At 69.5% G+C, this 54,280-nt stretch carries 57 protein-coding genes, 4 tRNA genes and 1 pseudogene (2 of these 62 running past the window's edge); 32 read left to right on the top strand and 30 right to left on the bottom strand.

From position 1 onward, the window contains the following. Both E1B00_RS09585 and E1B00_RS09580 read left to right on the top strand, forming a co-directional pair. Positions 1-510: the end of a pilus assembly protein gene (locus E1B00_RS09585; protein WP_139448150.1), read on the top strand. The gene continues 3,333 nt to the left of window position 1, outside the view; only the last 510 of its 3,843 coding nucleotides appear in the window; its start codon lies beyond the left edge, outside the window; it ends in the stop codon at positions 508-510. A 3-nt stretch (positions 511-513) separates the two neighbouring features. Continuing rightward, a complete protein-coding gene (locus tag E1B00_RS09580; RefSeq protein WP_139448148.1) occupies positions 514-936 on the top strand; it encodes a type IV pilin protein in 423 nt (140 codons plus the stop codon). A 135-nt stretch (positions 937-1,071) separates the two neighbouring features. On the opposite strand, the gene E1B00_RS09575 is transcribed toward E1B00_RS09580, so the two are convergent. Together E1B00_RS09575 and E1B00_RS15700 are read right to left on the bottom strand one after the other, a co-directional pair. Beyond that, positions 1,072-1,148: transfer RNA gene (locus E1B00_RS09575), tRNA-Asn, on the bottom strand. Positions 1,149-1,198: 50 nt separating this feature from the next. After that, positions 1,199-1,738 (bottom strand): GspH/FimT family pseudopilin, encoded by a 540-nt coding sequence (locus E1B00_RS15700; protein WP_181953160.1) that lies wholly within the window; start codon positions 1,736-1,738, stop codon positions 1,199-1,201. Positions 1,739-1,886: 148 nt separating this feature from the next. On the opposite strand from E1B00_RS15700, the gene uvrB reads away from it, so the two are divergent. Both uvrB and E1B00_RS09560 read left to right on the top strand, forming a co-directional pair. Then, positions 1,887-3,902: an excinuclease ABC subunit UvrB gene (uvrB, locus tag E1B00_RS09565; protein WP_139448144.1), complete on the top strand. Its 2,016-nt coding sequence runs from the start codon at positions 1,887-1,889 to the stop codon at positions 3,900-3,902. Between the two features lie 87 nt (positions 3,903-3,989). After that, a tRNA-Val gene (locus E1B00_RS09560) sits at positions 3,990-4,064 on the top strand. A gap of 61 nt (positions 4,065-4,125) precedes the next feature. On the opposite strand, the gene E1B00_RS09555 is transcribed toward E1B00_RS09560, so the two are convergent. Further along, on the bottom strand, positions 4,126-4,860 hold the full coding sequence (locus E1B00_RS09555; protein WP_139448142.1) for a sulfotransferase-like domain-containing protein: 735 nt from the start codon (positions 4,858-4,860) through the stop codon (positions 4,126-4,128). Further along, positions 4,857-5,792 (bottom strand): aminotransferase class IV, encoded by a 936-nt coding sequence (locus E1B00_RS09550; RefSeq protein ID WP_139448139.1) that lies wholly within the window; start codon positions 5,790-5,792, stop codon positions 4,857-4,859. Before E1B00_RS09550 ends, E1B00_RS09555 begins: the two co-directional genes overlap by 4 nt. A 274-nt stretch (positions 5,793-6,066) precedes the next feature. On the opposite strand from E1B00_RS09550, the gene thrS reads away from it, so the two are divergent. The 9 genes from thrS (at position 6,067) to E1B00_RS09505 (ending at position 13,635) form a co-directional block, all read left to right on the top strand. Beyond that, the gene (thrS, locus tag E1B00_RS09545; RefSeq protein WP_139448137.1) at positions 6,067-7,974 is read left to right on the top strand and encodes a threonine--tRNA ligase; all 1,908 of its coding nucleotides are present in this window, start codon (positions 6,067-6,069) and stop codon (positions 7,972-7,974) included. Positions 7,975-8,016: 42 nt separating this feature from the next. Further along, a complete protein-coding gene (gene infC / locus E1B00_RS09540) occupies positions 8,017-8,544 on the top strand; it encodes a translation initiation factor IF-3 (protein WP_139448135.1) in 528 nt (175 codons plus the stop codon). A 244-nt stretch (positions 8,545-8,788) separates the two neighbouring features. Beyond that, the gene (gene rpmI / locus E1B00_RS09535; protein ID WP_026816738.1) at positions 8,789-8,992 is read left to right on the top strand and encodes a 50S ribosomal protein L35; all 204 of its coding nucleotides are present in this window, start codon (positions 8,789-8,791) and stop codon (positions 8,990-8,992) included. A 12-nt stretch (positions 8,993-9,004) separates the two neighbouring features. Then, positions 9,005-9,364, top strand: a complete 360-nt coding sequence (gene rplT / locus E1B00_RS09530; RefSeq protein WP_139448133.1) for a 50S ribosomal protein L20 — start codon at positions 9,005-9,007, stop codon at positions 9,362-9,364. A 104-nt stretch (positions 9,365-9,468) separates the two neighbouring features. Beyond that, positions 9,469-10,464, top strand: coding sequence for a phenylalanine--tRNA ligase subunit alpha (gene pheS / locus E1B00_RS09525; RefSeq protein WP_139448131.1), 996 nt, complete (start codon positions 9,469-9,471; stop codon positions 10,462-10,464). Then, on the top strand, positions 10,461-12,833 hold the full coding sequence (pheT, locus tag E1B00_RS09520; RefSeq protein ID WP_139448128.1) for a phenylalanine--tRNA ligase subunit beta: 2,373 nt from the start codon (positions 10,461-10,463) through the stop codon (positions 12,831-12,833). The genes pheS and pheT overlap by 4 nt, the downstream gene beginning before the upstream one ends. 35 nt (positions 12,834-12,868) lie before the next feature. Further along, positions 12,869-13,168 carry an integration host factor subunit alpha gene (locus tag E1B00_RS09515; RefSeq protein ID WP_139448126.1) on the top strand — a complete coding sequence of 100 codons (300 nt, stop codon included), beginning with the start codon at positions 12,869-12,871 and terminating at the stop codon, positions 13,166-13,168. Then, positions 13,149-13,505, top strand: coding sequence for a MerR family transcriptional regulator (locus E1B00_RS09510; protein WP_139448124.1), 357 nt, complete (start codon positions 13,149-13,151; stop codon positions 13,503-13,505). The genes E1B00_RS09515 and E1B00_RS09510 overlap by 20 nt, the downstream gene beginning before the upstream one ends. Before the next feature lie 53 nt (positions 13,506-13,558). After that, a tRNA-Pro gene (locus E1B00_RS09505) sits at positions 13,559-13,635 on the top strand. A gap of 72 nt (positions 13,636-13,707) precedes the next feature. Here the strand turns inward: E1B00_RS09505 and E1B00_RS09500 are convergent. From E1B00_RS09500 to E1B00_RS09475, 6 genes are all read right to left on the bottom strand, one after another. After that, a complete protein-coding gene (locus E1B00_RS09500) occupies positions 13,708-15,660 on the bottom strand; it encodes an AsmA family protein (protein ID WP_139448122.1) in 1,953 nt (650 codons plus the stop codon). 137 nt (positions 15,661-15,797) lie between these two features. Beyond that, complete coding sequence (locus E1B00_RS09495) at positions 15,798-17,588, bottom strand: acyl-CoA dehydrogenase C-terminal domain-containing protein (protein ID WP_139448120.1); 1,791 nt, start codon at positions 17,586-17,588, stop codon at positions 15,798-15,800. Positions 17,589-17,607: 19 nt separating this feature from the next. Continuing rightward, positions 17,608-18,072, bottom strand: coding sequence for an LEA/WHy family protein (locus E1B00_RS09490; protein ID WP_139448118.1), 465 nt, complete (start codon positions 18,070-18,072; stop codon positions 17,608-17,610). Between the two features lie 98 nt (positions 18,073-18,170). Continuing rightward, positions 18,171-18,557, bottom strand: a complete 387-nt coding sequence (locus E1B00_RS09485; RefSeq protein WP_139448116.1) for a hypothetical protein — start codon at positions 18,555-18,557, stop codon at positions 18,171-18,173. 16 nt (positions 18,558-18,573) lie between these two features. After that, the gene (locus E1B00_RS09480) at positions 18,574-19,083 is read right to left on the bottom strand and encodes a DUF1993 domain-containing protein (RefSeq protein WP_139448114.1); all 510 of its coding nucleotides are present in this window, start codon (positions 19,081-19,083) and stop codon (positions 18,574-18,576) included. 123 nt (positions 19,084-19,206) lie between these two features. Continuing rightward, a complete protein-coding gene (locus E1B00_RS09475; RefSeq protein ID WP_139448112.1) occupies positions 19,207-19,761 on the bottom strand; it encodes a DUF2058 domain-containing protein in 555 nt (184 codons plus the stop codon). 70 nt (positions 19,762-19,831) lie between these two features. Between E1B00_RS09475 and E1B00_RS09470 the strand changes: the two genes are divergently transcribed. Next, on the top strand, positions 19,832-20,329 hold the full coding sequence (locus E1B00_RS09470) for a M48 family metallopeptidase (RefSeq protein WP_139448110.1): 498 nt from the start codon (positions 19,832-19,834) through the stop codon (positions 20,327-20,329). 53 nt (positions 20,330-20,382) lie between these two features. Here E1B00_RS09470 and E1B00_RS09465 read toward each other — a convergent pair. Further along, positions 20,383-20,458, bottom strand: a tRNA-Phe gene (locus E1B00_RS09465). Between the two features lie 217 nt (positions 20,459-20,675). On the opposite strand from E1B00_RS09465, the gene E1B00_RS09460 reads away from it, so the two are divergent. Next, positions 20,676-21,128, top strand: a complete 453-nt coding sequence (locus E1B00_RS09460; protein ID WP_139448108.1) for a DUF6491 family protein — start codon at positions 20,676-20,678, stop codon at positions 21,126-21,128. Between the two features lie 54 nt (positions 21,129-21,182). Here E1B00_RS09460 and E1B00_RS09455 read toward each other — a convergent pair whose 3' ends face one another. From E1B00_RS09455 to ftsY, 4 genes are read right to left on the bottom strand one after another with little or no spacing between them, the layout of a single operon-like run. Then, positions 21,183-21,455 (bottom strand): oxidative damage protection protein, encoded by a 273-nt coding sequence (locus E1B00_RS09455; protein WP_139448106.1) that lies wholly within the window; start codon positions 21,453-21,455, stop codon positions 21,183-21,185. Next, complete coding sequence (gene mutY / locus E1B00_RS09450) at positions 21,452-22,495, bottom strand: A/G-specific adenine glycosylase (RefSeq protein ID WP_139448104.1); 1,044 nt, start codon at positions 22,493-22,495, stop codon at positions 21,452-21,454. Before mutY ends, E1B00_RS09455 begins: the two co-directional genes overlap by 4 nt. Continuing rightward, positions 22,492-23,670 (bottom strand): AsmA family protein, encoded by a 1,179-nt coding sequence (locus tag E1B00_RS09445; protein WP_139448102.1) that lies wholly within the window; start codon positions 23,668-23,670, stop codon positions 22,492-22,494. Before E1B00_RS09445 ends, mutY begins: the two co-directional genes overlap by 4 nt. After that, entirely contained in the window at positions 23,667-24,743 is a 1,077-nt protein-coding gene (gene ftsY, locus E1B00_RS09440; RefSeq protein ID WP_176693192.1) for a signal recognition particle-docking protein FtsY, read from the bottom strand. Before ftsY ends, E1B00_RS09445 begins: the two co-directional genes overlap by 4 nt. Positions 24,744-24,799: 56 nt before the next feature. Between ftsY and rsmD the strand changes: the two genes are divergently transcribed. The 9 genes from rsmD (at position 24,800) to E1B00_RS09395 (ending at position 31,756) form a co-directional block, all read left to right on the top strand. Then, positions 24,800-25,426, top strand: coding sequence for a 16S rRNA (guanine(966)-N(2))-methyltransferase RsmD (gene rsmD / locus E1B00_RS09435; RefSeq protein WP_139448100.1), 627 nt, complete (start codon positions 24,800-24,802; stop codon positions 25,424-25,426). Then, positions 25,423-25,920 (top strand): pantetheine-phosphate adenylyltransferase, encoded by a 498-nt coding sequence (gene coaD / locus E1B00_RS09430; protein ID WP_139448098.1) that lies wholly within the window; start codon positions 25,423-25,425, stop codon positions 25,918-25,920. Before rsmD ends, coaD begins: the two co-directional genes overlap by 4 nt. Positions 25,921-25,944: 24 nt before the next feature. Then, positions 25,945-26,448 (top strand): hypothetical protein, encoded by a 504-nt coding sequence (locus E1B00_RS09425; protein ID WP_139448096.1) that lies wholly within the window; start codon positions 25,945-25,947, stop codon positions 26,446-26,448. Positions 26,449-26,494: 46 nt separating this feature from the next. Further along, positions 26,495-26,755, top strand: a complete 261-nt coding sequence (locus E1B00_RS09420) for a YfhL family 4Fe-4S dicluster ferredoxin (protein ID WP_139448094.1) — start codon at positions 26,495-26,497, stop codon at positions 26,753-26,755. Next, a complete protein-coding gene (ggt, locus tag E1B00_RS09415; protein ID WP_220396266.1) occupies positions 26,752-28,455 on the top strand; it encodes a gamma-glutamyltransferase in 1,704 nt (567 codons plus the stop codon). Before E1B00_RS09420 ends, ggt begins: the two co-directional genes overlap by 4 nt. Before the next feature lie 25 nt (positions 28,456-28,480). Next, positions 28,481-29,371 carry an MBL fold metallo-hydrolase gene (locus E1B00_RS09410; RefSeq protein ID WP_139448092.1) on the top strand — a complete coding sequence of 297 codons (891 nt, stop codon included), beginning with the start codon at positions 28,481-28,483 and terminating at the stop codon, positions 29,369-29,371. A 10-nt stretch (positions 29,372-29,381) separates the two neighbouring features. After that, positions 29,382-29,813 (top strand): DUF4920 domain-containing protein, encoded by a 432-nt coding sequence (locus E1B00_RS09405; RefSeq protein ID WP_176693191.1) that lies wholly within the window; start codon positions 29,382-29,384, stop codon positions 29,811-29,813. Between the two features lie 56 nt (positions 29,814-29,869). Next, the gene (locus E1B00_RS09400; protein WP_139448088.1) at positions 29,870-31,267 is read left to right on the top strand and encodes an alkaline phosphatase PhoX; all 1,398 of its coding nucleotides are present in this window, start codon (positions 29,870-29,872) and stop codon (positions 31,265-31,267) included. 66 nt (positions 31,268-31,333) lie between these two features. Then, positions 31,334-31,756 (top strand): MAPEG family protein, encoded by a 423-nt coding sequence (locus E1B00_RS09395; protein ID WP_139448086.1) that lies wholly within the window; start codon positions 31,334-31,336, stop codon positions 31,754-31,756. 111 nt (positions 31,757-31,867) lie between these two features. Here the strand turns inward: E1B00_RS09395 and E1B00_RS09390 are convergent, their stop codons facing one another. The 4 genes from E1B00_RS09390 to E1B00_RS09375 all read right to left on the bottom strand — a co-directional run bounded on the left by E1B00_RS09390 (position 31,868) and on the right by E1B00_RS09375 (position 35,609). Beyond that, positions 31,868-32,164 carry an EF-hand domain-containing protein gene (locus E1B00_RS09390; protein ID WP_246048643.1) on the bottom strand — a complete coding sequence of 99 codons (297 nt, stop codon included), beginning with the start codon at positions 32,162-32,164 and terminating at the stop codon, positions 31,868-31,870. Positions 32,165-32,279: 115 nt separating this feature from the next. Further along, entirely contained in the window at positions 32,280-33,326 is a 1,047-nt protein-coding gene (gene rlmM / locus E1B00_RS09385; RefSeq protein WP_139448082.1) for a 23S rRNA (cytidine(2498)-2'-O)-methyltransferase RlmM, read from the bottom strand. Then, complete coding sequence (locus E1B00_RS09380) at positions 33,316-33,873, bottom strand: nucleoside deaminase (RefSeq protein ID WP_139448080.1); 558 nt, start codon at positions 33,871-33,873, stop codon at positions 33,316-33,318. Before E1B00_RS09380 ends, rlmM begins: the two co-directional genes overlap by 11 nt. Continuing rightward, on the bottom strand, positions 33,870-35,609 hold the full coding sequence (locus tag E1B00_RS09375) for a glutamine--tRNA ligase/YqeY domain fusion protein (RefSeq protein WP_139448078.1): 1,740 nt from the start codon (positions 35,607-35,609) through the stop codon (positions 33,870-33,872). Before E1B00_RS09375 ends, E1B00_RS09380 begins: the two co-directional genes overlap by 4 nt. Positions 35,610-35,738: 129 nt before the next feature. Between E1B00_RS09375 and E1B00_RS09370 the strand changes: the two genes are divergently transcribed. Genes E1B00_RS09370 through E1B00_RS09360 form a run of 3 tightly spaced genes read left to right on the top strand, consistent with a single transcriptional unit; the run spans position 35,739 to position 39,154 of the window. After that, positions 35,739-37,925: a diguanylate cyclase domain-containing protein gene (locus E1B00_RS09370; protein ID WP_139448076.1), complete on the top strand. Its 2,187-nt coding sequence runs from the start codon at positions 35,739-35,741 to the stop codon at positions 37,923-37,925. Positions 37,926-37,982: 57 nt separating this feature from the next. Next, positions 37,983-38,633, top strand: a complete 651-nt coding sequence (locus tag E1B00_RS09365; RefSeq protein ID WP_139448074.1) for a glutathione S-transferase family protein — start codon at positions 37,983-37,985, stop codon at positions 38,631-38,633. 2 nt (positions 38,634-38,635) lie between these two features. Then, positions 38,636-39,154: an adenine phosphoribosyltransferase gene (locus E1B00_RS09360; RefSeq protein WP_246048640.1), complete on the top strand. Its 519-nt coding sequence runs from the start codon at positions 38,636-38,638 to the stop codon at positions 39,152-39,154. 1 nt (position 39,155) lies between these two features. On the opposite strand, the gene E1B00_RS09355 is transcribed toward E1B00_RS09360, so the two are convergent. The 4 genes from E1B00_RS09355 to oxyR form a co-directional block, all read right to left on the bottom strand. Next, positions 39,156-39,800, bottom strand: coding sequence for a hypothetical protein (locus E1B00_RS09355; protein WP_139448070.1), 645 nt, complete (start codon positions 39,798-39,800; stop codon positions 39,156-39,158). Between the two features lie 50 nt (positions 39,801-39,850). After that, the gene (locus E1B00_RS09350; RefSeq protein WP_139448068.1) at positions 39,851-40,270 is read right to left on the bottom strand and encodes a rubrerythrin family protein; all 420 of its coding nucleotides are present in this window, start codon (positions 40,268-40,270) and stop codon (positions 39,851-39,853) included. Between the two features lie 102 nt (positions 40,271-40,372). Next, a complete protein-coding gene (gene rnk, locus E1B00_RS09345) occupies positions 40,373-40,789 on the bottom strand; it encodes a nucleoside diphosphate kinase regulator (protein WP_139448066.1) in 417 nt (138 codons plus the stop codon). A 97-nt stretch (positions 40,790-40,886) separates the two neighbouring features. Then, positions 40,887-41,834 (bottom strand): DNA-binding transcriptional regulator OxyR, encoded by a 948-nt coding sequence (gene oxyR, locus E1B00_RS09340; protein WP_139448064.1) that lies wholly within the window; start codon positions 41,832-41,834, stop codon positions 40,887-40,889. 181 nt (positions 41,835-42,015) lie between these two features. Here oxyR and ahpC point away from each other — a divergent pair, with 181 nt between their 5' ends. The 4 genes from ahpC to prmC all read left to right on the top strand — a co-directional run bounded on the left by ahpC (position 42,016) and on the right by prmC (position 45,764). Beyond that, a complete protein-coding gene (gene ahpC, locus E1B00_RS09335; protein ID WP_139448062.1) occupies positions 42,016-42,579 on the top strand; it encodes an alkyl hydroperoxide reductase subunit C in 564 nt (187 codons plus the stop codon). 123 nt (positions 42,580-42,702) lie between these two features. Next, positions 42,703-44,292: an alkyl hydroperoxide reductase subunit F gene (ahpF, locus tag E1B00_RS09330; RefSeq protein WP_139448060.1), complete on the top strand. Its 1,590-nt coding sequence runs from the start codon at positions 42,703-42,705 to the stop codon at positions 44,290-44,292. A gap of 73 nt (positions 44,293-44,365) precedes the next feature. Continuing rightward, positions 44,366-44,929: a Pycsar system effector family protein gene (locus tag E1B00_RS15815; RefSeq protein ID WP_246048638.1), complete on the top strand. Its 564-nt coding sequence runs from the start codon at positions 44,366-44,368 to the stop codon at positions 44,927-44,929. 1 nt (position 44,930) lies between these two features. Beyond that, positions 44,931-45,764, top strand: a complete 834-nt coding sequence (gene prmC / locus E1B00_RS09325; RefSeq protein WP_246048637.1) for a peptide chain release factor N(5)-glutamine methyltransferase — start codon at positions 44,931-44,933, stop codon at positions 45,762-45,764. Between the two features lie 12 nt (positions 45,765-45,776). Here prmC and E1B00_RS09320 read toward each other — a convergent pair whose 3' ends face one another. The 4 genes and pseudogenes from E1B00_RS09320 to E1B00_RS09305 form a co-directional block, all read right to left on the bottom strand. Further along, a complete protein-coding gene (locus tag E1B00_RS09320; RefSeq protein ID WP_139448056.1) occupies positions 45,777-47,609 on the bottom strand; it encodes an OmpA family protein in 1,833 nt (610 codons plus the stop codon). Between the two features lie 137 nt (positions 47,610-47,746). Further along, positions 47,747-49,651: a 1-deoxy-D-xylulose-5-phosphate synthase gene (dxs, locus tag E1B00_RS09315; protein WP_139448938.1), complete on the bottom strand. Its 1,905-nt coding sequence runs from the start codon at positions 49,649-49,651 to the stop codon at positions 47,747-47,749. Between the two features lie 114 nt (positions 49,652-49,765). After that, positions 49,766-50,815, bottom strand: coding sequence for a hypothetical protein (locus E1B00_RS15630; protein WP_176693190.1), 1,050 nt, complete (start codon positions 50,813-50,815; stop codon positions 49,766-49,768). A gap of 85 nt (positions 50,816-50,900) precedes the next feature. Beyond that, positions 50,901-51,455: pseudogene (locus tag E1B00_RS09305) on the bottom strand (HNH endonuclease); the annotation flags it as partial. Positions 51,456-51,631: 176 nt separating this feature from the next. On the opposite strand from E1B00_RS09305, the gene pip reads away from it, so the two are divergent. Then, on the top strand, positions 51,632-52,573 hold the full coding sequence (gene pip, locus E1B00_RS09300) for a prolyl aminopeptidase (RefSeq protein ID WP_139448051.1): 942 nt from the start codon (positions 51,632-51,634) through the stop codon (positions 52,571-52,573). Positions 52,574-52,768: 195 nt separating this feature from the next. On the opposite strand, the gene E1B00_RS09295 is transcribed toward pip, so the two are convergent. The 3 genes in view from E1B00_RS09295 to E1B00_RS09285 are tightly spaced (at most 25 nt apart) and all read right to left on the bottom strand, a layout consistent with a single transcriptional unit that may run on beyond the window. Further along, positions 52,769-53,305 carry an NUDIX hydrolase gene (locus E1B00_RS09295; RefSeq protein WP_139448049.1) on the bottom strand — a complete coding sequence of 179 codons (537 nt, stop codon included), beginning with the start codon at positions 53,303-53,305 and terminating at the stop codon, positions 52,769-52,771. 25 nt (positions 53,306-53,330) lie between these two features. Next, complete coding sequence (locus E1B00_RS09290; RefSeq protein WP_139448936.1) at positions 53,331-54,221, bottom strand: 5'-3' exonuclease; 891 nt, start codon at positions 54,219-54,221, stop codon at positions 53,331-53,333. Continuing rightward, on the bottom strand, positions 54,209-54,280 hold the 3' end of the coding sequence (locus E1B00_RS09285) for a nitroreductase family protein (protein ID WP_139448047.1). The gene runs 495 nt beyond the window's last position; 72 of the gene's 567 nt are visible here — the last part of the coding sequence; its start codon lies off the right edge, out of view — the gene reads right to left on this strand; it ends in the stop codon at positions 54,209-54,211. The genes E1B00_RS09290 and E1B00_RS09285 overlap by 13 nt, the downstream gene beginning before the upstream one ends.

Here is a 54,280-nt window from a genome sequence, read left to right as displayed (position 1 = left end):
CAGGGTCGTCCGGCGAAGGCCTACGAGAACTTCTCGGAGCTCGCCGACGACTCCAAGGGCTGGTTCATCGACATGGATGAGCCGACCCCCGGCGAGCGGATCATTGGCGGTGCCCAGATCACGCGGCGGGCGGTGCTGTTCTCCAGCGCGATCCCGCTGGCGGGTGAGGGCTGCGATTCCGACGGCTCGGGCTATCTGACGATCCTGGACGTGTTCACCGGTACGAGCTTCGAGAACCTCGGCGGCACCGGTTCGCAGTCGGGCATCGACGTCGATGGCGATGGCCAGTCGAATGATGAAACGATCACCGGCGAGGATGGCGAAAGCTACTACATCGGCTCCGTGGACCTCGGTATCGGCCTGCACGGTGTCGGCGGTCTGGTGAACAATGGTTCCGACATCGTGGTGTGCGGTTCCAACGCACAGTGCGATGACGAAAACCTCAATCCTGGCGGCGGATCGGGCAGCGACCCGAAGCGCACGTCTTGGCGTGAACTTGTCGAGGACTGATCAATGACGATTTCCCTGCCGAGGCAGCGCGGCTTTACGCTGATCGAACTCATGATCGTCGTCGTGATCATCGCCGTGCTGGCTGCGATCGCGCTGCCCGCGTACCAGCAGCATGTCATCACGACGCGCCGGGCCACCGCGGCGGCCTGCCTGACCGAAATGGCGCAGTTCATGGAGCGGCATTACACCGACAACCTGACCTATGTGGGCGGCAACCCGGCTACGGCGACGTTCCAGTGCCGGGACGACCTGGTGGGGCAGTACACGTTCGCCTTCGTCGGCGCAGTGACGGCGACGGGCTTTACCCTCGGAGCCACTCCGCAAGGCAGGCAGGCAACGCGCGACACCGCGTGCGGCTCGCTGCGCATGAACCAGGCAGGCACCAAGACCGTGACGGGTTCGGCCGGCGTTTCCACCTGCTGGTGAATCCAGACGACCGGATGTGAAAAGGCCCGCAGCGATGCGGGCCTTTTCATTTGTGCGGGTTGAAGCTCAGCTCCGTGGGCTTTGCGGCCCGGAAACAAAAAGGGCCTGCGATTCCTCGCAAGCCCTTGATAAAACTGGCGCCCGAAGTTGGACTCGAACCAACGACCCCCTGATTAACAGTCAAGTGCTCTAACCGGCTGAGCTATTCGGGCGAGGCTGGGCATTTTAAGCTTCTGGGCCCTTGGGTCAAGCCCTTGCGCGCTCAGGGCGCGATGGGGCAGGGCGTATCCGGGGCCTTGATGTGCCGGCTCCGGGGCCTTCCGGCCAGGTTCACGATCACGTCGCCGGCATGTCTCGGCAGCGGACCGGCGCAGACGCGCAGGGTCAGGTTGTTGCCCCCGGACCATCCGCTGGGCTGGTACCGAACCCGGTGCCGGCCCTGGGTGCTGCGGATCACGATGCCCCGGCCCGGTCCCGATTCATGCCGCAGGATGGCATCGGCATGGCCTGGCTGCCCTTCGCGTCCGGGGTCGAGATAGACCAGCCAGCCTTCGTCCCAGACCAGATCGGTCCGGCAATGCCGGCCATCGGCGCTGGGGCAGACCGTGACCGGCGCGCCGCGGGCGATGGCTGCCATGCGTGCGCTCATCAGCGAGGCCGTCAGGGCATGGAAGCTGTTGATGATCCTGACACGCTCGACGATGGAGGCGAACCCCGGCAGGGCGAGCCCGAGCAGGATGGCCAGCAGCGCCAGGCAGATCATCAGTTCCGTGATGGTGAAGCCGCGCAGTCGCTGGCGCATCGTCGATCCCGGGAAGTGGCACCCGCACAGGGTCCATGCAGTCGGGCTCTCCGGGCATCGGCGTAGTCCTGCCCTGCCGTAGGAACGCGCCGTGACCGGAGTCAGGCTCTGGCTATACTTGTCAGTCCCCTGTCGCGAGGTCGTTGCCATGTCCGACCGATTCGAGCTGATCGCCCCCTACCAGCCCGCCGGCGACCAGCCGCAGGCGATCCGACGCCTGGTGGACGGATTCGAGGCGGGCCTGGCCCAGCAGACCCTGCTCGGCGTCACCGGCTCGGGCAAGACCTACACCATCGCCAACGTCATCGAGGCGGTGCAGAAACCGACCCTGGTGCTGGCCCCGAACAAGACCCTGGCGGCCCAGCTCTACGGCGAGTTCAAGTCCTTCTTCCCGCACAACGCGGTCGAATATTTCGTCAGCTACTACGACTACTACCAGCCCGAGGCCTACATCCCGAGCACCGACACCTTCATCGAGAAGGACAGCAACATCAACGAGCACATCGAGCAGATGCGCCTGTCGGCGACCAAGGCCCTGCTCGAGCGCCGCGATGCGGTGGTGGTGGCCAGCGTCTCGGCCATCTATGGCCTGGGCGACCCGAACGAGTATTTCCGGATGGTCCTGCACCTGGTCAAGGGCGACCGCATCGACCAGCGCGAGCTGATTCGCCGCCTCACCGAGATGCAGTACAGCCGAAACGAAACCGAGCTGGTGCGCGGCGCCTTCCGGGTGCGCGGCGAGACGGTGGACGTGCATCCGGCCGAGTCCGAGATCGAGGCCCTGCGCATCCAGCTGTTCGACGGCGAGATCGAGGGCGTGTCGCTGTTCGACCCGCTCACCGGACACGTGACCCGCAAGCTGCAGCGCTACACCCTGTATCCGAAGTCGCATTACGTGACGACCCGGCGCACGGTGCTCGACGCCATCGAGACCATCAAGGTCGAGTTCAGCGCCCGCATGGAGGAGCTGTACAAAGCCAACAAGCTGGTCGAGGCGCAGCGCCTGCAGCAGCGCACCATGTACGACCTCGAGATGATGGCCGAGGTCGGCTTCTGCTCGGGCATCGAGAACTACAGCCGGCACCTCACCGGCCAGATGCCCGGCGAGCCGCCGCCCTGCCTGTTCGATTACCTGCCGCCGGATGCGCTGCTGGTGGTGGACGAGTCGCACGTCACCGTCCCGCAGCTGGGCGCCATGTACAAGGGCGACCGTTCGCGCAAGGAAACTCTGGTGGAATTCGGATTCCGGCTGCCGTCGGCCCTGGACAACCGGCCGCTGAAGTTCGAGGAGTGGGAGCGCCGCGCGCCGCGCAGCATCTTCGTCTCGGCCACGCCGGGCAAGTACGAGCTGGAGAAGTCCGGCGACCAGGTGGTCGAACTGCTGGTTCGCCCGACGGGCCTGATCGACCCGGAGGTCGAGATCCGCCCGGTCGCCACACAGGTCGACGACGTGCTGTCGGAGATCAACGCCCGCGTGAAGATCGGTGACCGCGTGCTGATCACCACGCTCACCAAGAAGATGGCCGAGAACCTCACCGACTACCTGTCCGAGCACGACGTCAAGGTCCGCTACCTGCACAGCGACGTGGACACGGTGGAGCGCGTCGAGATCATCCGCGACCTGCGCCTGGGCGTGTTCGACGTGCTGGTCGGCATCAACCTGCTGCGCGAGGGCCTGGACATGCCCGAGGTTTCGCTGGTGGCGATCCTGGACGCCGACAAGGAAGGCTTCCTGCGCTCCACCGGTTCGCTGATCCAGACCATCGGCCGCGCCGCCCGCAACGTCCGCGGCAAGGCCATCCTCTACGCCGACCGCATCACCAATTCGATGAAGGCCGCGATCGACGAAACCGACCGCCGTCGCCAGCGCCAGGTGGACTACAACGCCGAACACGGCATCACCCCGACCTCGATCGTGCGTGCGGTCATGGACGTCATGGAGGGGGCCCGCAGCGAGCCCGAGGACGTGCGCGGCCGCGGCAAGGGCCGCCGGGTGGCGGAGGAGGGCACCGACTACGCGACGATGGACCCGGGCCAGCTCGCGGCACGCCTGAAACAGCTGGAGGCCCGCATGCACAAACACGCCCAGGACCTGGAGTTCGAGGAGGCGGCCAAGGTCCGCGACGAGATCCACCGGCTCCGGACCCAGGGCCTGATGGCCTGAAACCCGCGCCCCGCGGGCCTCTGCGGCCCGGGGCCGCGCCGCCGTTGCCGCGGCTCGGGGTCCGTTGCTATACTTCGCGCCCCTTATGGGCGGTTAGCTCAGCGGTAGAGCACTACCTTGACATGGTAGGGGTCACAGGTTCGAAACCTGTACCGCCCACCACCTTCCCCGCGAAGGTGACAGAAGGACGCAACGGCCAGGCACTTGCCTGGCCGTTCTGCTTTCAGGCGACCGGCATCCGGTGCGCGCGCAGCCGCTCGTAAACCGGACGGCAGGCGTCCGCGACCGCCAGGGCCGCGCCCGTCAGGCCGGTTTCCCGCGCGCGCCACGGCTCGAAGCCCGTGGACTTCCAGACGGCGTCGTACCAGTACGGTGCCCAGATGCCGTCGCTGTCGCGGGGCCCCGGGGGCCAGGACAACATACGGTCCGAATAGGGAATGCCCAGCCGTGCGCAGAGCGCGCGCAGGTGTGGCCCGGGCGCCTGCAGGAAATCACCGGCGTCGATCACCGGTGGCGCTTCGCCCAGGCGGTCGCAGAGCCGGTCGAACAGGCGGCCCTGCTGGGGCAGGCCGATGTCGTCCGGCGTCACGGTGGCGCGGGACTTGAGATAAGAGGACACGACCTCGGATGGATCGCGGACCAGGAAGACGTTCGTGAGACCGAACACCCAGTCCACCGGCATGTCCGGCAGCAGGTGGTGGCTCATGTGCTTCTGGTACCAGAGGGGCCGGCCGCCGGGGATGGGGCCGGTCATCGCCGCCACGACCTTGCGCCAGTCGGTCTCGCCGTCCGCGATCACCTCGTCGCGGCCCGGATGGTCCAGGCCGGTTTCCGCGAGGTAGGCGGCGTACAGCGGTTCGTCGCTGACCACGCAGTCCTCGCGGTTCTCCCAGGCCCGCATCATCGCCGTCGAGATGTTGCGCGGGCCGCTCCACATCGCGATCCGCAGGCCGCTCATGCCAGGCGCTCCGCCGCGCGAAGCAGCACGTCGCGCTGCACCAGTTCGCGATACAGGCCCTGCAGCCGCGCGACCATCGGCCCCGGCCTGCCGTCTCCGATCTCCCGGCCGTCGATCGAACGCACCGGCACCACGCCGGCGAAGGTGCCCGTGGTGAAGGCCTCTTCGGCCGAATAAGCCTGGGCCAGGGTGAAGTTCTTCTCGAAGCAGGGGATGCCGGCCTCGCGGCAGACCCGCAGCACGTTGGCGCGGGTGATGCCGGCCAGGCAGTAGTCGCCGGTCGAGGTCCACACCTCGCCCTTGCGGACGATGAAGAAGTGGGTCGAGTTGCAGGTGGCGACGAAGCCGTGCGGGTCCAGCATCAGCGCCTCGTCGGCGCCGGCGGTATAGGCCTGGATGCAGGCGGTGATGCAGTTGAGCTTGCTGTGGCTGTTGAGTTTTGGGTCCTGCACGTCCGGGTAGCCTCGGCGCACGTGCGCTGTGAACAGGGTCAGGCCGGTGGCCACGGTTTCGGGCTTGGCGGTCTTGAACTCCGGGATGATCACGATGGTGCCGGGGCCGACGGTCACGCGCGGGTCCTGGTAGGGCGTGCGCTTCACGCCCCGGGTGACCATCAGGCGCAGGTGCACGCCGTCGTGCATGCCGTTGGCGGCCAGGGTTTCGCGGATGGCGCGGGTGAGCCCGGCGCGGTCCAGGCCGATGTCCATGGCGATCGCCTTGGCGCCCTCGAACAGCCGGTCCAGGTGCTCGTCCAGGAACACCGGCTGCCCCGAGACCACCCGCAGCCCCTCCCAGACCCCGTCGCCCAGCACGAAGCCGCTGTCGAACACCGACACCGTGGCCTCGGCCCGGGGCTTGAGCTGGCCGTTGATCCAGATGCGGATGTCGGCGTTTCGGGGGTCGTCGTGGAAATCGTGGATGCTCTGCGCCATGTGCGAAATCCCGGTGGGCCTGGGTCCGAGTCTAGCCGGAAACGCCTGAATTCATTGACTTTCAGCGGCCCCGGCCCTACCTTTGCACCGTCACGGCAAAAACAAGGTGGCCCCGGGAAACCGGCGCCGAGCGTGCGACATGAGCACTACCGCCCTTCACTGATCGCGCCGACCAGGTCCCGCATCCGCGAAGGGCGCCTGGCGCCCTTTTTTCTTGCCCGCCGCCATCCAGCCAGACCCGCCGCCCTTCCGGCGCGGGAGCAACGAGAGCCCCATGATCAACATCACGCTTCCCGACGGCAGCCGCCGCCCGTTCGAACATCCCGTCAGCGTCGCTGAGGTCGCGCTGTCCATCGGCCCAGGCCTGGCCAAGGCCGCGCTGGGCGGCAAGGTCGACGGCAAGCTGGTGGACGCCAGCTTCCGCATCGACCACGACGCCGCACTCGAGATCGTCACCGACAAACATCCCGACGCCCTGGACGTGCTGCGCCACTCCACCGCGCACCTGCTGGCCCAGGCCGTGCAGCGCCTGTTCCCCGGCACCCAGGTCACCATCGGCCCGGTCATCGACAACGGCTTCTACTACGACTTCGCCTACGAGCGCCCGTTCACGCCCGAGGACCTGCCGGCCATCGAGGCCGAGATGCTCAAGATCGTGAAGGAAGCGCTGCCGGTCACCCGCAGCGTGAAGTCGCGCGACGAGGCCGTGGCCTTCTTCAAGGGCATCGGCGAGCACTACAAGGCCGAGATCATTCAATCGATCCCGGCCAGCGAAGACCTGTCGCTGTACACGCAGGGCGAGTTCACCGACCTGTGTCGCGGCCCGCACGTGCCGGGCACCGACAAGCTGCGCGCGTTCAAGCTGATGAAGGTCGCCGGCGCCTACTGGCGCGGCGACAGCAACAACCAGATGCTCAGCCGCATCTACGGCACCGCGTGGCTCAACGACAAGGACCTCAAGGCTTACCTCACCCAGCTCGAGGAAGCCGAGAAGCGCGACCACCGCAAGATCGGCAAGCAGCTCGACCTGTTCCACATCCAGGAAGAGGCCCCGGGCCTGGTGTTCTGGCACCCCAAGGGCTGGCAGCTCTGGCAGGTGGTCGAGCAGTACATGCGCAAGGTCTACCGCGCTTCCGGCTACCAGGAAGTGCGCTGCCCGCAGATCCTCGACGTGTCCCTGTGGAAGAAGTCCGGCCACTGGGACAACTACAAGGAAAACATGTTCTTCACCGAGTCGGAGAAGCGCACCTATGCGCTCAAGCCGATGAACTGCCCGGGCCACGTGCAGGTGTTCAACCAGGGCCTGCACAGCTACCGCGACCTGCCGATCCGCTACGGCGAGTTCGGCGCCTGCCATCGCAACGAGCCCTCGGGCGCGCTGCACGGCATCCTGCGCGTGCGCGGCTTCACCCAGGACGACGGCCACATCTTCTGCACCGAGGACCAGATCGAGTCCGAGGTCACCGCCTTCCACCAGCAGGCGCTGAAGGTGTACGAGCACTTCGGTTTCCAGGACGTGCAGATCAAGATCGCCCTGCGCCCGGAAAACCGGCTGGGCGACGACGCCACCTGGGACAAGGCCGAGGCCGCCCTGCGCGCCGCCCTGTCGGCCTGCGGCGTGGCCTGGGAGGAGCTGCCGGGCGAGGGCGCCTTCTACGGCCCGAAGATCGAGTACCACCTCAAGGACGCCATCGGCCGCACCTGGCAGCTGGGCACCATGCAGGTCGACTTCATGATGCCGGGCCGCCTGGGTGCCGAATACGTGGACGACACCTCGGCCAAGCGGCACCCGGTGATGCTGCATCGCGCCATCGTCGGTTCGATGGAGCGGTTCATCGGCATCCTGGTCGAGAACCACGCCGGCGCCTTCCCGGCCTGGCTGTCCCCGGTCCAGGCCGTGGTCATGAACATCACCGACGCCCAGTCCGACTGGGTCGAGACCGTCCGGAAAACCCTTGAGAATCAAGGCTTCCGGGTCAAGGCCGATTTGCGGAACGAGAAGATCGGCTATAAGATCCGCGAGCACACGATGCAGAAAGTCCCGTACCTGCTGGTGGTTGGCGACCGCGAGAAGGAAAATGGGATGATTGCGGTGCGCACGCGGTCCGGGGAGGACCTGGGGTCGATGGCTCTGGAAGACTTCATCGCCCGGCTGCATGCGGAGAATGGCCCGGTTGCCTGATGCAGGCGGCCGGATCGGATCGGACAACATAGGAACAAGCGAATCAATACTTCATCTTCTGACAAGGGCAACCGTAAGAACCTCGAGATCCGGGTCCCGCGCGTACGCGTGATCGGCCTGGATGGCGAGATGGTCGGTGTGCTGACGCGCGACGAAGCGCTCGCGCTGGCCGAGGAATCCGGCGTCGACCTGGTGGAAATCCAGCCGACCGCGGATCCGCCGGTCTGCCGCATCATGGATTACGGCAAGTACAAGTTCGACCTGCAGAAGAAGGCGAACGCCGCCAAGAAGAAGCAGAAGATCGTCGAGATCAAGGAACTCAAGTTCCGCCCGACCACCGACGATGGCGACTACAACATCAAGCTCCGCAACCTGCGCCGCTTCCTGGAAGAGGGCGACAAGGTCAAGGTCAACATCCGCTTCAAGGGCCGCGAGATGGCCCACCAGGAGCTGGGTCTGGAAATGGCCAAGCGCATCGAGCTCGACCTGGGCGACGAAGTGATCATCGAGCAGCGCCCGCGCCTGGAAGGCCGCCAGATGATCATGATGGTCGCGCCCAAGAAGAAGTGACCCCGGCCGGGCGGCTCGCCCGGCTTGCCCAAGTCACTGCTTTTCCTGCATAATTCGCGGCCCACCGGGATTCCGGTGGGTCCCCGGTGCGGTTCCCGGGCCCAGTCCATCGGGCAGAACCGTCATGGACCTGTCATAGATTCTTCGCGGAATCAAAGACTTACAAGCCGGCACGGGCAGGACGGAAAGTGTGGCGCGAGCCACCGCCCAGGCCAGTAATCAAGAAAACCCCAAAGGGACGACCATGGCCAAGATCAAGATCAAGACCAATCGGGCGGCCGCCAAGCGCTTCCGGAAGACCGCTTCCGGCAAGTACAAGGCTGGCCACGCCAACCGTAGCCACATCCTCACCAAGAAGGCGACCAAGCGGAAGCGCAATCTCCGGCAGACGAACCACGTTCGTGCCGAAGACGCGGGCCGTCTGGACCGCATGCTGCCGTACCTCTGAGGAGAATAGAAAATGGCACGAGTCAAGCGTGGTGTAACGGCGCGCCGCCGTCACAAGAAAATCATCAAGCTCGCGAAGGGCTACTACAACGCCCGCCGCAAGGTGTTCCGCGTCGCCAAGCAGGCCGTCACCAAGGCCCAGCAGTACGCGTACATCGGCCGCAAGCAGAAGAAGCGCCAGTTCCGCAGCCTGTGGATCGTCCGCATCAATGCGGCCGCCCGTCTGCACGGCCTGAGCTACAGCCGCTTCATGAACGGACTGCTGAAGGCGAACGTCACCCTGGACCGCAAGGCCCTGGCCGACATCGCCATCCACGACCCGGCCGCGTTTAGCGCGATCGCCGAGCAGGCCAAGCGCGCTCTCGCCGCGTAAGGCCACCGTCCGGAGCGAGCGATCGCCTTCGGACAGAATGGAGAGGGGAAGGGCGAGAGTCCTTCCCCTTTCTGCTTTCCGGGACCCGAACTTCTGAGTCGAGCATGTCCGACATCGAATCCCTGACCCGATCGGCCCTGGCCGACATCCAATCCGCCGCCAGCCTCGACGCGCTCGACGCCCTGCGCGTCTCGCTGCTCGGCAAGTCCGGCAGCATCACCGGCCAGCTCAAGCAGCTCGGCGCCCTGGCCCCGGAGCAGCGCAAGCTCGCCGGCGAAGCGGTGAACCGCGCCAAGGACACGCTGGCCGAGGCCCTGTCGGCGCGCAAGGCCGATCTGGAGTCCGCCGCGCTGGCGCAGCGCCTGGCTTCCGAGACCATCGACGTCACGCTGCCGGGCCGCGGTTTCGCGCCGGGCAACCTGCATCCGGTCTCGCGCACGCTCGAGCGCATCACCGACATCTTCGCGCGTCTGGGCTACCAGCTGGCCGACGGTCCGGAGATCGAGGACGACCACCACAACTTCGAGGCGCTGAACTTCCCGCCGCACCACCCGGCGCGCGCCATGCACGACACCTTCTATTTCCCGGACGGCCGCCTGCTGCGCACGCACACCAGCGGCGTGCAGGTGCGCTTCATGGGGGCGAACAAGCCGCCGCTGCGCATGATCGCCGCCGGCAAGGTCTACCGCAGCGACAGCGACCAGACCCACACGCCGATGTTCCACCAGGTCGAAGGCCTGCTGGTGGACGAGACCTCGAGCTTCGCCGACCTCAAGGGCACGCTGGCCGAATTCGTGCGCGCCTTCTTCGAGCGCGATTTCGAGATGCGCTTCCGCCCGAGCTATTTCCCCTTCACCGAACCTTCGGCGGAAGTGGACATAGCCTGGCAGCAGCCCGACGGCAGCACGCGCTGGCTCGAGGTGCTGGGCTGCGGCATGGTGCATCCGAACGTGCTGCGCGCCTGCGGCATCGACCCGGAGAAGTACACCGGCTTCGCCTTCGGCCTGGGCGTGGAGCGTTTCGCCATGCTGCGCTACGGCGTCAACGACCTGCGCAGCTTCTTCGAGAATGACGCACGCTTCCTGAGGCAATTCGCATGAAGTTCCCCGAAAGCTGGCTGCGCGAGCACGTCACCGTCGCCGCCTCGCGCGATGAACTTTCCGCGCGCCTGACCGCCATCGGCCTGGAGGTCGAGGACGCGCAGGTGATCGGCGAGGGCCTCGACGGCGTGGTCGTCGCGGAAATCCTGAGCTGCGAGAAACATCCCGAAGCCGACCGCCTGCAGGTCTGCCAGGTCGCCACCGGCGCCGGCACGGTGCAGATCGTCTGCGGCGCGCCGAATGCGCGCCCGGGCCTGAAGGCGCCGCTGGCCCAGGTTGGCGCCAACCTGCCGGGCGGCATCGCGATCAAGGCGGCGAAACTGCGCGGCGTGGATTCGCAGGGCATGTTGTGTTCGGCCAAGGAGCTGGGCGTGGATCCGGATGCCTCCGGCCTGCTCGAGCTGCCGGCCGACGCGCCGGTCGGCACGAAACTGGCGGATTTCCTGGGCCTGCCCGACGCCGCGTTTGAACTCAAGCTCACGCCCAACCGCGCCGACTGCTTCAGCGTGCGTGGCGTCGCCTTCGACGTCGCCGCCGCGCTCGGTGCCCAGGTCAACGCGCTGCAGATCCCGGAAGCCGCCGTCGCCACGCCGGCCGCGTTCGCGGTCGAACTGGCGGCCGGCGCCGATACCCCGCGTTTCTGCGGTCGCGTGATCGAAGGGCTGGACCCGTCGGCGAAATCGCCGCTGTGGATGACCGAGCGGCTCAAGCGCGCCGGCCTGCGCCCGATCAGCCCGCTGGTGGACATCACCAACTACGTGATGCTCGAACTCGGCCAGCCGCTGCACGCCTTCGATGCCGACAAGCTGACCGGCCCGATCGTCGTGCGCCACGCGCGCCAGGGCGAAACCCTGAAACTGCTGGACGAGCGCGAGGTCGCGCTCGATCCCGGCTTCCTGGTCGTCACCGACGCCGGCCGCGCGGTCGCGCTGGGCGGCATCATGGGCGGCTGGGACACCCGCGTCACCGAAACCACCACGCGCGTGTTCTTCGAGGCCGCGCACTGGCGCCCGAGCGCCATCATCGGCCGCGCCCGCAAGCTGGGCATGCACACCGATGCCGGCCACCGTTTCGAGCGCGGCGTCGATCCCGAGCTGCCGCGTTACGCGGTGGAGCGGGCAACCGCGCTGGCCCTGCAGATCATGGGCGGCCGGGCCGGGCCGATGACCGAAACCACGCTGCCGCAGCACCTCGCGGCGCCCGTCGCCGTGACGCTGCGCCGCCAGCGCCTGGCGCGCGTGCTCGGTCTGGCCGTGGCCGATGCCGAAGTCGAGCGCATCCTGCGCGCGCTCGGTATGCAGGTCACCGCCACGGCGGAGGGCTGGTCGGTGGTTCCGCCGACGCGCCGGTTCGACATCGCGATCGAGGAAGACCTGATCGAGGAAGTCGCCCGCATCCACGGCTACGACCGCATCCCGACCACCACGCCGACCGGCCAGGTCAGCCTGGTGGCGCCCAGCGAAACCCGGGTCGAGGAGTGCGTGCTGCGCCGCCAGCTGACCGGCCGCGATTTCCTCGAGGCGATCAACTACGCCTTCGTCGATGCCCGCACGCTGGCGACCTGGCAGCTCGAGGCCGGCGCCGTGGCGCTCGCCAATCCGCTCAGCGCCGACCTCGGCGTGATGCGCACGGCCCTGCTGCCCGGCCTGGTCGACGCCCTGGCGCGCAACCGCGCCCGCCAGCAGAACCGCGTGCGCCTGTTCGAGCTGGGCAAGGTATTCCACCTTGCCGACGGCGCCGCGCCGCGCGAGACCCGGCGCATCGCCGCCGTGGCCTGCGGCCCGCAGGCCGCCGAACAGTGGGCCGGCGACAGCCGCGAGGTCGACTTCTTCGACCTCAAGGCCGAGGTCGAGGCCCTGCTGGCCCTGGCTGGCGCCCGTGCCGAGTTCCGGGCCGACGCCCGGCCGTTCGGCCATCCGGGCCGCAGCGCCTCGGTCTGGCGCGACGGCCGCGAGATCGGCTGGGTCGGCCACCTGCATCCGGGCCTGGTCCGGGCCCTGGACCTGGAGGGGGAAGTGGTCGGCTTCGAGCTCGACCTCGAGCCCCTGGCTGAACGGTCCGTGCCCCGCGCCGGCGAGCTTTCTCGCTATCCGTCTGTCCGCCGGGACATCGCGCTCGTCGTGCCGGAAACGACCCCCTGGGCGGCCCTGGAGGCCAGCCTGCAGGCGGCCCTGGGCCCGCTGCTGCGCGAGGTCCGGCTGTTCGACCGCTACGTCGGGCCGGGCCTAGACAGCGGGTCAAAGAGTCTGGCTATGGGCTTGATTCTTCAGGACGTTTCACGCACCCTGACTGACCGCGACGCCGACCAGGCCGTCGCCACGGCCCTCGAGGCCCTGGCCAGGGACTGCGGTGCGCGATTGAGGTCGTAACAAACGCCGGCGACGGCGTGAAACAGGGGTGGTAAATGGCATTGACCAAGGCCGAAATGGCCGAGCGCTTGTTCGAAGAAGTCGGTCTGAACAAGCGCGAGGCCAAAGAATTCGTGGACTCCTTCTTCGACGTGTTGAGGGAAGCGCTGGAGCGTGGGCAGCAGGTCAAGCTGTCGGGCTTCGGCAACTTCGACCTGCGCCAGAAGAACCAGCGTCCCGGCCGCAATCCCAAGACCGGTGAGGAGATCCCGATCTCCGCTCGCACCGTGGTCACCTTCCGCCCTGGCCAAAAGCTGAAGGAGCGCGTGGAGGCTTATGCTGGATCCGGGCAGTAACCGAGAACTTCCGCCGATCCCGGCGAAGCGCTACTTCACCATCGGTGAGGTCAGCGAGCTGTGCGACGTCAAGCCGCACGTGCTGCGCTACTGGGAAACCGAGTTCACCAGCCTCAAGCCGGTGAAGCGGCGCGGCAACCGCCGCTATTACCAGCGCCACGACGTGCTGATGATCCGGCAGATCCGCGGTCTGCTGTACGAACAGGGCTATACGATCTCCGGCGCCCGCCAGCGCCTGGAAGGCGAGGCCGGCCGGTCCGAGACCAGCATGTCGGCCCAGATCGTCAAGCAGGTGCGCATGGAGCTGGAAGAAGTCCTGCAGCTGCTGCGCCGCTGAGGCGAAGTTTTCCGTATAATCGCCAGCCCGGCCCCGGCCGGGAAAACACGAATCGGGGCGTAGCGCAGCCTGGTAGCGCACTAGCATGGGGTGCTAGGGGTCGTGAGTTCGAATCTCACCGTCCCGACCAATTCGTGAAGCCTTCCCGAAACCCCACGGGAATGCGAAAGAGGAAACCCGCCCACCGGCGGGTTTCGTCGTTTCAGGGCGCCGGTTTCTCCGCCGGGGCGTCGGCCCCGCGCCCGCAGTCGGCATTTTCGCCCGGGCCGGTCTCGATCAGGGCCAGCAGGGCCGCCGGCGGGGCGACCGCATACAGCGCCGCCGCGGCCGCGCCGCGCAGGAACAGCGGACCGCCCTGCGGTCGGATGCTCGGGTCGAGCAGGGTGCCGCGCACGCGCAGCGGCGAGCGCAGGCTGAAGGGACTCGCGTCCTTTGGGCGCGGCTTGAGCAGCAGGTCCAGGCGCTCGGTGCCCAGGTGGATCTCGCCCTCCGCCAGCAGCAGGGTGTCGGTGGTATCGAAGGCGAAGGCGCGGGTCTGCATCACGCCGTCCTTGACCTTGAAGTCGGCGAAGCCGCAGCGCACCGGCACCACCTTGTCCTTGCCGATCAGGAATTTCAGCGCCTCGGCGATGTCCAGGCCGGCCAGCTCCAGGGTCAGGTTGCTGATGCGGCCCGGGCCCATGGCCACACCGATGTCGCCGTCGGCCGTGGCCATCAGCGCCGCGATCGAATTGCCGTGCCCACCGATGCGGACGCGCCCGCCGACGCGTCCGGTGCTTTCCGGCGCCGCCTTCGGGAAAAGTTTGGGAAGCTCAAGGCGTCTTCCGCGCAGGTCGATGTCGGCGGCGATCGGATCCGACCGCGCATCCAGGTGCACGCGCGCGGCGATGTCGCCGCCGGCGGCGGCGAAGTCGAGCGGATCCAGGCGCAGGTCGCCGCCCACCAGCACCAGGTGCGCGTCCATCGCCTCGAGCGGCAGGCCCGGGGCATTGAGGCGGTTGGCGCGCAGGCGCACGTCGGCGTCCATCGAGCGCAGCTTGGACAGGTCGTAGGTCTTGGCCGGGAACAGGCGGCCGGTGGTGGTCGGCGGGGTCGGGCGGTTGCCTTCGCCCTGGCGCGGCGTACCGCCGATGAAGCCGGCGAGGTCGTCGAAGTCCAGATTTTTCGATACGAGGTCGGCGGTGAGCAGGGTGCGCTCGCGGCCGGTGTCCACGCTGATCTGGCCGGCAAGGTCGGAATCTCCGACCACGCCGCTGACGTCGCGATAGCCCCACACGGCGCCGGTTCGGGTCAGCTTGCCCTCGAGCGAATAGGCCGAAGTGCGCGGGATCGCCAGGCCCAGCAGCGGGTAAAGCTGGGCCATGTCGGCGCCGGCGATCTCGAAGCCCAGGTCGAAATCCTGCAGCTGCAGCGGCCGGTCGAGGCCACCGAAGGCGCGGGCCCGCGTCTTGCCGGCGCGCGCCTCCAGGTCGACGCGGAATCGTTTGCCGTCTTCGGCCAGGGCCAGCGGCGAATCAATGCGGCCCTGAAGCGTGAAGGCATTGCCGCGGTAGCGGCCGTCGCCGGACAGCACCAGCGGCGCCGCGGCGCCCTGCGCGTCGGGCTCGTCCACGCTGCGCACGGCGACGGCCAGGTCGGTGCGCAGTTCCGCCTCGCGCAAGGTGAAGCGTCCGTCCTCGACGTGCAGCTGGTCGATGCGCGGCAGGTCCGCGGGCGTATCGTCGGCTGGCGTTGGGTCGTCGAAATCCCAGTTCGCGCGGCCCTCGGCGTCGCGCTGCAGGTTCAGCACCGGAGACTCCAGCCGTACCGCGGTCAGGTGCCAGTCGCCGCGCAGCATCGGCCACAGCGACCATTCGATCGCCGCGTGGCCGGCGCGGAACATCTCCGGTGTGTCGGCCCAGTCGGCGTTGCCCAGGACCACGCCGTCGGCGATGACGGTCGGACGCATCCAGGCCCAGTCCACGTCGAGGTCGCCCTCGATGCGGAACTCGCGGCCGGTCGCCGCTTCAACGCGGCGTTCGATAGGGCCCTTGAACCAGTTCCAGTCGAACAGCAGCCACAGCAGCAGGAGCAGCAGCGCAAGCAGCGCCAGCGCCTGGTGGCGGCGTCGCGGCGCAGTGCCGTGCTCCTGCGGTGGGGCGGTGCGCGGTTCCATGCCCGGAGTGTAGGCCCGCGCGAACGGAGCCCGGCGAAACCCGATTCCTCGCGTTCATATTTGTCGACGGGACGCGAACGACGCCAAAAAGAAGGGCCTGCCAGGCGGCGGGCCCCCGATGTCGCGCCGCGTCCGGATCAGCTGTCGAACAGCGCCGCGTCCAGCGCGAGCAGGTTGGCGCTGCCGCTGCGCATCGCGGCCGCGTGGGTCTGCGTGCGCGGCAGGATGCGCGCGAAGTAGAAACGCGCGGTCTCGCGCTTGGCGGTCTTGAAGCCCGCGGGGTGGTCGCCGGCCTCGGCCGCCGCCACCGCTTTCGCCCACCAGAACGCCAGCGCGACGTAGCCCGAGTAGAACAGGTAATCCACCGAGGCCGCGCCCACTTCGTCGGCATTGGCCATCGACTTCTTGCCCACTTCCATCGTCAGCTCGCCCCATTGCTTGGCGATCTCGGCCAGCGGCAGCACAAACTCGGTCATCGAGGCGTCGGTGGCGTGCCGGGTGCAGAACTCCTGGATCATCTTCAGGAACATCTGCAGGCCCGCGCCCTGCAGCTGCATGGTCTTGCGGCCCAGCAGGTCCAGGGCCTGGATGCCGGTCGTGCCTTCGTAGATGGTGGTGATGCGGGCATCGCGCGCCAGCTGCTCCATGCCCCATTCGCGCACGTAGCCGTGGCCGCCGAAACACTGCAGCGCGTGGTAGGTGCACTCGTTGCCCCATTCGGTCAGCAGGCCCTTGACAATGGGCGTCAGGAAACCGAGCAGCGTGTCGGCCTGCTTGCGCTCCTCGGCGTCGGTCGAACGCTCGAGCACGTCCACCAGGGTGGCGGCGTGCAGGGCCAGCATGCGGCCGCCTTCGGCGAGGGCCTTGCAGGTGAGCAGCATGCGGCGGATGTCGGGATGCACGATCAGCGGGTCGGCCGGCTTGTCGGGATTCTTGGCGCCCGACAGCGCGCGGCCCTGCAGCCGGTCGCGCGAGTAGGCCAGGGCGTTCTGGTAGGCGCGGTCGATCAGGGCCAGGCCCTGCAGGCCAACGGCGAGACGCGCGGTGTTCATCATGGTGAACATCGCATTGAGGCCCTTGTTCGGCTGGCCGATCAGGTAACCCTGGGCGCCGTCGAAGTTCATCACGCAGGTGACCGAGCCGTGGATGCCCATCTTGTGTTCGATCGAGCCGCAGCGCACCGCGTTGCGCGCGCCGACCGTGCCGTCGCGCGCCACCTGGAACTTGGGCACGATGAACAGCGAGATGCCCTTCACGCCCGCCGGCGCGTCCGGCAGGCGCGCCAGCACCAGGTGCACGATGTTGTCGGTGAAGTCGTGCTCGCCGCCGGTGATGAAGATCTTGGTGCCGGATACCTTGTACGAGCCGTCGGCCTGCGGTTCGGCCTTGGTCTTGAGCAGGCCCAGGTCGGAGCCGCAGTGCGGCTCGGTCAGGCACATCGTGCCGGTCCACTGGCCGGCGATGATGGGCTTGAGGAAGACCTCCTGCTGCCAGGGCTCGCCGTGGTGCTTGAGCGCCTCGGTGGCGCCGTGCGAGAGCAGGGGATAGTTGCCCCAGGCCAGGCAGGCCGCGTCGATCATTTCCTTGAGCGCGGCACCGAAACTTTCCGGCAGGTGCTGGCCGCCGAAGGCCTCGGGCGCGGTCAGCGAACTCCAGCCGCCCTCGACGAACTGCGCATAGGCTTCCTTGAAGCCCGGCGGCGTGGCGACGTCGCCGGTGGCCTTGTCGAACACGCAGCCGGCTTCGTCGCCGACACCGTTGAGCGGGGCCAGCACGGTCTGGGTGAAACGCGCGGCTTCGTCCATCACCGCGTCCAGCAGGTCGCGGGTGGCGTGTTCGGCGCCGAGCTTCTGGTAGAGCTTGTCGGCTTCGATGACGTCGTAGAGCGCGAACTTCATGTCGCGCACGGGGGCGGTGTAGCGGTTCATGCCTGGAATCCTCGGGAAGTCAGCGCAGCACGCCGGTCAGGCCGGGCACGGGGTTGAGGGCGCTGGAGTAGTCGAATGCCTCGTCGGTGCCGTGCTCGCTGCTGGCGATGCGGCCGGTGAGCTGGTAGCGCACCGCGCGACGGTTGGCGAACGCGTCGCTGACCGCGGTGCGCGGGCCCGCGGGCGGTGCGAACACGTGCTGCACGACCTCGATCGAACCGGGGCCGACGCTCATCGCCGGATCGATGTCGATGCGGGTCGTTTCCTGGCCGGCGAGGGTGAGCGTGGCCTGCAGGCGCGAGAAGCGCATCGGCACCGTGCTGAAGTTCTGGACGCGGATATGCACGACCCACTGGCCGTCGTCCTGCACGCGCAGTTCCTGCAGGCTGGCCTGGGGCGGGAAGATGCGCTTGGGCGGGCCGCTGGAGCAGGCGGCGAGCAGGGAAACCAGCAGCAGGGACAGCAGGATCGGAAGCTTGCGCATGGGCGGCACCGGCGGCGTTGGAAACCGCCTGAGCATACCAGCCCGTACGGGCTGGCCGCATGTCCGGTGGGCGCCAGATTGCGGCCGCGCGGCAGGGCTCAGGGCGTGGCCGCGCCCTTGCTGGACATGTCCTGCTCCAGGCGGGCCTGGAACTGCTCGAAGCTCATGCCCAGCGCCGCCACTTCCTTGTCGGCGGCCTCGCGCAGCGGCACGGAGAACACCAGCTGCACCTCGCGTCCCTGCGCGCGCAGCATCGCCGCGGCGCGCTTGATGATGGCCAGCACGTGCGCGGCGCTGTCGGTGTCGCCGACGATCTTGCCGTTCAGGCCCAGTACCCACTGCCCGTCCTTGAACACGATGGCGCCCAGCAGCTTGCCCTTCTCGTCGCGCAGATCGGCGTGCGGCTGGCCCAGGTTTTCGGCCGGGATCGCCTTCGCGAGCTTCTCGCCGGGGGCTTTGTTCGGGGACTTGGAGCGGTTGGACATCGGCGGCCTCGCGGTCTCAGGCCAGGGGCCCGAGATAGTCGAGCTTGCCCAGCGGTGCGCCATTGTGCCGCAGGATCGCGTAGGCCGTGGTGACGTGGAAATGGATGTTGGGCAGGGCGAAGCCCATCAGATAGGCCTGGCCGCCCAGGGTGATCGTCTGGCCGCGCACCGGCAGCGTGACGGTGCGGGTCTCGCTGCCGTCGAGCAGCTTGCGATCCACGCCGCGCACGAAGGCCAGGGTGCGGGCGATGCGGTCCTGCAGCTGGGCGAAGCTGGTCTCGTCGTCGGCCATCGACGGGTTGTCGACCCCGGCCAGCCGCGCCACCAGGCCCTTGGCCGAATCGCTGGCGCGCTGGACCTGGCCGGCGAGGGTGAGCATGTCGGGCGCCAGGCGCGCCTGCACCAGGGTGTCGGGGTCGATGCCGGTGGCTTTCGCGTGGGTCAGGCCCTTGTCCAGGATCGCGGAGAGGTTGGTGAGCGCACGTTCGACGGCGGGCAGGGTGAGGGCGGACATGGACAGCGTCATCGGGCTACTCCGGGAAGGGAATCGGAAGCCGAAGTCTGGTCGCGCGGCGCGGGGCCGACTAGCCGGGTTTTTCGGGAAAGACTGGTCCAAAGACCGCGGGCGAGAACCGCCAGCAAACGGCGGTCACCAGACCAGGTCGTCGGGCACCTTGAACTGGGCGTAGTACGCGTCGTCTTCCGAACTGCTGTCGGCGGGCGCGGCGCCGCTGGCCTGGCCGTGGTCGAGCACGATCAGGCTGGCGTCGCGTTCGCGCACCTTCTCGCCGGCCGCGCGGGGCAGCAGCTCGTAGCGGTCGCCGTGGCGGGCGATCACCACGGTACCGGCCGCCAGCAGGCGGCGCTGGTCGTCGTTGATCAGGATCGTGCGGATGGCGCCGTCGGCGCTGAAGCGGTATTCGCTTTCCCCCGAACGCGGCAGCTTCTTGTCCTGGATGATCTGCCGGGCCTGCGCGGCGAGTTCGGCGGCGCGCGCCCTGGCCTTGCGTTCGGCTTCCAGCGCGCGGTCCTTCTCGGCTTTCAGTTCGCGGGCGCGTTCGGCCTCGCGGCGGATCTGGTCGGACTCGGTCGATTCCTTCGCCTGCCGCGCCTTCTGCTGTTCGCGCGCAGCCTCGGTGACCTTGGACTTCTTGGCCAGGCCCGCCTTGAGCAGCTGTTCCTGGAGGGGGTTGGGCTTGGCCATGTCGCGCTGTCTTGTGGGGGATTTCCGCGACATCATAGCGCCGTCCGCACCGCCCCCGGCCCACGCCCCGATGCAGCCCTGGAAATACCTCGCCGGTTATCCCGACCACCTGCTGCAGCAGGTGCGCGAGCTGATGGACAAGGGTCGGCTGGGCGCGATGCTCGCGGAAAAATACGGCGAAGCGCACGCGGTGCGCAGCGACCGCCAGCTCTACGACTACGTGCAGGAGCTCAAGGACCGGCACCTGCGGCAATCGGTGCCGCTGGCCAAGGTCGCCTGGGACGGCAAGCTGCAGGTGATGAAACACGCGCTCGGCACCCACACCGCGATCTCGCGCGTGCAGGGCAGTCGCCTGAAGGCCACCCGCGAGATCCGCATCGCCACCGTCTTCCGCGACGCGCCCGCCGAGTTCCTGAAGATGATCGTCGTGCACGAACTCGCGCACCTGAAGGAAGCCGAACACAACAAGCCCTTCTACGCGCTGTGCACGCACATGGCGCCGGACTACCACCAGCTGGAGTTCGACCTGCGGCTGTACCTGACGCACCTGGAAGCGGGGCAGGGCTGAAAGAACCAAAAGAAGAAGGCCCGCGACTGAGCGCGGGCCTTCTTGCAGAATCATGGTGGCCGAGGACGGAATCGAACCGCCGACACGGGGATTTTCAATCCCCTGCTCTACCAACTGAGCTACTCGGCCAGAGACTGGCTTGAAACGCTTCCGGGCGGGGCCGGAGCGAGCGCGAGATTCTAGCGGAACCGGCCCGGGCGAGGCAAGCCGATCCCGGGGCGGCCTTGGGGCCGCGATGGGGACTGAACGCGGGCCCCAGCATTCATGCGGCGTAGGGCCGGCCGGGCGTAGGTTTCCGATTGCCCCCACCGGCGGCCCGGCCGCCATCCTTCCAGGAGCTGCGCCCATGAAGACGTCCCTGATCGCCCTGTCCGCCGCCGCGCTTTTCGCCTGCGGCCTGTTGGCCGCCCCGGCCCATGCGTCCGACCCCGACGATCCGGCGCGCCTGGCGCTGGCGATCAAACACGCCGGCGAGCCGGTGGACCACGTCACGTTCTTCCCGCGCAAGCGCAGCCGCTCGGCCTTCTCCAATTCCTGGGAGCTGCTGGGCGAGCGCGAGATCCTGTTCTGGCAGGGCAGGGAGAAGGCCTGGCTGGTGGACCTGCGCCCCAGCGCCTCCTGCCGCACGCTCGACAAGCAGTTCCGCATCGCCACCAGCGGCGGTTTCGCCGACCTCAAGGCCAACGGCTACCTGCACAGCCCCAACGGCGGCATCTGCCGCATCGACCGCATCCGCCCGGTGAACGTCGAAGCGATGCGCGCGGATGAAGCGGCCGGCGGCGAACTCGCCAAGTCCTGACCGCGACGGTCAAGAGAACCCCGAAGCCCGCGCCGACAGCGCGGGCTTCGTGTTTCAGGCCTCGGGCGCGACGTAGCCGGCGGGTTTGTCGGCGCCGCCGCCGAACAGGAACTTCTCCATCTCGGTCTCCAGGAAGGCCCGGTGTTTCGGGTCCATGGGCGAGAGCCGGTTCTCGTTGATCAGCATGGTCTGGTGCGCCAGCCACTGCTGCCAGGCCTCGCGGCCGATGTGTTCGAACACGCGCTTGCCCAGCGCGCCGGGCCAGGGCACGAAGGCCAGGCCTTCGGTTTCGCGCTGCAGTTTTTCGCAGAAGACGGTGCGGCTCATGGCGTCAGGTTTCCCAGCAGTTTTTTCACGGGGGCGGGCAGTCCCAGCTCGGCCAGTCGGTCGAAGGGCTGCCAGCGCAGGTCGGGGGTGTCGCCCACGGCGTCGCGCGCGGCGGGCACGCGCCAGCTCATCGGCTCGATGTGCAGGCGGTAGTGGCTGAAGGTGTGCTCGATCAGCGGCAGCACCTGCGCGGCGTCGAAATCGGCGGCGGTGTGGCGCGACAGGAAGGCGCGCGCCTCGTCGTGGTCGCCGGCTTCCGGCAGCGACCACAGGCCCGACCACACGCCGGTGGGCGGACGCCGCGCCAGCAGCACGCGGCCTTCGGCATCGCGCACCAGCAGCATCAGGGTGCGGCGTTCGGGCAGGGGCTTGCCGGGTTTGGCTTCGGGCAGCTGTTCGACGCGGCCCTCGATGCGCGCCACGCAGTCGTCCTGCAGCGGGCACAGCACGCAGGCGGGATCGTGGCGGGTGCACAGGGTGGCGCCGAAATCCATGATCGCCTGCGTGTAGTCGGCCATCCGGTCCGGCGGCAGGTGGCTTTCCGCCAGCGCCCACATCTGCTTTTCGACCGGGCCGCTGCCGGGATAACCGGCGATGCCGTGGAAACGCGCCAGCGTGCGCTTCACATTGCCGTCGAGGATGGCGTAACGGTCGCCGTGCGCCTGCGCCAGGATCGCGCCGGCGGTGCTGCGGCCAATGCCGGGCAGCGCGGCGAGTTTCTCGAATTCGCGCGGCAGGTCGCCGCCGTGTTCGGCGACGCAGACCTGCGCCGCCCTGTGCAGGTTGCGGGCGCGGGCGTAGTAGCCCAGACCCGCCCACAGCGCCAGCACGTGGTCGGACTCCGCGGCGGCGAGGTCGGGCAGGGTGGGCAGCGCGTCCAGGAAACGCGTGTAGTACGGAATCACGGTCTGCACCTGGGTCTGCTGCAGCATGATTTCCGACAGCCACACGCGGTAGGGTGTGCGCGGATGCTGCCAGGGCAGGTCGTGGCGGCCGTCGGTGTCGAACCAAAGCAAGAGCCGCGACGCGAACGTCTTCATGGCGTCTCTTCGGAAGCCGCGTCCTCGCCCGCCTGGCCTTCCGCTTCCGCATCGTCCTCTTCGATGCTGATCCGCACGCCCTCCAGCGTCACGCCGTCCATCACCACGCTCGGCGTCGACAGGGTCGCCTCGAGTGGCGGCAGCGGCGCGGCCTCGGGATCGTCCAGCCAGGCCATGAGTTCCGGCAGCGCCAGCGTCGTGGCGGCGGTGGTGTCGTCGCGCTTGAGGGTCAGCCGGCTGTCGGCGGACAGGTCGCCCGGGCCGTCGTAGGCCAGGGTGTAGGCCAGTGGCGAGGTGGAATCCGACAGCGGCGCCGGCAGGGTCGGCCAGGCCGCGGGCCAGGACGCCAGTTCGCCGGCGAGGTCCAGCGCCAGCGCCTCGCCGAAGGACACGTTGCCGGCGGCCGAGAGGTCCGGCACCACGCCTTCGGAGTCGAGCGCGAGGCGGGTGATGGCCAGCGTCATCGGCTCGCGCTCGGCGTCCAGGGCGCCGTCGAGCTCCAGCAGGTAGGGAACATCCAGGTCGGCGTTCTTCAGCCGGCCCTGCATCCGCAGCGTCATCCCGGAGGCGAGGCCCGCGTCCGCCAGGTCCAGGTCGGCGTCGAAGTCCAGGCGCGTGCCGGGCTGTTCGAAGCGGCCGCTGGCGACGGCGCGCGCGGGGTCGCCCGGCCTCAGTTCCGGCAGGTCGAGCGCCAGGGCCTCGAGCGTCCAGCCGTCGCCGATGACGCGGCCTTCGTTCACCGCCAGGCCGCGGGTCAGCGTCGGCAGTTCGAACGGCGCCTCGGGACGAGTCGCCTGCCAGGCCGACAGCGCTTCGAGGTCGAGCGCCGGCGCGTCGAGCTCGATGCGGGTAATCACCAGCGATTCGCCGCCGGTCAGCGTCGACCAGGGCAGGGAGACTTCAGCGCGCGCCGCGGTGAGCAGCGGCGCGGCGGCGCCGGGCTGGCGGGCGGTGAGTTTCGGCAGCACCAGGCGCGGCTCGGGCCGCAGCGCGTATTCCGGTGTGCCCTCGATCGTCAGCTCCAGGCCCAGGGCGGTGCCGGCGCGGTCGAGCACCAGGGCGGTGAGGCGGTTCGGCTCCAGCTGCCGGTTCACCCACCACGCGCCGATCAGCAGCAGGACCGCGAAGGCGGCTAAGAACTTCGGCCAGCGGCGTTTGCGCGCCGGCTCCGTCACCCGGCCCCCAGGGTTCCGGGCAGCAGGGCATCGACGAAACCTTCGGGATCGAACACGCGCAGGTCCTCGGGTTTTTCGCCCAGGCCGATGAAGCGGATCGGGATGCCGAACTCGCGGGCCAGCGCGAACACCACGCCGCCCTTGGCGGTGCCGTCGAGCTTGGTCACCACCAGGCCGGTCACGCGCACCGCGGCGTGGAACTGGCGCAGCTGGTTGAGCGCGTTCTGGCCGGTGGTGCCGTCGATCACCAGCAGCACTTCATGCGGCGCGGTCTCGTCGACCTTGGCGATGACGCGGCGGATCTTGCCCAGCTCCGCCATCAGGCCTTGCTGCGTGTGCAGGCGGCCGGCGGTGTCGGCGATCAGGATGTCCATGCCGCGCGCCTTGGCGGCCTGGATGCCGTCGTAGGCCACCGAGGCGGCGTCGGCGTTCTGGCCCTGCGCGACCACGGCGACATTGTTGCGTTCGCCCCAGATCTTGAGCTGCTCGACCGCGGCGGCGCGGAAAGTGTCGCCCGCAGCCAGCATCAGCGAATGGCCGTCGAGCTGGAAACGCCGCGCCAGCTTGCCGATGGTCGTGGTCTTGCCGACGCCGTTCACGCCGACCGTGAGGATGACGAAGGGCTTGGCCGCGGGGTCGATCTCCAGCGGCTTGGCCACCGGTTTGAGCATGGCCAGCAGGTCGTTGCGCAGCGCGGTCAGCAGGGCCTGCGCGTCGGCGAAGTCGCGGGCCTTCATGCGCCTGCGCATGCGCTCGATGACTTCGGTGGTGGCCGGCACGCCGACGTCGGCGCCGATCAGCGCGGTTTCGATCTCGTCGAGCAGGTCTTCGTCGAGCTTGGGATTGCGCGAGAACAGCCCGCCCAGGCTGCGGGCGAACAGACTGGTGCCCAGCACGCCCTTCATGGCCTCGCGGCCCTCGGCGCGTTCGGCCTCGGCGCGGGCGGCCTTTTCCTCCTGGTGCACGGTAAAGGCGCGGGCCAGGTCTTCGGGGCTGAAACCGGAGCGTGCGGGGGCCTCGGCAGGCTTGGCCGGTTCGGGCTTTTCTGGCTTCTTCTTCAGGAAATCGAACATCGTGCGGCTTTCGCGGACAATGCGCCGATGTTACCACCCGCCCCCCGGACTCCCCGATGAACCCACGCCCCCCCGGCCAGGTGCGCATCATCGCCGGCCACCTGCGCGGTTCGAAGCTGCCGGTGCCTGACCGGCCCGGCCTGCGCCCCAGCGCCGACCGCGTGCGCGAGACCCTGTTCAACTGGCTGCAGCCCATGCTGCCGGGTGCGCGGGTGCTGGACCTGTTCGCGGGCACGGGGGCGCTGGGCTTCGAGGCCTGCTCGCGCGGCGCCCGCGCGACCACCCTGGTTGAGCGCGACCCCGGCCTGGCCGAGGGCCTGCGCGACAGCGCCCGCCGGCTCAAGGTCGAGGGCCTGCGCGTCGTCACCGCCGACGCGCTGTCGTGGCTGCAGCAGGATCCGGGCGAACGCTTCGACCTGGTGTTCCTGGACCCGCCCTTCGAGGCCGGCCTGTGGGAAGAAGCGGCCCGCCGGCTGGGGCCCTGGCTCGCGTCCGACGCCTGGATCTACGTGGAAACGCCGCTGAAAACCGCCCTCTTGTTGCCGTCCGGCTGGCGCCTGCACCGCGAGGGCCAGACCCGCGAGGTCCGCTATGCCCTGTTCCGGTCCGGAAACGGTGCGGCCCCGGAAACCGCTGCTACAATCGCCAGCGAACCCAATCCGCAGGTCACCCCTTCGGCATGAGCCTGGCCCGAAACCGTGTCGCGCTGTATCCCGGCACCTTCGACCCGATCACCAACGGTCACATCGACCTGGTCGCGCGTGCTTCGACCCTGTTCGAGCGGGTCGTGGTGGGTGTCGCCGAAAGTCCGGGCAAGGGGCCGGCCCTGCCGCTGGACGAGCGGGTCACGCTCGCCCGCACCGCCCTGGCGGGTTTCGCCAATATCGAAGTGCGCGGTTTCCATTCGCTGCTGGCCCACTTCGTGCACGAAGTCGGCGCCGGCGTCCTGCTGCGCGGCCTGCGCGCGGTTTCGGACTTCGAATACGAATTCCAGCTGGCCAGCATGAACCGGCACCTGATCCCCGACGTCGAGACCCTGTTCCTGACGCCGGCCGAGCAGCACAGCTTCATTTCTTCCAGCCTGGTGCGCGAGGTCGCCCGGCTCGGCGGTGACGTATCCGGGTTCGTGCACCCGGCCGTCGCCCAGGCCTTGTCCACCCGCTGGAAGCGTTCCTGAGACCCACTCACAAGAGGTATCACCATGAATCGCGCTGTTGTTTCTCTTGCCCTGCTGCTCTCGCTGTCCCTGCTCGCCGGCTGCCAGAAGGCCGAAGAGGCGCCGCCCGCGCCGACCGTGCTGACCGCGCCGACCGGCACCGACGACATGGCCTGGAAGGAATACCTGGGCAAGGTCGTCGGCCAGAACCAGGCCGGCGTCACCGACCGCACCTTCCCCTACTACCTGCCGGCCAACAGCGCCGAGCCGGCCGAGGGCGACCAGGACGGCAAGTCCCAGTACGACCGCCAGCTCGAGAACGTCACCGCCGTCGTGCAGCGCACCGTGCTGCCGGGCAACATGCTGGCCTTCGGTTCGCCGGACAGCGCCAAGATGGCCGACCTGATCACCACCGCCTTCACCGGCGCGGAACCTGACGCCCTGAAGGGCTCGCAGGTGCTGTTCATCGGCAAGGCCGAAGATTCCGCCCGCGTGCAGGCCGCCGTCGAGGCGGCCGGCGCCAAGTACATCTTCGTCGAAGCCAAGTGAGTCGCCGCCCGCGCCCCGGCCGCGTGCCGGGGCGCAGGGCAATCCCATGTCCCTGCTGATCAACCAGCTCTGCATCAACTGCGACGTCTGCGCCCCGGCCTGTCCGAACGACGCGATCAGCCAGGGCGAAACCATTTACGTCATCGACCCGCGCCGCTGCACCGAGTGCGTGGGCCATTTCGACGAACCCCAGTGCGTGGTGGTCTGCCCGGTCGAATGCATCGACCTCGACGGCGACAACCCCGAATCCCGCGAGCAGCTGCTCGCCAAGTACCACGCGCTGATGCAGGGGAAATCCGCCGCATGATCCGCCAACTGTTCCTCGCCCTGCTGTTGCTGGTTCCTGCTGCGCGCGCCGACGCGCCGCGTCCCGCCGCCCGGCCGGCGCAGGCGGCGATCGCCAGCGCCAACGCCTACGCCACCGACGCCGGCCTGGAAGTGCTGGCGCAGGGCGGCAACGCCTTCGACGCGGCAGTAGCGGTCAGCGCGACACTGGGCCTGGTCGAACCCGAAAGCTCGGGCATCGGCGGCGGCGCCTTCATGCTGCTGCGGTCCGCGAAAGACGGCCGCGACGTGTTCGTGGACGCACGCGAGCGCGCGCCGCTCGCCGCGACCCGCGACATGTTCCTGGACGCGCAGGGCAATGCCGTGCGCGAGCGCTCGGTGGACGGTGCGCTGGCGGCGGCCATTCCCGGCCTGCCGGCCGGCCTGGAACATCTGGCCAAACGCTACGGCCGCCTGCCGCTGTCGAAGTCGCTGGCGCCGGCGATCCGCCTGGCGCGCGAAGGCTGGCGCTTCGGTCCAAAAAACGCCGTCATGCTCGGCTACCGGCGCGACGTGCTGGCGCGAAGCCCCGCCGCCGCCGCGCTGTTCCTGCGCAACGGCCAGGTGCCGGCGCAGGGCACGCTGATGCGCAACGAGGACTATGCGCGCACGCTCGAGCTGATCGCGCGCGGCGGAGCCGACGGCTTCTACCGCGGCGCCTACGCGAAGCGTCTGGTCGCGGGCGTGCGCCGCGCCGGCGGCATCTGGAGCGAGCGCGACCTGGCCGAATACCGCGTGGTCGAGCGCGAGCCGATCCGCATCCGCCACCGTGGCTTCGAGATCGTCACCGCGCCGCCGCCGTCCTCGGGCGGCGTGGCGCTGGCGACGATCCTGCACATCCTGGAAGGCTACGACTACCCGAAGCTCGACGCCGTGCCGCGCTACCACCTCACCGTCGAAGCCATGCGCCGCGCCTACCGCGACCGCGCCGCCTACCTGGGCGATCCGGATTTCATCGACGTGCCGGTGCCGCTGCTGACCAGCCGCGAATACGCCGCCGGCCTGCGCGCCGGCATCCATCCCGAGCGCGCCACGCCCAGCGACCTGCTGCCCAGCGCGACGCTGTCGCCGTCGGGTCCGGACACCAGCCACTTCTCGATCATCGACGCCGAGGGGAACCTGGCGGCGGTCACGCAGACGGTGAACCTGCCCTACGGCAATGCCGTGGTGGTGCCCGGCACCGGCTTCCTGCTCAACAACGAAATGGACGACTTCTCGGTGAAGCCGGGCGTGCCCAACGCCTACGGCCTGGTCGGCGAGGATGCCAACGCCATCGCGCCGGGCAAGCGCCCGCTGTCGTCCATGACGCCGACCTTCCTGATCGGCGAGGACCGCGTCGCGGCGCTCGGCACGCCGGGCGGCAGCCGCATCGTCACCATGGTGCTGCTGGGCCTGTTCGAGCTGATGGACGGGCGCGGCGCCCAGGCCACCGCCGACCGGCCGCGTTACCACCACCAGTACCTGCCCGACGTCCTGCAGGCCGAACCGGGCGCCTTCACCGAGGCCCAGATCGCCGCGCTGCGCGGGCGCGGGCACGAGCTGAAGGTCGCGGAAAGCCCCTGGGGCAACATGCACGTGGTGCTGTGGAACCGCGGCACCGGCGCGGTCGAGGCCGGCGCCGATCCGCGCTGGAAGGGCGTGGGCAAGGGCGCGACTTCGGACAAGACTTCGATCTACCGCTGAGCCACCGGCCGGCGAGGAGCAGGACATGAAACTGTGGTCGATCATGGGCAACTCGCAGCGCCTGGACGGCGGCGCGATGTTCGGCAACGCGCCGCGGGCGATGTGGGCGCAGTGGTTGCCGCCGGACGAACACAACCGCGTGCCGCTGGCCTGCCGCACCCTGCTGGCCAGCCCGCTCAACGGCAAGACCGTGCTGTTCGAGGCCGGCATCGGCGCCTTCTTCGAACCGAAGCTGCGCGAGCGTTTCGGCGTGGTCGAAGCGCGCCACGTGCTGCTCGATTCGCTCGCCGAGGCCGGCTTCTCGCACGAGGACATCGAGGTGGTGGTGCTCAGCCACCTTCATTTCGACCACGCCGGCGGCCTGCTGGCGGCGTGGGAGGAGGGCGCGGCGCACTCGCTGCTGTTCCCGAACGCGACCTACGTGGTCGGAGCCGAGCATTTCGAGCGCGCGCGCAACCCGCATCCGCGCGACCGCGCCAGCTTCATCCCGGAGCTGGTGCCGCTGCTGGAAGCCAGCGGCCGGCTCGAACTCGTCGGCGGCGAGCATTCGAAGGCGCTCGGCGACAGCGTGCGTTTCCACTTCAGCCAGGGCCACACGCCGGGCCTGATGCTGGCCGAGATCGTCGGCCCGCAGGACGACCACGGCCAGCCGCATGGCGGCCTGGTGTTCTGCGCCGACCTGATCCCCGGCCGCGCCTGGGTGCATGTGCCGATCACCATGGGCTACGACCGCTATCCGGAAATGCTGATCGACGAGAAGCGCGCCTTCCTCGACGACAAGCTCGCCCGCAACGTGCACCTTTACTTCACCCACGACCACGGCTGCGCGCTGGCCCAGGTGACCCGCGATGCGAAGGGGAAGTTCGGAACCACCCACGAGGTCGCGGCCCTGGTGGCGCGATCGTTGGCCGCCTGAGGAGAAGACCATGCGCCGTTTCCTGCCGATGCTGCTGCTGTTGATCGCTCCCGCCGCGCTCGCCTCGCACGCCACGCCCTATGGCGAGGCGATGCCGGAAAGCGAACCGGTGTCGATCGCCGTGGCCGCCGCCGATCCCGCCGCCTACGCCGGCAAGCCGATGCGCTTCAGCGGCCGCATCACCCAGGTCTGCCAGAAGAAGGGTTGCTGGGTCGTGCTGGAAGCCGACGGCCACAGCGCCCGGGTGATGGCCAAGGACCACGGGTTCGCCGTGCCCACCGATTCGGCCGGCGTCGCCCATGCCTGGGGCGTGCTGCAGGTCGAGCCGATCAGCGCCGAACACGCCAGGCACCTGGTCGAGGACGACGGCGCCGCCGCCCCGGCCGCACAGGAGCTGCGCATCGTCGCCACCGGCATCGAGATCCTCGACGACGTGCCGTAATACGGCTGTGACATTCCGTTGATCGAATGCGGGGTCGCCCGCCCGAGACCCTGCGCATGACCCACGACGCCCATGAGCCGAACTCCCGCCGCCGCCTGCTGCGTTCGGCCGGCCTCGGGCTGGGCGCCGCCGCCCTCGGCCTGAGCCCGATTGGAAAACTGCTGGCCCAGGCCGGCGCACGCGCCGACAGCCACCCGGGCTACGGCCCGCTGAAGGTCGTGCGCGACCTCAACACCGGCCTGCCGCTGCTGCGCCTGCCGGAAGGCTTCAGCTACACCAGCTTCGGCTGGACCCACGAGTTGATGGCCGACGGCCAGAAGACCCCCGATTCGCACGACGGCATGGGCGTGGTGCGGACCGAGGGCGACATCGTCACCCTGGTGCGCAACCACGAGGTGACGGCCGGCTGGGGCAGCTTCGCGCCCGCGGCGGCGACCTACGACCCCCGATGCGGCGGTGGCACCGCAACCCTGCGCTTCGATGCGCGGGCCGGCAAGCTGATCGACGCGCGGCCGTCGCTGGGCGGCACCGTCAACAACTGCGCCGGCGGCACCACACCCTGGGGCACCTGGCTGAGCTGCGAGGAGTTCGTCAGCGCCGCTGGCAACGTCGCGCTGGCCGGCGTCGAATATCCCTTGGGCAAGGACCACGGCTTCGTGTTCGAGGTGCCGGCCGAAGGGCTGTCGCGCGCGGAGGCCCTGGTGGACATGGGCCAGTTCAAGCACGAAGCGGTCAGCGTGGATCCGGACACCGGCATCTTCTACCTCACCGAGGACGTCGAGCCGGAAGCCGGTTTCTACCGGATGATCCCGAAGGTGAAGGGCGAGCCCGTGCGCGGCGGCCGGCTGCAGATGCTCAAGGCCATCGGCGCGCCCGACCTGCGCTCGGGCCGGCGCATGGGCGAGCGGCTGAAGGTGGAGTGGGTGGAGATCGAACACCCCGAGCGTGGCGTGGACAGCGACAACGGCCCGCGCGGCGTCGTGCGCCAGGGCCTGGCCAATGGCGGCTCGCGCTTCACCCGGCTCGAGGGCTGTTTCGTCGGCGAGGGCCGGGTCTATTTCACCGCCACCAACGGCGGCGACGCGACCTGCGGCCAGGTCTGGGCCTATCACCCCAAGGACGAGATGCTGGAGCTGGTCTTCGAGTCGCCCGATCCGGCGGTGCTCGACTATCCCGACAACGTCGTGCTGAGCCCACGCGGCGGCCTGGTGATCTGCGAGGATTCCGAGCAGCCGGTGCAGCGCCTGTACGGCATGACCGCCGCCGGCGGCCTGTTCGAGTTCTGCCGAAACAACGTGCGCCTGGACGGGCACATGGGCTTCGCCGGCGATTTCCGCGACGAGGAGTGGGCCGGCGCGTGTTTCTCGCCGGACGGGAAATGGCTGTTCGCCAACGTCTACTCGCCGGGCTTCACCGTGGCGATCACCGGGCCCTGGCGCAACGGGCTGATCTGACGGCGGCATTGCGCCGCGGCCGCGCGGCGCGGATCATTCCGCCACGTCCCCGCCCCTGGAAAAGCCATGATCACCCTGCTTTATGCCGGCCTCTGCACCCTGCTGGTCCTGACCCTCGCCGGGCGGGTGATGGCGCGACGGCTCAGCCACAAGATCGGCATCGGCGACGGCGGCGACCACGAGATGGTCAAGCGCGTGCGCGCCCACGCCAATGCGGTCGAATACCTGCCGCTGGCCCTGCTGCTGCTCGGCGGCATGGAGCTCAACGGCTATCCGAACGCGGTGATCCACGGTTTCGGCGCCACCCTGCTGGTGTCGCGCGTGCTGCACGCCTGGGGCCTGAGCCGCAGTTCCTCGGCCAGCCCGGGGCGCTTCGTCGGCATCCTGTTCACGCTGCTGCTGATGGTGGCGATGTCGCTGTTCGCGATCGCCGGTTTCGTGTCGCCCTACCTGGCGAGCGATGTCGAGGCGCAGGAATACGAAGGGTAGGGCGCGTCCTAGCGCGGCGGCCGCTCCGGGCATCCTGCCCTCCCGCGGCATTCGCACGTCAGTGTGCATCGCCGCTCCGGGCATCCTGCCCTCCCGCGGCACTTGCGCGTCCTAGCGCGGCGGCGCCAGGAGTTCGGCGGGGCTGAGGCTGCCGTTGCCGTCGGCGTCCTGGCGGGTGAACTGCGCGGTGAAGCGCTCGTGGTGCTGGGCCAGGGTGATCGTCGGTGCGTCCGGGATGTGCTGCTCGTGCGGCTCGAGCACGTCGTTGCGGTTCACGTCCATCTGCCGGAAGGCGAAGCTCATGCGCTCGAGGAACTCGGGCAGCGACACGCGTCCGTCGCCGTCGCGGTCCACCTTCGAAAAATAATCGTCGGCCTGTGCGGCCACGGATCCCAGGATCAACGCCACCGCGAGCCCCCTTAGCAAGGGGGCGCGCCGAAGGCGCGGGGATTGGAAGCAAACGCTGCGGGGGCCCACGATCGGCTTCTCGATCGTGGGGGGCGTAGCGCAGAGCGCGTAGACCTTACCCCGCATAGACCGTGATCTCTTCGCGGTCGTGGTAGAGCTGCTTGGCGCGCAGGGTCAGCGGCCGGCCGGCGTGGTCGACGAAGTGCTGCAGGCAGTCGCGGGTCTCGTCCCAGCGCTTCTTCATCGGCAGCTTGAGGTTGAAGATCGCGTGCTTGCACCAGCCTTCGCGGAACCAGGTGGCCATGCGGTCGGCGACCTTGCGCGGCGACTCGACCATGTCGCAGACCATCCAGTCCAGCGGCTTGGGCGGCTGCCAGCGGAAACCGTCGGCGCGGATGTGCTCGATCACCGGCATGTCCAGCGCGCTCTGCGCCATCGGGCCGTTGTCGACCGAGAACACGCGGATGTGCTGGCGGGCCAGCACCCAGCTCCAGCCGCCGGGCGCGGCGCCGAGGTCGGCGGCGAACAGGCCCGGCTTGATGAACTCGGCGCGCTCCTTTTCGGTCAGCAGCATCATCAGCGCTTCCTCGAGCTTGAGTGCGCTGCGGCTGGGCGCGTCGGCATGGGCGCGCAGGCGCGGCACGCCCAGCGGCCAGGGCGAGGCGTCCTTGGGTTCGGCGCTGCCCAGCAGGGCGTGGTCGCCGGCGAGCAGCAGCACGTGCAGGCGCGGCAGGCGCGGGTCTTCCTTCTCGGTGATCAGGCCGCGCTGGCGCAGGGCCGGGCGCAGGGCGTTGCCAAGCGCGCGGGCCAGGCCAGCGAGCTGCTTGCCTTCGTCCGAATCCGGATGTTCGACCCAGACATCGCCGTGGCGGCCGCGGCCGCCCAGCGCTTCCATGATCGGTGCGATGCGGTCCTTGGGATCCATGCCGGGCAGGTCGGCCAGCAGGCGCAGTTTCTGCCGCGCGAAGATCAGCGTCGACCAGGGCAGGGCGCGCGCCAGGCCGGCGCCGTCCTCGACGCCGAGGAACTCGACGTAGCCGGTGTTGCGTTCGGCGCGGGCGTAACCCGGAAAGCCGGCGAGGGCCGCACGCTCGCCCAGTTCGGCGGCGAGCTCGGGCTCGAAGCCGGGGCGGCAGTAGGCCAGCAGGCCGTCAGTAGACAAGTCCGGATTCTCCGTAGTCGCGCAGCACGTCGCGCGCGTGGTCGCGCATCAGGTCGGTCTTCACGGCAATGCCGCGTTTTTCCAGCTCGCCCTTCCAGTCGGCGGGCAGCGGGCCTTCGTCGAAACCGGCCAGCTGCTGCACGTCGTCGGCGCGCGCCGCGATCAGCAGCTCGTCGATGCCGGCCCAGATCAGCGCGCCGTAGCACATCGAGCAGGGCTGGGCCGAGGTGGCCAGGATGAAACGTTCGCCCGACTGGTTCAGGCGGAAGCTTTGCACACGCTGCTGGCTGGTGGTCAGCGCCATCACTTCGGCGTGCGCGGCGGAGCAGTTGTGCGGCACCACGCGGTTCACGCCCACGCCCACCAGCCGTCCTTCGCCCGTGAACACCGCGGCGCCGAACGGACCGCCGCTGCGGTGGTCGACGTTGCGGCGCGAGAGCTGGATCGCCAGGGCGATGCGGCTCTCGGCGTCCGGGTACAGCCGGTTGCCGTCCACTTCCTCGTGGATCCAGGCCGGCAGGGTGAGGTGGAGCTGGGCGTAGATCACGCCTTGGCCCAGGTGTCGCGCAGGGTGACGGTGCGGTTGAACACCGGCTTGCCCGGTGCGTGGTCGCGGCGGTCGGCGGTGAAGAAGCCCAGGCGTTCGAACTGCACGCTGGTTTCCGGCGCCAGCGCCGCGGCGGACGGCTCGATGTAGCCGCGCACGACCCGGACCGATTCCGGGTTCAGGTAGTCGCGGTAGGTCTTGCCGGCCTCGTCCTTGTCCGGGTCGGGCACGCTGAAGAGGCGGTCGTACAGGCGAACTTCGGCCTCGATCGCGTGCGCGGCGCTGACCCAGTGGATGGTGCCCTTGACCTTGCGGTCGGCGCCCGGCAGGCCGGCGCGGGTGTCGGGGTCGAGCGTGCAGCGCACTTCGACCACGGTCTCGCCGTCCTTGACCACTTCGTCGCACTTGACGATGCCGACGCCGCGCAGGCGCACTTCGCCGCCGGGCACGAGGCGGTGGAAGCCCTTGGGCGGCACTTCCATGAAGTCCTCGCGCTCGATCCAAAGCTCGGGCGAGAACGGCACCTCGCGCTCACCGAACTCGGCGTTTTTCGGGTGGTTGGAGAAGGTCAGCGATTCGGCGTGGCCGGCGGGCAGGTTGGTGATCACCAGCTTCAGCGGGTCGATCACCGCCAGGCGGCGCGCGTTGGCCGAATCCATGGTCTCGCGGATGCAGCCTTCCAGCACCGAGAAGTCGATCAGCGAATTCTGCTTGCTGATGCCGACGCGGTCGGCGAGCAGGCGCAGCGCCGCCGGCGGGCAGCCGCGGCGGCGCAGGCCCTGCAGGGTCGGCAGGCGCGGGTCGTCCCAGCCGCTGACCAGGCCTTCGTCCACCAGGGCGAGCAGCTTGCGCTTGCTCATCACGGTGTAGTTGATGTTCAGGCGCGAGAACTCGATCTGGCGCGGCTTGGCGGCCGGCACGCTGAAACCGGCGTCCACCAGCGGCTGGTAGAGCTGCGGGTTGCGCACCAGGTCCACGTGGTCCACGCACCAGTCGTACAGCGGGCGGTGGTCCTCGAACTCGAGCGTGCACAGCGAGTGGGTGATGCCTTCGAGCGCGTCGCTGAGGCAGTGCGCGTAGTCGTACATCGGATAGATCGGCCAGGCATTGCCGGTGTTCTGGTGTTCGACGTGCTTGATCCGGTAAATCGCCGGGTCGCGCAGGTTGATGTTGCCGCTGGCCATGTCGATCTTGGCGCGCAGGGTGCGGGCGCCGTCCGGGAACTCGCCTGCGCGCATGCGCCGGAACAGGTCCAGGTTCTCTTCGACGCTGCGGTCGCGGAAGGGCGAGTTCCGGCCCGGTTCGGTCAGGGTGCCGCGGTACTCGCGCACCTGTTCGGCGGTCAGGTCGCAGACGTAGGCCTTGCCGTCCTCGACCAGCTTGAGCGCGCTGCGGTAGAACACCTCGAAATAGTCCGAGGCATGGCGCAGCTCGGCCCACTCGAAGCCCAGCCAGCGCACGTCTTCCTTGATCGCCTCGACGTACTCGGGGTCTTCCTTGGCCGGGTTGGTGTCGTCGAAGCGCAGGTTCACCAGGCCGCCGAACTCCTGGCCGATGCCGAAGTTCAGGCAGATCGACTTGGCGTGGCCGATGTGCAGGTAGCCGTTGGGTTCGGGCGGGAAGCGCGTGCGTACGGCCGCGTGCTTACCCGAGGCCAGGTCCTCGCGGATGATCTGCCGGATGAAATCGTTCTTTTCCGGCGCGGTGGCGTCGGCGGGGGCGGGCGTGGCGGTCATGCGTCCGGGCGTGGGGGTGGAAGGCCGCCCAGTTTACCGGCTTGGGGCCTGCCCCGACCGCCGGCTGAACGGAAGGCCCCGACATGGTTAGAATCGACCGGCCGGGGGGCATGTTTAGGGGAGAGACGCTTGCGCATCGCGCGTGCCTGTTTGTTCGCCTTCGGGTTCCTGGCCGCGATGCTGTCGCCGGCACCTGCCGCTGCCGCTGCGGTGGGCCTGCCGGTGGAGCTGGCCGTCATGGAAACGCCGGTGGGAACCACCCTGGGCGCCATCCTGAGCGGCCGCGCCCAGCCGGGCTTCACGCCGGTGCTGACGCCGGGCTTCCCGTTCTCAGCGCGCGACGGCACGACCATCTGGGTCCGTGTACGCGTCGACCTGCCGCCCGGCGACTCCGCGCGCTGGCGCCTGGTCCTGCCCCGGGTGCCTCTGGATCGGCTGCGTCTGCGGGTACCGCCGATCGGCCAGGCCGTGGCGGAGGAGAGCTTCTTCCAGGCGGGGCCCGACGATTCGCCCTGGCCCGCGAACTTCGAGCTGCCGCTGCCCCCGGGGCTCTCGGGCAAGACCGAGCTCTACCTCGAGATCGAAGGCAAGGTCAGCGGCGGCCTGCACCTGCGCGTCATGGACAGCACCCAGGCCGCGCTGGAAGCATCGTCGGCGCGCAGCCTGTTCCGCTACACCTATCTGCTGTTCCTGCTGGTGGCGGCGCTGTCCCTGGTCCGCCATTACGAAGATCCGCGGTCCGGCGCGCTGGCGGTGGGTGCGGCGGCGCTGACCGCCTGGCTGGCCTGCCTGGGCATCAATGGCCATCTGTATTCGCTGCCCGAGATCGCCAGGCTGGCGAGCCTGGGCGCCACGGCGCCGCTGGCGCTGTTCCTGCTGGGGGCGGGTCCGCTGGTGCTGGCCACGCGCCATTATTCGGGTCTGGCCAAGTCGGCGCCGGGCCTGGTGCCCTGGATGCGCGGCCTGGGCTGGCTGCTGGTGGCGGCAGCGGTCTACAGCCTGCTGTTCCTGCCGAGCGTGCAGGCCCACCAGCTGCAATGGGCCGCCTGGGGCGGTTACGTGCTGGCCTTGCTGGCCTGCCTGCTGATGCTCCTGCTCGATTCGCGCAGCTACCGCTGGGGCCCGGTGCTGGCCCTGCTCGCCGTGGCCGGCGCGGTGGTAATGCGGGTGCTGGCGGACAGGCAGCTGGCGGCACCCAGCCTGTTCAACCTCTACGGTGCCCAGTTTCTGCTGGCGGTGGCGATGGCGCTTTACCTGGGCCTGCCCTGGATCCGCGCGCGCCTGCAGCGCTGGGCGATGCGCAAGCGCGCCGAGCCGCCGGAGCCGTCGGCTGCCGAGAAGATCGCCATGGCGCGCACCCGTCTCGAGGAGGGCCTGCAGGCCGGCCTCAAGAACGCCGCCGACGGCGACCTGAAGTGGATCGCGTTCCGGCGCCTGCTCGACGGCCTCAAGCCGGTGCTCAACCAGAGTTCGGCGGCCGTCGTGGCCATGCATTTCCACGGCGAGGACCTGCTGCAGGCCGAACCGCCGACCGCCGAGCCGCGCTACCGCGAACTGCTTGCGCAGCGCTCGACCCTGCTCAAGAACCTCAGCCGCCTGCGCGCGCCGCAGCAGATCGGCATCGACTTCGACGGGCCCGGCCCGCTCGACCAGGTACAGCTGGCGGTGATCCCGCTGCCGATCCCGAGGCCGGGCTGGGGCGCGCTGCTGGTCGAACGCCAGGCCGACGTCACCTACAGCGACGCCGAGCTGGCGCTGTGCGCGGAATTCGCCGCGATGGCGATCATGGCCGGCGACGAGGCCTCGAGCACGGTCAGCGCGCAGCGCGCCGCCGACAATGATCCGGCCACGGGCGTGCTGCGCGTGGAAGCGTTGCGCCAGTACCTGGGCACGGCACTGGATGCGGCCCGCCTCAAGCAGCAGTCGCTGAGTCTGCTCTGCGTGGTGCTCGACCAGCTGCCGGCGCTGCGCGAGGCCGGTGGCGAAGTCGGTGCGGTCACCGGGCTGCGCCCGGTCGCGGACCTGCTGCGCGAGGAGATCGCCTATGGCGACCAGGTCGGCCGTTCCGGCCCCGACGGGTTCCTGGTCGTGGCGCAGGGGCGGCGCCTGCTGGAGGCGCGCGAATATGCCGACCGCCTGCGCGCCGCCGTCACGCGGCTGGCCGTCGATCCCCGCATCGCCGCCACCGGCCTCTCGGTCAGCGTGGGCGTGGCCCATGCCGGACCGGAGGAGCGCGATGCCGCCGCCCTGATCGAACGCGCGGCGCGCGCGGCGCAGATCGCCGCCAAGAACGGCGGCAACCAGATTTTCAGCTGAGGGGCTGCGGGGCCTCGCGTGGTGCGCCCCGGCTTTTCCTTTTCCTTTCGAGGCGTCATGGCAACTACGTTGGTCATCGGCAACAAGAACTACTCCTCCTGGTCGCTGCGGCCCTGGCTGCTGCTGCGGCATTTCGGCGTCGCCTTCGACGAGGTGCGGCTGCCGCTCGACACGCCGGAATTCCACGCCGAGGTCGGCCGCTGGTCGCCGACCCGGCGCGTGCCGGTGCTGCGCGACGGCGAGCTGACGGTGTGGGATTCGCTGGCCATCTGCGAGTACGCCAACGACCGTTGGCTGCAGGGCCGCGGCTGGCCCGCCGACCTGGCCACGCGCGCGCTGGCGCGCTGCGCGGCCTCGGAAATGCATTCGGGCTTCGCCGCGCTGCGCGGCCAGCTGCCGATGAACGTGCGCCGCCAGCCCAACGGCTACCGCTGGGACGCCGACGCCGAGCGCGACATCGGTCGCGTGCAGGAACTGTGGCGCGGGCTGCGCACCCGCTTCGGCGGCCAGGGCGATTTCCTGTGCGGCGGTTTCGGCATCGTCGACGCGATGTTCGCGCCGGTCTGCGTCCGTTTCCGCGGTTACGGCGTGCGCACCGACGACACCGCCAGCGCCTACATGGACGCGGTCTTCGCCCTGCCGGCGATGCGCGAATGGGACGCGGCGGCGCGCGCGGAAACCGAGCGCGTCGGCGCGGACGAGGCCTGAGCGTGGACGGATTCTCCGGACTCATCCGCGACGTCGCCGACTTCCCCAAGCCCGGCATCCTGTTCAAGGACGTCATGCCGATGCTGGCCGACGGCCCGGCCTTCGCCGCTGCGGTGGCGGCCATGGCGGCGCCCTGGCGCGACGCGCGGCTGGGTGCGGTCGCCGGCGTCGAGGCGCGCGGTTTCATCTTCGGCGCCGCGATGGCGCGCGAGCTGGGCGTCGGCTTCGTGCCGGTGCGCAAGCCGGGCAAGCTGCCTGGCGAAGTGCACGAGATCGCCTACGCGCTCGAGTACGGCAGCGACCGGCTGCAGGTGCAGCGCGGCGCGCTGGCGCCGGGCGACCGCGTGCTGCTGGTGGACGACGTGCTGGCGACCGGCGGCACGCTGGCGGCGGCTGCGTCGCTGCTGGCCGGGCTCGAGGTGGAGCTGGCGGGCGGCGCGGTGCTGATCGAGCTCGCGGCGCTCGGCGGCCGCGCACGCTGGACCTCGGCGTCGCCGCTGCTGGCGACGCTGCGCTACTGAATCAGTAGGACGACAGCGCGCAGACGTAGATCAGTTCGCAGGCGCCGGCGCCGCTGTCTTCGCGCGTCAGCGAGCTGCGCCAGGTCCAGCCGTCGTCGCGCCGCACTTCGACCAGCCAGCCCTGCAGCCGCACCGTCTGGTCCGGCCGCACCCGCGACAGTGCGCGCGCCACGTTTTCGTCGGCCGGCACCAGGTGCATGTTGGCGCTCGAACGGATGATTTCGTCCAGCGGCAGCGGCGGGCCTTCCGCGCCCCAGCGGTAGTGGTACCAGCGGCCCGACTGCGAGATGTCCAGGCGGCCATAGTTGGCCGGGTCGGCCATGCGCTGCCAGCCCAGGGCGAGGTCCGTGGGCGAGAGGTCCGACCCGGGCCCGAAGCGGTAGTCCTGGCGCGACAGCACCCGCGCCTGCGCGCTGAAGCCGGCCAGCGGCGAGACGGTGAATTCGCCGATGCGGAAGGCCGCCATCGCCGGCGGAACCTCCGACTGCCGCGTGCCTTCGGCGGCCGAGGACATCGGCGGCAGCACGCAGGCCACCGGCGAGCCGCCGGACAGGGCCTGGGCTGGCGCCGGGGCAGGGGCCTGCCGCGACGCCCAGAGCAGAGCGGCGAGGCCGGCGGCGATCAGGATCCAGGTCCAGCGGGGCATGCGGCCAGCCTAGCGGCGCGGCGCCGGACAGGCCAGCCGCGGGCGCCGGCTCATTTGCCCATGTCCTCCAGCGCCTTGCGGAAGCGGCCGGCGTGCGAGCCCTCGGCCTTGGCGAGGGTTTCGAACCAGTCGGCGATCTCGTCGAAGCCTTCGTCGCGGGCGATCTGCGCCATGCGCGGGTAGAGCTCGCTGCCGTCCTGGATCTCGCTGGCGATCGCCGCGCGCAGGTTGTCGGCGGTGGCACCGATCGGCAGGCCCGTGTCGGGATCGCCGCAGGCCTCGAGGTATTCCAGGTGGCCGTGCGCGTGGCCGGTCTCGCCTTCGGCGGTGGAGCGGAAGATCGCCGCCACATCGCTGTGGCCTTCGATGTCGGCCTTCTGCGCGAAGTACAAAAAACGGCGGTTGGCCTGGGATTCCCGGGCGAAGGCGGCCTTGAGGTTGTCTTCGGTCCTGGAGCCCTTGAGCTTCATCGGCGTCGTCCCTGGTGGAGGTCCGGAACATCGCCCCGGCGGGGCCGGGGCGTGACGAGCATAGACCGGCGGCGCGGGCGCGTCGAAGCGCCGGGCGCCGGCTCAGCGGTTCAGGTCGCCCGCGGCTTCCGGCTGGTAGCGGATGCCGGTGACGCGCACGCGCAGGGCCCGGCCGCCGGGCGCCTGCCAGTCGATCACGCTGCCCACCGACAGGCCGAGCAGGGCGCTGCCGACCGGCGCCAGCACCGACACGCGATGCGCGGCCACGTCGGCGTCGCGCGGATACGACAGCGTGACCTGGTGGTGTTCGCCGCTGATCTCGTCCACGCACAGCACGGTGGAGTTCATCGTCACCACGTCGGCCGGCATGCGCTCGGGCGGCAGCACGGTCGCGCGCTGCAGTTCTTCGCCCAGGGCGAGTGCGGCCGGCACGTGGCGCAGGCCGGGCGAATCGAGCAGCTGTTCGAGGCGCGCGAGGTCGCGGCTGCTAACGGTGATCGGCGGAAGGGAAACGTTCATTTGCACGGGCCTCCAAAAGTAAACGGGCGGCACGCGTGGCGCGCCGCCCGGGGGTCTACAGGTTGTGGCCGCACCATAGCCCGGCCCCGCGGTGGCTTCAAGCCTTGGCGCGACGTGGTGCGTTGCGCTGCGGCAACGGGCCGGGAGCGGTCAGCAGGCCCGGCGGCAGATCGCGCAGCACGGCCGCGAGTTTGTGCAGGAAAGTCGCGGTGGCCGAGCTCTTGCGCCATACCAGGGCCAGGCGCCGCGTCGGCGGCGGATCGCGGAAGGACAGTAGGCGGATGTTCTCCGATGGCGACACCGGCGGTTTCACCGCCAGCATCGGCAGCAGGGTGACGCCGACGCCGGCGGCGACCATCTGCCGCAGGGTTTCCAGGCTGGTGGCGCGGAATCCTTCCTTTTCACCGGCGCCCGCGAGCGTGCAGACCTCGAGCGCCTGGTCGCGCAGGCAGTGGCCTTCTTCGAGCAGCAGCAGGCGTTCGTGGTCGAGTTCGGCCAGGCGCAGCTCATGCTTCTCGGCGAGAGGATGGCCTTCGGGCACGGCCAGCAGGAAGGGCTCCTCGAACAGGAACTCGGTTTCCAGCCAGTCCTCGTGCAGGGGCAGGGCGAGCACGGCGGCGTCGAGCTTGCCGTCGCGCAGCATGTGCAGCACGGTTTCGGTCTTCTCTTCGACCAGCAGCAGCTCCAGGCGCGGGAAACGCGCGCGGATGCGCGGCACCACGTGCGGCAGCAGGTAGGGGCCGAGCGTCGGGAAAAGGCCCAGGCGGATGCTGCCGGCTTCCGGGTCGGCGGTGCGGCGCGCGGTTTCGCGCATCTGGTCCACTTCGGCCAGCACGCGCCGGGCGCGTGCGGCGATGTCGTGGCCCGCGGGCGTGAGCATCACCTGGCGCGGTGCCCGTTCGACCAGGGCCACGCCCAGCTCGTCCTCCAGCTTCTTGATCTGGGTCGAAAGCGTCGGCTGGCTGACGTGGCAGGCTTCCGCGGCGCGGCCGAAATGGCGCTGTTCGGCCAGTGCGACGAGGTAGCGCAGATCGCGGAGGTTCATGGGTTATCGCTCCGGCCTATCGAGCCTGCGGCATCAATACGCCTTGAAAATGGTTTGGGCAAGCCATAAATAGCTATTGCCTATTAAATTAATTGGAACTATCACTTTCACATATCAATAGGGTGAGCCTACCATTCGCCCTGTCTCCGATTCACCTCTCCCCCAACCAAGGACTGAACCCATGTCGTTGATCAACACCTCCATCCCGTCGTTCAAGGCCCAGGCCTTCCACAACGGCAAGTTCGTCGAAGTCTCCGACGCCACCCTGAAGGGCAAGTGGTCCGTGCTGGTGTTCATGCCGGCCGCCTTCACCTTCAACTGCCCGACCGAGGTCGAGGACGCCGCCGAGAACTACGGCGAGTTCCAGGCCGCCGGCGCCGAGGTCTACATCGTCACCACCGACACCCACTTCTCGCACAAGGTCTGGCACGAGACCTCGCCGGCCGTGGGCAAGGCCAAGTTCCCGCTGGTCGGCGACCCGACCCACCAGCTGACCCGCGCCTTCGGCGTGCACATCGAGGAAGAGGGCCTGGCCCTGCGCGGCACCTTCGTGATCAACCCGGAGGGCGTGATCAAGACGGCCGAGATCCACGACAACGCGATCGCCCGCGACATCTCCGAGACCCTGCGCAAGCTCAAGGCCGCCCAGTTCGTGGCCAAGAACCCGAACCAGGTGTGCCCGGCCAAGTGGAAGGAAGGCGAGAAGACCCTCGCTCCGTCGCTGGACCTGGTCGGCAAGATCTGATCCCCGCCACACCGTGACCTCCGCCGTCCCCGGGCCCGCCCGGGGACGGCGTTCCGGAGGTTTGCGCCTGCCGCGGGCCCGCCGGCCGCAGGCGCAAGCCGCCACACTTTTCGGAGTAACGCCATGCTCGACGCCAAGCTCAAGACGCAGCTTTCGGCCTACCTGGAAAAGCTGCAGCTGCCGATCGAACTGATCGCCTCGCTCGACGAGCGCGACGCCTCGCGCGAGCTCGAGGCGCTGCTGGTCGAGATCGCCGGCCTGTCCGACAAGATCACCTACGTGCGCAGCGACGACGATGCGCGCAAGCCCTCGTTCGCCATCCGCCGCGCCGGCACCGACCTGCAGGTGCGCTTCGCCGGCCTGCCGATGGGCCACGAGTTCACCTCGCTGGTGCTGGCCCTGCTGCAGGTCGGCGGGCATCCGTCGAAGGAAGCGCAGGACCTGCTGGCGCAGGTGGCCGCGCTCGAGGGCGAGTTCCGCTTCGAGACCTATTTTTCGCTCTCCTGCCAGAACTGCCCGGACGTGGTGCAGGCGCTGAACCTGATGTGCGTGCTCAACCCGCGCGTCTCGCACGTGGCCATCGACGGCGCGCTGTTCCAGGCCGAGGTCGAGGCGCGCCAGGTGATGGCGGTCCCGACCGTGTACCTCAACGGCGAAGTGTTCGGCCAGGGCCGCATGGAGCTGGCCGAGATCGTCGCCCGGATCGACACCGGCGCGGTGGCGCGCGAAGCGGAGAAGATCGCCGCCAAGGACGCCTTCGACGTGCTCGTGGTCGGCGGCGGCCCCGCCGGCGCGGCCGCGGCGATCTACGCCGCGCGCAAGGGCATCCGCACCGGCATCGCGGCCGAGCGTTTTGGCGGCCAGGTGCTCGACACCTTGGGCATCGAGAACCTGATCTCGGTGGCCGAGACCGAGGGCCCGAAGCTGGCCGCCGCGCTCGAGCAGAACGTGCGCCACTACGACGTGGACCTGATGAACCTGCAGCGCGCGGAAGAACTGCTGCCGGCGGGCGAGGATGGCCTGGTGCGGGTGCGGCTGGCCAGCGGTGCGGTGCTGAAGTCGCGCACCGTGATCCTGAGCACCGGCGCGCGCTGGCGCCAGATGAACGTGCCCGGCGAAAACGAATACCGCAACAAGGGCGTGGCCTACTGCCCGCACTGCGACGGCCCGCTGTTCAAGGGCAAGCGCGTGGCGGTGATCGGCGGCGGCAACTCCGGCGTCGAGGCGGCGATCGATCTGGCCGGCCTGGTCAGCCACGTCACCCTGCTGGAGTTCGACGGCAAGCTGCGCGCCGACGAGGTGCTGCAGCGCAAGCTGCGCAGCCTGCCGAACGTGACCGTGCTGACCAATGCCCAGAGCACCGAAGTGCTGGGCGACGGCCAGAAGGTCAGCGGCCTGGTCTACACCGACCGGTTGATCGGCAACTCGCACCGGATCGAGCTCGAGGGCATCTTCGTGCAGATCGGCCTGCTGCCGAACACCGAATGGCTCAAGGGCACGGTCGAGCTGTCGGCCCGCGGCGAGATCGTCATCGACGACCGCGGCCAGACCTCGGTCCCGGGCGTGTTCGCCGCCGGCGACGCCACCACGGTGCCGTACAAGCAGATCGTGGTGGCGATGGGCGCCGGCTCGACGGCCGCGCTCAGCGCCTTCGACCACCTGATCCGCACGCCGCTGCCGGCGCTTGCCGGCGACCTGGCCGCCGCGGCCTGAGGCCGGCACCCTGCAGCACGCGCCGGCCCGCGCGGCCGGCGCTATGATGGCGCGGCTCTCCGAGGACCGCGCCATGCCCCCCGTCGAAACCCCCGCCGCCGAGGTCGAAAAACTGTTCGCGGCGGTGCCCGAACGCAACACCGGCGACACCCTGCTGCGCACGATGCAGATGCACCACGTGCAGCTGTCCGCCATGGCCGACACCAAGGCCAACATCATCATCACGATGTCGTCGATCGTGCTGACCCTGGTGCTGGGGCGGCTGAGCGACCCCGTGCTGCGCACCGCGTCGCTGACCCTGGCCGCCTTCACCCTGCTGGCCCTGCTGCTGGCGGTGCTGGCCGTGCTGCCCAAGTACCGCCCGCTGAAGCTGGTGGACGGGACGATCCCGCCGCAGTTCAATCTGCTGTTCTTCGGCCATTTCGCCGAACTGCCGCGCGAGCGCTTCCTGGCCGAGATCGCCGGCGCGCTCAAGGCAGACGGCTCGGTCTACGAGACCATGGCGCGCGACACCTATGCGCTCGGCTGGTATCTGGCCAACCACAAGTACCGCTACCTGCGGCTGTCGTACATCTTCTTCCTCGCCGGCTTCATCCTGGCCTGCGTGGTCCAGGTCATCTCGCTGCTGGCGCGCTGAGGTGACGACGCTGGCGCACGCCATCCGCGACGCCGCCGCGCGCCTTCCGGGCGACGAAGCGCGGCTGGAGGCCGAACTGCTGCTGGCGCACGCGCTGCAGCGGCCGCGCAGCTGGTTCTACGCCCACGCCGGCGACGTGCTCGAACCCGACGACGCGCGCACCTTCGAGGCCCTGCTGCGCCGTCGTGACCACGGCGAGCCGGTCGCGCAGATCGTCGGCCATCGCGGCTTCTGGTCGCTGGACCTGGCGGTCACCGCCGACACCCTGATCCCGCGCCCGGAAACCGAGCTGCTGGTCGAACTGGCGCTCGAGCACCTGCCGGCCGAGCAGATGGGCCAGGTGCTGGACCTGGGCACCGGCACCGGCGCGATCGCCTTGGCCATCGCCAGCGAACGCCCGCTGGTGGACATGACCGCGGTGGACCTGAGCAACGCGGCGCTGGACGTCGCCCGCGCCAACGCCGCCGATGCCGGACTGCCGCTGCGCCTGCTGCAGGGCAGTTGGTTCGCGCCGGTGGCGGGCGAAGTGTTCCGCATGGTGGTCAGCAATCCGCCCTACATCGCCGAAGGCGACCCGCATCTGCTGCAGGGTGATCTGCGCTTCGAGCCGCGTTCGGCCCTGGCCTCGGGTCCCGACGGGCTGGACGCGATCCGCCGCATCGTCGCCGACGCGCCCGCGCACCTGCTGCCCGGCGGCTGGCTGCTGATCGAACACGGCTACGACCAGGGAAACGCCGTGCGCGGCCTGTTCACGGCGGCGGGCTTCCACCGCGTGGCCACCGCCCGCGACCTTGAGGGCCGCGAGCGGGTGACGATGGGGCGGCACGACGGCTGAGGCCTTCGCCCTTCAGTCGGCGACGCGGACCTCGACGCGGCGGTTGAGCGCGCGGCCGGCGGCATTGCCGTTGTCGGCGACCGGGCGCGATTCGCCCAGGCCTTCCGAAGACAGCCGGCCGGCATCCACGCCCTTGCCGGTGAGCCAGGCCACCACCGAAGCGGCGCGCTGCTCCGACAGCTCCTGGTTGTAGCCGTCGCCGCCTTCGCTGTCGGTGTGGCCGGCGATCACCAGCTTCAGCCCCGGATCCGCCGTCAGCACGCCCAGTACCTGCTGCAGCGTCGTTTCGGACTCGGGCTTGAGCGTGGCCTTGGCGGTGTCGAAGTAGATGCCGTAGAGGTCCACCTTGCCGACGCGCTCGAGTTCCTCGGCCAGCGATTCGCTGTCCTTTTCGGTCGGTGTCAGCTCCAGCACCACGTCCACGGTTTCACCCGAGACCAGGTCGGCGGCCTCGCTGTCGGAGCTGTAGTCGGGCTTGCTGCCGGTGGTCACCACCAGGCCGGCCGGCACCTTCTCCAGCACGAAGCCGCCCTTGTCGTCGCTCAGCGCCTGCACGACATTGCCGGCCGAGACCAGCACGCCGGCCAGCGGGCGGCCGGCCTTGGTGTCGACGGCGATGCCGCGCACGGTGCCGGTGTAGGCGTAGCCCTTGGGATTGACCAGCAGGCGCACGAAGTCGAAGGCGAAGCCGTCGCCCGCGTTGTTGTCCGGGTCGTCGATGCGGATCTCGACGCGGCCGTCGCGCACCGTGTCCACGTATTCGGGCAGCAGCTGCAGGGTCAGCAGCTTGCCGATCGGGCCGGTCTGGTCGAGCGCGTTGAGCACCACGGCGACGTCGCTGAGCTCGCGGCCGTCGATCCAGGCGCGGAACTGGCTCTTCATGGTCTTGGACTGGAAGTCGTCGACGAACAGCTGCAGCGCCACCGTCTTCACCTCCACGCCGTGCAGGTCGAACTCCAGCACCAGCGGCGTGGGCTGGTTGGACGGGCGCGAGGTCTGCTGGGTGTAGCCATCGGCGCGCACGCCACCGGTGTGGCCGCTGACCACCATGATGCGGTCGGTGCCGGCCGGATCGTCGGACTCGGGCAGGTAGGGAAAACGATGTGCCGGCGTGGATTTGCCGGTGAACGGGTCGAAACCGTTGGGCCAGCCGAAGCCCATGTTGTCGATGTCGCCCAGCTGCACCAGCAGGTCGGCCTCGGGCGCGTCCTTGCGCACCAGGCGGATCTGCTTCCAGTCCTCGGGCAGGCCTTCGAGCGCGTCGGCGCGGCGGTCGGATTCGGCCTGCAGCTGCTGGTCGCGCATCGCGCGCTGGCTGGCCTTCACTTTTTCCATCGCGGCGGCGCGTTTTTCCGGATCGCTGCCGGCTGCGGCGAGTTCCTGCATCGCCGCCATCACCGCGGCCATCTGCGCCTTTTGCTGCTCGAGGCGGGCGGTGGCGTCGGCCATCTGCGCCGCGGCATCGGCGGGTTTGCCGTCGACGCCGGGCACCGGGCCTTCCGCCGGCGCGGTCGACGGGTCGAAGGTCTCGCCTTCGGCGCGGCGCGCGGCTTCGGCCAGGGCGGCGCCGAAGGGCAGGTCCTGCAGATCGTCGAGGCTGGCGGTGCCGCCGTCCTTGAGCCCCGCGGCTTCGGCGCCATCGTCGAAAGCCTCCAGGTCGCCCGGAGTGCCGGAATCGGACTCCGCGGCCGCGGTGGCCGCCGTCTCGCCGACGCCGTCGGATGTATCGCTTTCAGGCGCGACGGCGGCGGCGTCGCTGGACGGATCGGCCGGGGGCGGTTCACCGCCGCAGGCGGCGATCAGCACGGACAGGGCAAGGGCGGCGACAAGGCGGGGGCGGCGCATCGGGGGGGGGCTCCAGTCCGGAGGGCGCGTCCACTCTAACAAGGCCCGGGGGACCCCGCCGCGCGGACGCGGGCAAGGGCCTTATCGCGTCGGAGCGGATGATCCGGCCACGCGCGGTGGCCGGTGTCGGGCCAGTGTCAGGCGGTGACGGCGCGCGGCGGATCGCCGGCGAGGACGGGCCAGCGCTTGAGCAGGGCGGCGCGGATGCCGTCGGCGTCCAGGCCGGCTTCGGCCAGCAGCTGTTCGCGGCTGGCGTGTTCCTGATAGGCGTCGGGCAGGCCCAGGTGTTGCACGGGCAGGGTGATCGCCTCGGCGGCCAGCAGTTCGGCCACGGCGCTGCCGGCGCCGCCCATCACCACGTTGTCCTCGAGCGTCACGAAGCCCTCGTGGGTCTTGGCCAGCTCGAGCAGCAGCGCGCGGTCGAGCGGCTTGACGAAGCGCATGTTGACCACGGTCAGGCCGAGCTCGCGGCCGACCTTCTCCGCCGCCGGCACCAGGGCGCCGAAGGCGAGCAGGGCGAGGCGGCCACCGCGCTGGCGCAGCTCGGCCTTGCCGATCGGCAGGGTGTCGAGCGCCGGCTGCACGGCCACGCCCGGGCCGCTGCCGCGCGGATAGCGCACGGCCGCCGGGCCGGCGTAGTGGAAACCGGTGCTGAGCATCTGCCGGCATTCGTTTTCGTCGGCGGGGGCCATCACCACCATGTTCGGGATGCAGCGCAGGAAGCTCAGGTCGAAGCTGCCGGCATGGGTGGCGCCGTCGGGGCCGACCACGCCGCCGCGGTCGACCGCGAACAGCACGTCCAGGTCCTGCAGCGCCACGTCGTGGATCAGCTGGTCGTAACCGCGCTGCAGGAAGCTCGAATAGATCGCGACCACGGGCTTGGCGCCCTCGACCGCCATGCCGGCGGCCAGCGTCACCGCGTGCTGTTCGGCGATGGCGACGTCGAAATAACGCGCCGGGTATTCCTTGCTGAAGCGCACCAGGCCCGAACCTTCGCGCATCGCCGGCGTGATGCCCAGCAGCTTGGGATCGGCCGCGGCCATGTCGCAGAGCCAGTCGCCGAACACCTGAGTGTAGGTCGGTTTGGCCGGGCCGGCCTTCTTGACGATGCCGACGCTGGGGTCGAAGGGACCGACCGCGTGGTATTCGATCTGGTCGCCTTCGGCCCGCTCGTAACCCTTGCCCTTGGTGGTGATCACGTGCAGCAGCTGCGGGCCCTTGAGACCCTTGAGCGTGTTGAGCGTGGCGACCAGGGCCGGCACGTCGTGGCCGTCGATCGGGCCGGTGTAGTGGAAGCCCATTTCCTCGAACAGGGTGGAGGGCACGAACATGCCCTTCCAGTGTTCTTCCCAGCGGCGCATGAAGCGCGCGGCCGGCTTGCGCTTGTCGCCGAACAGCTTCTTGCCGCCCTCGCGGATGGCGTTGAGGGTGCGGCTGCCGGAAAGCCGGCCGAGCATCTTGGTCAGGCCGCCGACGTTTTCGGAGATCGACATCCGGTTGTCGTTGAGGATGACCAGCAGGTCCGGCTCCGGATCCATGCCGCCGGCGTGGTTGAGCGCCTCGAAGGCCATGCCGGCAGTCATCGCGCCGTCGCCGATCACCGCGACGACCTTGCGCGGGTCGCCCTGGGACTGCAGCGCGATCGCCATGCCCAGCGCCGCCGAGATCGAGGTCGAGCTGTGGCCGACGCCGAAGGTGTCGTATTCGCTCTCGTCGCGCTTGGGGAAGGGCGCGACGCCGTCCTTCTGCTTGACGGTGTGGATGGTTTCGGCGCGGCCGGTCAGGATCTTGTGCGGATAACACTGGTGGCCGACGTCCCAGACCAGGCGGTCGACCGGGGTCTCGAAAACGTGGTGCAGCGCCACCGTCAGCTCGATCACGCCCAGGCCCGCGCCGAAATGGCCGCCCGACTGGCTGACCTGCTCGATCAGGTAGGCCCGCAGTTCGTCGGCGATGGCCGGCAGCTCGGTTTCCGGGAACTGGCGCAGGTCAGCGGGGACGGCAATGCGGGAGAGGCGCGGATAGCGCTGGGAGTCCATCAGGGGTCTGGCTTGGGGGCAGGCGCAAATTGTCCGGCACCCTGTCCCCCGGGGCAAGGCGAGTCTTGCCCGAAGCTGAAGCGGCGCCCGCCGGCGAGGCCGGCGGGCGCGCGTGAATCAGCGGCGGAAACGTCCCAGCAGGCCGCCCTTGTCGGGGCTGGCGGAGGCGGGTGCGGGCACGTCGGCTTCGGCGACGCCCGACACCAGGCTGGCGTTCACGAAGTCGATCACCTCGGCCAGGCCGACGCCGCTCTGTTCGGCGATCTCGGTCAGGTTGGCCGGGCCCTTCATCATCACCGTGGCGATGCGGAAGTGCTTGGGGAACTCACGCTCGGTCTGCGGCCACTTGAGCAGCTTGTAGCGGTCGTTCGGGCCGTAGCCCGGCGCGAGCGCGCCGTTGCCACCGGTGAGCGCGCACAGCCAGGCCAGGCGCGCCCAGGGCTGGCTGCCGCCGAGCTGCGCGGAAAGACCCGGCAGCTGGGCCGGATCCACCGGCGCCAGGTCGGACTCGCGGATGATCGCCGAGCAATACGGCGCCAGCGGCTTGAGCGAGGCGCCCGACAGATAGGTCTGGGTGGCGGGATCGAGCACCAGGTCCGGGGCGCCGGTCAGCTGCAGGCGGACGGGGCCGGCCAGGGCGCCGGGGCGCAGGTAGTCGGCCAGGCGCGGTTCGGCCGCGCGGGCGGGCGGGACGAAGGCGGGCTGCTCCGAGGTGACCCGGGGCGAAGGCGCCGGCGCGGCGGCGGCCGGTACCTGGACCGGCGCGGGGGCGGCCGGGGCAGGAGCGGCCGGCGGCGGAGCCGGCGCGGCGGGAGCCGGAGCGGCGACGGGCTCGGGCGCCTCCGCGGCAGCTGAGGGCGCGGCGCCGTCGATCTGCTCGAACAGTGCCACCAGCGCATCGGCGGTGACCGGGCGCTGGAGCACGTAGTCGGTTTCGGCGCGGCCGCTGGCGGTGAGCGCGACCAGGATCTTGCCGGTGCCGATGGCCTTCATCAGGCTCATCTGGCCGTACATGGAGTCCATGTCGATCACCAGCACCGCGGCTTCGGTTTCCGGCGTCACCAGCCATTTGTTGCCGGTGCGGGCGTTGGCCTGCTTGAAACGTGACACGACTTCGGCTTCTTCCTCGCGGGAAAGGCCGGCGAAACAGATGCTGTGCTTGGTCATTACCTGTATTCCCCCTGATCACGACGCCCGGGGCGACGTGAAGGCCGGCAGTGTCGGCCGGCGGGCCGGGTCCCGTCAAATGGCCTCAAACCGGCCTTCGCGGCCGCTTGGGCAGGTGGCTTTTCAGGAAGGCCATCTGGTCGGCGAGGATGTGCCGGTTGGACAGGATCAGGTGTTCGACCCAGCTGGGCCGGTAGGGCACGGCCAGCAGGGGCATGCCGGCCTGCTGCGGGGTGCGCCCGCCCTTGCGGGAATTGCACATGAAACAGGCGCAGACCACGTTCTCCCAGACGTCGCGGCCGCCCTTGGACACCGGGATGACGTGGTCGCGGGTCAGGGCACTGCGGCTGTATTCGTTGCCGCAGTAAAGGCAGAGGTTGGCGTCGCGGGCGAACAGCGCGGTGTTGGTCAGCGCCGGTGACGGGTTCAGGGCCTTGGCGTGGGCATGGCCGCGGGCGGCGACGATGGGATGCAGTTCGATGACGCTCTGCAGGCCGCTGAAGCGGTTGGTGCCGCCGTGCACGGTTAGGCAGGGATCGCCCAGGGTCCACGCGACGGCGCCGCGGGCGTAGAGGCAAACGGCATCCTGCCACTGCATCCAGTCGAGGATGCGGCCGTGGGCATCGAGGGAAAGTACGCGCGGGATGGCCGTTTCGCGGGGAGCAGTGGGCCCGACCGGGGGGTGCTGCATCCCGGTACCCACCAGACTCAGATGCGTCGGCGGACTGCCCATGTTGCGTCCGAGCATACGCCATGCGCATGACAGTTCAAGCACCCGGGCTAGAATCGCGCTTCCCCCGGAATCCGAGGCGTCCCATGCGCGGCCTGTACCCCGAACTCGAACCCTACGACAGCGGCACCCTGGCCGTGGACGGCCGGCACCGGCTCTACTACGAGCAGTGCGGCAATCCCGAGGGCAAGCCGGTGGTGCTGCTGCACGGTGGTCCGGGCGCCGGCTGCGGGGCCAAGATGCGCCGTTTTCACGACCCGGCGCGCTACCGCATCGTGCTGTTCGACCAGCGCGGCAGCGGGCGTTCGACGCCGCACGCCGACCTGGTCGACAACACCACCTGGGACCTGGTCGCCGACATCGAGAAGCTGCGCAAGCACCTGGGCCTTGCGCGCTGGCAGGTGTTCGGCGGCAGCTGGGGGTCGACGCTGGCGCTGGCCTATGCGCAGGCGCACCCGGGCCAGGTGACGGAGCTGGTGCTGCGCGGGATCTTCATGCTGCGGCGCTGGGAACTGGAGTGGTTCTATCAGGAAGGCTGTTCGAATCTGTTTCCCGACGCGTGGGAAAAGTACCTGGCGCCGATTCCGCCGGTGGAACGCCACGACCTGATGAGCGCCTATCACCGGCGCCTGACCTCGCCCGACGAGGCGACGCGGCTGGCGGCGGCGCGGGCGTGGTCGGTGTGGGAGGCGAGCACGAGTTTCCTGCGCCAGGACGAGGCTTTCATCAACAGCCACGAGGATCCGCACTTCGCGCTCAGTTTCGCGCGGATCGAGTGCCACTATTTCGTCAACGGCGGTTTCTTCGATGTCGACGACCAGCTGCTGCGCGATGCGCACCGGCTCAAGGGCATTCCGGGCGTGATCGCGCACGGGCGCTACGACGTGGTCTGCCCGGTGCGCAATGCCTGGGACCTGCACAAGGCCTGGCCGGAGTCGAAGCTGGAGATCGCGCCGACCGCGGGGCATTCGGCCTTCGAGGCGGAGCTGACCGACATCCTGGTGCGCGCGACCGACTCCTTCCGCTGATGCTTCAGTGCATGGCGCCCGGATCGTTTCCGGCGGCGGGACGCATCACGGCCGGTCTTTTTCCGGGGACGCCGTGAATACGTCCATGTAGGCTCTTCGAAAACGTCCCTGTTTTCGAAGCCCCGGAAAAAGACCGGCCGCGCTGCGCCCCTTCCAGGGTTTCCGGGGGGCGCCCCGAACGTTTCGGCAGTTTCCTTAGGCTGGTGATCCGTCAGGATCGCGATCGATCAGCCACAGCCCCGCCCACAGCTTCGCGTCCATGGCGTAACCCTCGGCCATCTTGGCCGAGAGCCATCGCGGGGCGTCGGCGACGGGGACTTCGTGCACGGTGATGTTCTCGGTCTCGTCGCCGCCGCCGGCGTGAACGCGGGTCAGGCCGCGGGCGCGGACGAAGGCGACCAGTTCATTGCTCATGCCGGAACTGGTCGGGCCGACCATCAGCACCTTGACCTCGGAGGCCAGCCAGCCGGTTTCTTCCAGCAGTTCGCGGCGGGCGGCGTCTTCCAGGGTGTCGTGGGCGTCGATGTCGCCGACCAGGCCGGCGGGCATCTCGATGGTGTTGGCGTTCATCGGCACGCGGAACTGTTCGACGAAGACCAGTTTGTCCTCGGGCGTGACGGCGATGACGATCACCGCGCTGCCGGCGTTGGTGCGCTCGGCGTATTCCCAGCGCCCGCGCGTCACCAGCCGCAGGTACTTGCCTTCCCACATCGTCTTCGGCTGTTCGTCCATGCGCCGATCCTAGCGCGGGCCGATGTCAGGCGGACAGCAGGCGCCGGCGGGTCATGGGGCCGAAGCGCAGGTCTTCGCAGATCGCCTCCAGGCCCGCGGCATTCGCCGGGCGGCGTTCGGCGGTGCCGAAGTCGGCGGGCAGGGGGGCGTTGACGTCGATGGTGGCCAGGCGGCGGGAGAGCAGGGCGGTCTCGCGGTGTTCCTGCAGGCGCTGGGCATGCTGGGCGCTGCCGCGCAGGCGCAGGTAGGGCACTTCGCCGAGGCGTTCGTAGATCGCGTCCAGGCTGCCGAAGTGGCCGAGCAGGGTGGCGGCGGTCTTGGCGCCGATGCCGGGCACGCCGGGGATGTTGTCGATGGCGTCGCCGGTCAGGCCCAGGTAGTCGGCGATCTGGTGGGCGTGCACGCCGTAGCGCGCCTTCACGCCGTCGGCGCGCCAGCGTTCGTTGCGCGCGTAGTCCCACTGTTCGTCGTCGGCGTCGAGCAGCTGGGACAGGTCCTTGTCGGCGGAGACGATCAGGCCGGCGTGGCCGGCGCGGCGCACATGGCCCAGGGCGGCGCCGATCAGGTCGTCGGCCTCGTAGCGGCCGTCGGCCAGCACCGGCAGGCCGAGCGCGCGGCACAGGCGCTGGCAGTGCGCGAACTGGCGCTTGAGCTCTTCCGGCGCGGCGTCGCGGTTGGCTTTGTAGGCCGGGTAGATGTCGTTGCGGAAGTTCGAGTCCAGCGACTCGTCGAAGGCGATGGCGATGCGCGACGGCTTCTGCCGCTCCAGCAGTTCGAGCAGGAAGCGGGCGAAACCGTGTACGGCGTTGACCGGCCAGCCCTCGCGGTCCTCGAACTCCGGCGGCATCGAGTGCCAGGCCCGGAACACGTACAGGCTGGCGTCGACGAGGTGGACGGGGCCGCTCACGGGGTCCAGTCGCCCAGCAGCTGCTCCGGGTCGGGGCGCTGGCGTTCGGGCGCCTCCTCGGCCGCGGT

This window comes from Arenimonas terrae, assembly GCF_006265115.1.
Lineage (GTDB): Bacteria > Pseudomonadota > Gammaproteobacteria > Xanthomonadales > Xanthomonadaceae > Arenimonas > Arenimonas terrae.
Note: the sequence above shows the minus strand (reverse complement) of the source record. Positions and strands in the feature narration are given on the sequence as shown.

Bases quoted from the DNA above. Each gene is read 5' to 3' on its own strand.
- E1B00_RS09420 (WP_139448094.1), top strand. From the start codon at position 26,495: ATGTCCCTGCTGATCAACCAGCTCTGCATCAACTGCGACGTCTGCGCC.
- E1B00_RS09515 (WP_139448126.1), top strand. From the start codon at position 12,869: ATGGCATTGACCAAGGCCGAAATGGCCGAGCGCTTGTTCGAAGAAGTC.
- E1B00_RS09355 (WP_139448070.1), bottom strand. From the start codon at position 39,800: ATGCCCCGCTGGACCTGGATCCTGATCGCCGCCGGCCTCGCCGCTCTG.
- E1B00_RS09320 (WP_139448056.1), bottom strand. From the start codon at position 47,609: ATGCGCCGCCCCCGCCTTGTCGCCGCCCTTGCCCTGTCCGTGCTGATC.
- ahpF (WP_139448060.1), top strand. From the start codon at position 42,703: ATGCTCGACGCCAAGCTCAAGACGCAGCTTTCGGCCTACCTGGAAAAG.
- pheT (WP_139448128.1), top strand. From the start codon at position 10,461: ATGAAGTTCCCCGAAAGCTGGCTGCGCGAGCACGTCACCGTCGCCGCC.
- ggt (WP_220396266.1), top strand. From the start codon at position 26,752: ATGATCCGCCAACTGTTCCTCGCCCTGCTGTTGCTGGTTCCTGCTGCG.
- E1B00_RS09580 (WP_139448148.1), top strand. From the start codon at position 514: ATGACGATTTCCCTGCCGAGGCAGCGCGGCTTTACGCTGATCGAACTC.
- rnk (WP_139448066.1), bottom strand. From the start codon at position 40,789: ATGAACGTTTCCCTTCCGCCGATCACCGTTAGCAGCCGCGACCTCGCG.
- E1B00_RS09490 (WP_139448118.1), bottom strand. From the start codon at position 18,072: ATGCGCAAGCTTCCGATCCTGCTGTCCCTGCTGCTGGTTTCCCTGCTC.
- E1B00_RS09455 (WP_139448106.1), bottom strand. From the start codon at position 21,455: ATGAGCCGCACCGTCTTCTGCGAAAAACTGCAGCGCGAAACCGAAGGC.
- E1B00_RS15815 (WP_246048638.1), top strand. From the start codon at position 44,366: ATGCCCCCCGTCGAAACCCCCGCCGCCGAGGTCGAAAAACTGTTCGCG.
- ahpC (WP_139448062.1), top strand. From the start codon at position 42,016: ATGTCGTTGATCAACACCTCCATCCCGTCGTTCAAGGCCCAGGCCTTC.
- mutY (WP_139448104.1), bottom strand. From the start codon at position 22,495: ATGAAGACGTTCGCGTCGCGGCTCTTGCTTTGGTTCGACACCGACGGC.
- E1B00_RS09495 (WP_139448120.1), bottom strand. From the start codon at position 17,588: ATGAACCGCTACACCGCCCCCGTGCGCGACATGAAGTTCGCGCTCTAC.
- thrS (WP_139448137.1), top strand. From the start codon at position 6,067: ATGATCAACATCACGCTTCCCGACGGCAGCCGCCGCCCGTTCGAACAT.
- coaD (WP_139448098.1), top strand. From the start codon at position 25,423: ATGAGCCTGGCCCGAAACCGTGTCGCGCTGTATCCCGGCACCTTCGAC.
- rpmI (WP_026816738.1), top strand. From the start codon at position 8,789: ATGGCCAAGATCAAGATCAAGACCAATCGGGCGGCCGCCAAGCGCTTC.
- pip (WP_139448051.1), top strand. From the start codon at position 51,632: ATGCGCGGCCTGTACCCCGAACTCGAACCCTACGACAGCGGCACCCTG.
- rplT (WP_139448133.1), top strand. From the start codon at position 9,005: ATGGCACGAGTCAAGCGTGGTGTAACGGCGCGCCGCCGTCACAAGAAA.
- E1B00_RS09485 (WP_139448116.1), bottom strand. From the start codon at position 18,557: ATGTCCAACCGCTCCAAGTCCCCGAACAAAGCCCCCGGCGAGAAGCTC.
- E1B00_RS09475 (WP_139448112.1), bottom strand. From the start codon at position 19,761: ATGGCCAAGCCCAACCCCCTCCAGGAACAGCTGCTCAAGGCGGGCCTG.
- pheS (WP_139448131.1), top strand. From the start codon at position 9,469: ATGTCCGACATCGAATCCCTGACCCGATCGGCCCTGGCCGACATCCAA.
- E1B00_RS09470 (WP_139448110.1), top strand. From the start codon at position 19,832: ATGCAGCCCTGGAAATACCTCGCCGGTTATCCCGACCACCTGCTGCAG.
- E1B00_RS09460 (WP_139448108.1), top strand. From the start codon at position 20,676: ATGAAGACGTCCCTGATCGCCCTGTCCGCCGCCGCGCTTTTCGCCTGC.
- E1B00_RS09425 (WP_139448096.1), top strand. From the start codon at position 25,945: ATGAATCGCGCTGTTGTTTCTCTTGCCCTGCTGCTCTCGCTGTCCCTG.
- E1B00_RS09410 (WP_139448092.1), top strand. From the start codon at position 28,481: ATGAAACTGTGGTCGATCATGGGCAACTCGCAGCGCCTGGACGGCGGC.
- uvrB (WP_139448144.1), top strand. From the start codon at position 1,887: ATGTCCGACCGATTCGAGCTGATCGCCCCCTACCAGCCCGCCGGCGAC.
- rsmD (WP_139448100.1), top strand. From the start codon at position 24,800: ATGAACCCACGCCCCCCCGGCCAGGTGCGCATCATCGCCGGCCACCTG.
- E1B00_RS15630 (WP_176693190.1), bottom strand. From the start codon at position 50,815: ATGACCAAGCACAGCATCTGTTTCGCCGGCCTTTCCCGCGAGGAAGAA.
- E1B00_RS09350 (WP_139448068.1), bottom strand. From the start codon at position 40,270: ATGAAGCTCAAGGGCTCCAGGACCGAAGACAACCTCAAGGCCGCCTTC.
- E1B00_RS09400 (WP_139448088.1), top strand. From the start codon at position 29,870: ATGACCCACGACGCCCATGAGCCGAACTCCCGCCGCCGCCTGCTGCGT.
- E1B00_RS09555 (WP_139448142.1), bottom strand. From the start codon at position 4,860: ATGAGCGGCCTGCGGATCGCGATGTGGAGCGGCCCGCGCAACATCTCG.
- E1B00_RS09550 (WP_139448139.1), bottom strand. From the start codon at position 5,792: ATGGCGCAGAGCATCCACGATTTCCACGACGACCCCCGAAACGCCGAC.
- E1B00_RS15700 (WP_181953160.1), bottom strand. From the start codon at position 1,738: ATGCGCCAGCGACTGCGCGGCTTCACCATCACGGAACTGATGATCTGC.
- E1B00_RS09295 (WP_139448049.1), bottom strand. From the start codon at position 53,305: ATGGACGAACAGCCGAAGACGATGTGGGAAGGCAAGTACCTGCGGCTG.
- E1B00_RS09480 (WP_139448114.1), bottom strand. From the start codon at position 19,083: ATGACGCTGTCCATGTCCGCCCTCACCCTGCCCGCCGTCGAACGTGCG.
- E1B00_RS09510 (WP_139448124.1), top strand. From the start codon at position 13,149: ATGCTGGATCCGGGCAGTAACCGAGAACTTCCGCCGATCCCGGCGAAG.
- ftsY (WP_176693192.1), bottom strand. From the start codon at position 24,743: ATGTTCGATTTCCTGAAGAAGAAGCCAGAAAAGCCCGAACCGGCCAAG.
- E1B00_RS09395 (WP_139448086.1), top strand. From the start codon at position 31,334: ATGATCACCCTGCTTTATGCCGGCCTCTGCACCCTGCTGGTCCTGACC.
- E1B00_RS09375 (WP_139448078.1), bottom strand. From the start codon at position 35,609: ATGACCGCCACGCCCGCCCCCGCCGACGCCACCGCGCCGGAAAAGAAC.
- E1B00_RS09500 (WP_139448122.1), bottom strand. From the start codon at position 15,660: ATGGAACCGCGCACCGCCCCACCGCAGGAGCACGGCACTGCGCCGCGA.
- E1B00_RS09365 (WP_139448074.1), top strand. From the start codon at position 37,983: ATGGCAACTACGTTGGTCATCGGCAACAAGAACTACTCCTCCTGGTCG.
- E1B00_RS09405 (WP_176693191.1), top strand. From the start codon at position 29,382: ATGCGCCGTTTCCTGCCGATGCTGCTGCTGTTGATCGCTCCCGCCGCG.
- oxyR (WP_139448064.1), bottom strand. From the start codon at position 41,834: ATGAACCTCCGCGATCTGCGCTACCTCGTCGCACTGGCCGAACAGCGC.